The 42352-nt window shown below is 41.7% G+C and carries 38 protein-coding genes, 11 tRNA genes, 1 rRNA gene, 1 pseudogene and 1 riboswitch; of the genes and pseudogenes, 42 read left to right on the top strand and 9 right to left on the bottom strand.

Annotated elements, in window-relative coordinates:
* Positions 1 to 890: 890 nt before the first annotated feature.
* On the bottom strand, positions 891 to 1133 hold the full coding sequence (locus ELQ35_RS17830) for a hypothetical protein (RefSeq protein WP_185861822.1): 243 nt from the start codon (positions 1131 to 1133) through the stop codon (positions 891 to 893).
* Between the two features lie 270 nt (positions 1134 to 1403).
* Here ELQ35_RS17830 and ELQ35_RS17825 point away from each other — a divergent pair, with 270 nt between their 5' ends.
* The gene (locus tag ELQ35_RS17825) at positions 1404 to 2252 is read left to right on the top strand and encodes a tyrosine-type recombinase/integrase (protein ID WP_246026121.1); all 849 of its coding nucleotides are present in this window, start codon (positions 1404 to 1406) and stop codon (positions 2250 to 2252) included.
* A 73-nt stretch (positions 2253 to 2325) separates the two neighbouring features.
* Here the strand turns inward: ELQ35_RS17825 and ELQ35_RS17820 are convergent, their stop codons facing one another.
* Complete coding sequence (locus ELQ35_RS17820) at positions 2326 to 5538, bottom strand: efflux RND transporter permease subunit (RefSeq protein ID WP_126866560.1); 3213 nt, start codon at positions 5536 to 5538, stop codon at positions 2326 to 2328.
* 204 nt (positions 5539 to 5742) lie between these two features.
* Between ELQ35_RS17820 and ELQ35_RS17815 the strand changes: the two genes are divergently transcribed.
* The 6 genes and pseudogenes from ELQ35_RS17815 (at position 5743) to ELQ35_RS17790 (ending at position 11604) form a co-directional block, all read left to right on the top strand.
* Positions 5743 to 6633, top strand: coding sequence for a TetR/AcrR family transcriptional regulator (locus ELQ35_RS17815; protein ID WP_126866559.1), 891 nt, complete (start codon positions 5743 to 5745; stop codon positions 6631 to 6633).
* Between the two features lie 63 nt (positions 6634 to 6696).
* Positions 6697 to 6885: pseudogene (locus ELQ35_RS23225) on the top strand (hypothetical protein); the annotation flags it as partial.
* Between the two features lie 29 nt (positions 6886 to 6914).
* The gene (locus ELQ35_RS17805) at positions 6915 to 7841 is read left to right on the top strand and encodes a diacylglycerol/lipid kinase family protein (protein WP_126866558.1); all 927 of its coding nucleotides are present in this window, start codon (positions 6915 to 6917) and stop codon (positions 7839 to 7841) included.
* Between the two features lie 168 nt (positions 7842 to 8009).
* Complete coding sequence (locus ELQ35_RS17800; RefSeq protein WP_126866557.1) at positions 8010 to 8672, top strand: hypothetical protein; 663 nt, start codon at positions 8010 to 8012, stop codon at positions 8670 to 8672.
* Positions 8673 to 8683: 11 nt separating this feature from the next.
* Entirely contained in the window at positions 8684 to 9928 is a 1245-nt protein-coding gene (locus tag ELQ35_RS17795; RefSeq protein ID WP_185861821.1) for an efflux RND transporter periplasmic adaptor subunit, read from the top strand.
* A 153-nt stretch (positions 9929 to 10081) separates the two neighbouring features.
* Positions 10082 to 10226, top strand: a riboswitch (cyclic di-AMP (ydaO/yuaA leader).
* Between the two features lie 121 nt (positions 10227 to 10347).
* Positions 10348 to 11604: a cation:dicarboxylate symporter family transporter gene (locus ELQ35_RS17790; RefSeq protein ID WP_126866555.1), complete on the top strand. Its 1257-nt coding sequence runs from the start codon at positions 10348 to 10350 to the stop codon at positions 11602 to 11604.
* 200 nt (positions 11605 to 11804) lie between these two features.
* Here ELQ35_RS17790 and ELQ35_RS17785 read toward each other — a convergent pair whose 3' ends face one another.
* Positions 11805 to 12686 (bottom strand): LysR family transcriptional regulator, encoded by an 882-nt coding sequence (locus ELQ35_RS17785; RefSeq protein WP_126866554.1) that lies wholly within the window; start codon positions 12684 to 12686, stop codon positions 11805 to 11807.
* A gap of 106 nt (positions 12687 to 12792) precedes the next feature.
* On the opposite strand from ELQ35_RS17785, the gene ELQ35_RS17780 reads away from it, so the two are divergent.
* A complete protein-coding gene (locus ELQ35_RS17780) occupies positions 12793 to 13221 on the top strand; it encodes a citrate/2-methylcitrate synthase (protein WP_370873541.1) in 429 nt (142 codons plus the stop codon).
* The gene (locus ELQ35_RS23830) at positions 13218 to 13370 is read left to right on the top strand and encodes a citrate/2-methylcitrate synthase (RefSeq protein WP_370873540.1); all 153 of its coding nucleotides are present in this window, start codon (positions 13218 to 13220) and stop codon (positions 13368 to 13370) included. Before ELQ35_RS17780 ends, ELQ35_RS23830 begins: the two co-directional genes overlap by 4 nt.
* Before the next feature lie 337 nt (positions 13371 to 13707).
* Here ELQ35_RS23830 and ELQ35_RS17775 read toward each other — a convergent pair whose 3' ends face one another.
* Positions 13708 to 14319 carry a histidine phosphatase family protein gene (locus tag ELQ35_RS17775; protein ID WP_126866553.1) on the bottom strand — a complete coding sequence of 204 codons (612 nt, stop codon included), beginning with the start codon at positions 14317 to 14319 and terminating at the stop codon, positions 13708 to 13710.
* A 231-nt stretch (positions 14320 to 14550) separates the two neighbouring features.
* Here ELQ35_RS17775 and ELQ35_RS17770 point away from each other — a divergent pair, with 231 nt between their 5' ends.
* The 3 genes from ELQ35_RS17770 to ELQ35_RS17760 all read left to right on the top strand — a co-directional run bounded on the left by ELQ35_RS17770 (position 14551) and on the right by ELQ35_RS17760 (position 18165).
* A complete protein-coding gene (locus tag ELQ35_RS17770; protein ID WP_126866552.1) occupies positions 14551 to 15330 on the top strand; it encodes a hypothetical protein in 780 nt (259 codons plus the stop codon).
* A gap of 235 nt (positions 15331 to 15565) precedes the next feature.
* Positions 15566 to 16654: a D-alanine--D-alanine ligase gene (locus ELQ35_RS17765; RefSeq protein WP_126866551.1), complete on the top strand. Its 1089-nt coding sequence runs from the start codon at positions 15566 to 15568 to the stop codon at positions 16652 to 16654.
* A 134-nt stretch (positions 16655 to 16788) separates the two neighbouring features.
* Positions 16789 to 18165 (top strand): UDP-N-acetylmuramoyl-tripeptide--D-alanyl-D-alanine ligase, encoded by a 1377-nt coding sequence (locus ELQ35_RS17760; protein ID WP_126866550.1) that lies wholly within the window; start codon positions 16789 to 16791, stop codon positions 18163 to 18165.
* Between the two features lie 142 nt (positions 18166 to 18307).
* On the opposite strand, the gene ELQ35_RS17755 is transcribed toward ELQ35_RS17760, so the two are convergent.
* The 3 genes from ELQ35_RS17755 to ELQ35_RS17745 all read right to left on the bottom strand — a co-directional run bounded on the left by ELQ35_RS17755 (position 18308) and on the right by ELQ35_RS17745 (position 22284).
* A complete protein-coding gene (locus ELQ35_RS17755) occupies positions 18308 to 18466 on the bottom strand; it encodes an aspartyl-phosphate phosphatase Spo0E family protein (protein ID WP_126866549.1) in 159 nt (52 codons plus the stop codon).
* A gap of 207 nt (positions 18467 to 18673) precedes the next feature.
* The gene (locus ELQ35_RS17750; RefSeq protein ID WP_126866563.1) at positions 18674 to 20521 is read right to left on the bottom strand and encodes an ABC transporter ATP-binding protein; all 1848 of its coding nucleotides are present in this window, start codon (positions 20519 to 20521) and stop codon (positions 18674 to 18676) included.
* A 35-nt stretch (positions 20522 to 20556) separates the two neighbouring features.
* A complete protein-coding gene (locus ELQ35_RS17745) occupies positions 20557 to 22284 on the bottom strand; it encodes an ABC transporter ATP-binding protein (protein WP_126866548.1) in 1728 nt (575 codons plus the stop codon).
* Between the two features lie 1655 nt (positions 22285 to 23939).
* Between ELQ35_RS17745 and cshA the strand changes: the two genes are divergently transcribed.
* From cshA to ELQ35_RS17730, 3 genes are all read left to right on the top strand, one after another.
* On the top strand, positions 23940 to 25433 hold the full coding sequence (cshA, locus tag ELQ35_RS17740; protein ID WP_126866547.1) for a degradosome RNA helicase CshA: 1494 nt from the start codon (positions 23940 to 23942) through the stop codon (positions 25431 to 25433).
* Between the two features lie 231 nt (positions 25434 to 25664).
* The gene (locus tag ELQ35_RS17735; protein ID WP_246026120.1) at positions 25665 to 26138 is read left to right on the top strand and encodes a PH domain-containing protein; all 474 of its coding nucleotides are present in this window, start codon (positions 25665 to 25667) and stop codon (positions 26136 to 26138) included.
* Complete coding sequence (locus ELQ35_RS17730; protein WP_126866546.1) at positions 26131 to 27594, top strand: PH domain-containing protein; 1464 nt, start codon at positions 26131 to 26133, stop codon at positions 27592 to 27594. The genes ELQ35_RS17735 and ELQ35_RS17730 overlap by 8 nt, the downstream gene beginning before the upstream one ends.
* Positions 27595 to 27611: 17 nt before the next feature.
* Here the strand turns inward: ELQ35_RS17730 and ELQ35_RS17725 are convergent, their stop codons facing one another.
* The gene (locus ELQ35_RS17725) at positions 27612 to 28208 is read right to left on the bottom strand and encodes a rhomboid family intramembrane serine protease (protein ID WP_126866545.1); all 597 of its coding nucleotides are present in this window, start codon (positions 28206 to 28208) and stop codon (positions 27612 to 27614) included.
* Positions 28209 to 28291: 83 nt separating this feature from the next.
* On the opposite strand from ELQ35_RS17725, the gene acpS reads away from it, so the two are divergent.
* The 14 genes from acpS (at position 28292) to ELQ35_RS17655 (ending at position 39798) form a co-directional block, all read left to right on the top strand.
* On the top strand, positions 28292 to 28645 hold the full coding sequence (gene acpS / locus ELQ35_RS17720; protein WP_126866544.1) for a holo-ACP synthase: 354 nt from the start codon (positions 28292 to 28294) through the stop codon (positions 28643 to 28645).
* A gap of 350 nt (positions 28646 to 28995) precedes the next feature.
* On the top strand, positions 28996 to 30006 hold the full coding sequence (locus tag ELQ35_RS17715; RefSeq protein WP_126866543.1) for a LolA family protein: 1011 nt from the start codon (positions 28996 to 28998) through the stop codon (positions 30004 to 30006).
* A gap of 245 nt (positions 30007 to 30251) precedes the next feature.
* The gene (alr, locus tag ELQ35_RS17710) at positions 30252 to 31403 is read left to right on the top strand and encodes an alanine racemase (RefSeq protein ID WP_246026122.1); all 1152 of its coding nucleotides are present in this window, start codon (positions 30252 to 30254) and stop codon (positions 31401 to 31403) included.
* Between the two features lie 163 nt (positions 31404 to 31566).
* A complete protein-coding gene (locus tag ELQ35_RS17705) occupies positions 31567 to 31848 on the top strand; it encodes a CopG family ribbon-helix-helix protein (protein WP_126866541.1) in 282 nt (93 codons plus the stop codon).
* 7 nt (positions 31849 to 31855) lie between these two features.
* The gene (locus tag ELQ35_RS17700) at positions 31856 to 32206 is read left to right on the top strand and encodes a type II toxin-antitoxin system PemK/MazF family toxin (RefSeq protein WP_126866561.1); all 351 of its coding nucleotides are present in this window, start codon (positions 31856 to 31858) and stop codon (positions 32204 to 32206) included.
* Between the two features lie 426 nt (positions 32207 to 32632).
* A complete protein-coding gene (locus ELQ35_RS17695; RefSeq protein WP_126866540.1) occupies positions 32633 to 33460 on the top strand; it encodes an RsbT co-antagonist protein RsbRA in 828 nt (275 codons plus the stop codon).
* 2 nt (positions 33461 to 33462) lie between these two features.
* Entirely contained in the window at positions 33463 to 33819 is a 357-nt protein-coding gene (locus ELQ35_RS17690) for an STAS domain-containing protein (protein ID WP_126866539.1), read from the top strand.
* Positions 33820 to 33823: 4 nt separating this feature from the next.
* Positions 33824 to 34225 (top strand): anti-sigma regulatory factor, encoded by a 402-nt coding sequence (locus ELQ35_RS17685; RefSeq protein ID WP_126866538.1) that lies wholly within the window; start codon positions 33824 to 33826, stop codon positions 34223 to 34225.
* A gap of 11 nt (positions 34226 to 34236) precedes the next feature.
* Positions 34237 to 35247, top strand: a complete 1011-nt coding sequence (locus ELQ35_RS17680; RefSeq protein WP_126866537.1) for a PP2C family protein-serine/threonine phosphatase — start codon at positions 34237 to 34239, stop codon at positions 35245 to 35247.
* Positions 35248 to 35305: 58 nt separating this feature from the next.
* On the top strand, positions 35306 to 35638 hold the full coding sequence (locus tag ELQ35_RS17675; RefSeq protein ID WP_126866536.1) for an anti-sigma factor antagonist: 333 nt from the start codon (positions 35306 to 35308) through the stop codon (positions 35636 to 35638).
* Complete coding sequence (gene rsbW / locus ELQ35_RS17670) at positions 35635 to 36108, top strand: anti-sigma B factor RsbW (RefSeq protein ID WP_126866535.1); 474 nt, start codon at positions 35635 to 35637, stop codon at positions 36106 to 36108. The genes ELQ35_RS17675 and rsbW overlap by 4 nt, the downstream gene beginning before the upstream one ends.
* Positions 36086 to 36877: an RNA polymerase sigma factor SigB gene (sigB, locus tag ELQ35_RS17665; protein ID WP_126866533.1), complete on the top strand. Its 792-nt coding sequence runs from the start codon at positions 36086 to 36088 to the stop codon at positions 36875 to 36877. Before rsbW ends, sigB begins: the two co-directional genes overlap by 23 nt.
* Positions 36874 to 37482: a PP2C family serine/threonine-protein phosphatase gene (locus tag ELQ35_RS17660; RefSeq protein ID WP_126866531.1), complete on the top strand. Its 609-nt coding sequence runs from the start codon at positions 36874 to 36876 to the stop codon at positions 37480 to 37482. Before sigB ends, ELQ35_RS17660 begins: the two co-directional genes overlap by 4 nt.
* Before the next feature lie 129 nt (positions 37483 to 37611).
* Positions 37612 to 39798 carry a Tex family protein gene (locus tag ELQ35_RS17655; RefSeq protein ID WP_126866530.1) on the top strand — a complete coding sequence of 729 codons (2187 nt, stop codon included), beginning with the start codon at positions 37612 to 37614 and terminating at the stop codon, positions 39796 to 39798.
* A gap of 66 nt (positions 39799 to 39864) precedes the next feature.
* Here the strand turns inward: ELQ35_RS17655 and cmpA are convergent, their stop codons facing one another.
* Positions 39865 to 39984: a cortex morphogenetic protein CmpA gene (cmpA, locus tag ELQ35_RS17650; RefSeq protein ID WP_126866528.1), complete on the bottom strand. Its 120-nt coding sequence runs from the start codon at positions 39982 to 39984 to the stop codon at positions 39865 to 39867.
* An 82-nt stretch (positions 39985 to 40066) separates the two neighbouring features.
* Between cmpA and ELQ35_RS17645 the strand changes: the two genes are divergently transcribed.
* The 13 genes from ELQ35_RS17645 to ELQ35_RS22875 form a co-directional block, all read left to right on the top strand.
* Entirely contained in the window at positions 40067 to 40537 is a 471-nt protein-coding gene (locus tag ELQ35_RS17645) for a SprT family protein (RefSeq protein WP_126866526.1), read from the top strand.
* Positions 40538 to 40680: 143 nt separating this feature from the next.
* Positions 40681 to 40755: transfer RNA gene (locus ELQ35_RS17640), tRNA-Asn, on the top strand.
* A gap of 2 nt (positions 40756 to 40757) precedes the next feature.
* Positions 40758 to 40848 (top strand) — tRNA-Ser (locus ELQ35_RS17635).
* 20 nt (positions 40849 to 40868) lie between these two features.
* Positions 40869 to 40940, top strand: a tRNA-Glu gene (locus ELQ35_RS17630).
* 193 nt (positions 40941 to 41133) lie between these two features.
* A tRNA-Asp gene (locus ELQ35_RS17625) sits at positions 41134 to 41209 on the top strand.
* Between the two features lie 73 nt (positions 41210 to 41282).
* Positions 41283 to 41357 (top strand) — tRNA-Gln (locus ELQ35_RS17620).
* A 5-nt stretch (positions 41358 to 41362) separates the two neighbouring features.
* Positions 41363 to 41438: transfer RNA gene (locus ELQ35_RS17615), tRNA-Lys, on the top strand.
* Positions 41439 to 41527: 89 nt separating this feature from the next.
* Positions 41528 to 41612: transfer RNA gene (locus ELQ35_RS17610), tRNA-Leu, on the top strand.
* Positions 41613 to 41668: 56 nt separating this feature from the next.
* Positions 41669 to 41755 (top strand) — tRNA-Leu (locus tag ELQ35_RS17605).
* 12 nt (positions 41756 to 41767) lie between these two features.
* Positions 41768 to 41844: transfer RNA gene (locus ELQ35_RS17600), tRNA-Arg, on the top strand.
* A gap of 104 nt (positions 41845 to 41948) precedes the next feature.
* Positions 41949 to 42025 (top strand) — tRNA-Pro (locus tag ELQ35_RS17595).
* A gap of 33 nt (positions 42026 to 42058) precedes the next feature.
* Positions 42059 to 42132, top strand: a tRNA-Gly gene (locus ELQ35_RS17590).
* Positions 42133 to 42229: 97 nt separating this feature from the next.
* Positions 42230 to 42352 (top strand): 16S ribosomal RNA (locus tag ELQ35_RS22875); the annotation flags it as partial.

Raw genomic sequence — 42352 nt, 5'->3', positions numbered from 1 at the left:
GCGATCGTCGGCAGCGTCAGATGTGTATAAGAGACAGGTCCTATGGGTTGTGAAAGAAACCTTGCCGGAATCCTACCTTTTTTTCAGTTAAGAGCGATTATTCAAGAGGTAAGAGCGATTATTCGGATTTAAGAGCGTTAATCCAAATGTAAGAGCGATTATCGAAATTTATGATCGATCGTAGTTTTTCCAATAAGAAAAATGAAATAATTGAGGAGAATTCCTATGGGTTGTGGAAGAAACCTTGCCGGAATAATAACTTTTCCCCATTAAGAGCGATTATTCGGATGTAAGAGCGTTAATCCAAATGTAAGAGCGATCATCGAAATTTATGATCGGTTGTAGCTTTTCTAATAGGAAAAATGAAATATAGAGGAGAAGTCCTATGAGGTTGTGGAGGGAACCTTGCCGAATAGTAACATTCTCCCGATTAAGAGCGATGATTCAGATTTAAGATCGTTTAGGGAATTTATGATCGGACAATAGATGATTTGACACTAAATTGAATGGGGGAGGAACAAGAAGTACGAGGACCGGAGCGAAGGAAGCTGAGAAAGGATCCGTCGCTCATCACCATCCAGGAGTCCGAACAGGGAAGGTAAGCTCGAGCGCCGATGGTAGTTGGAGGATTAAGGAGCTTCTCCTAAAAACGCCGCATCCGTCCATGTGGCAACGGAGAAGTCAGGCATCCTGTGCAAGTTCCTTTGAGAGTAGGACGCCGCGTGCTACGAAAGATCAGTCGATAAGACCGGTCTTTTTTGATAATTGATTTTCCCGGTTGTCTTGACTTAATTTTTAACCCCTGATTGAAACCAAAAAGCCGCTCGGATAAAAGAACGGCTTCTTGCATGAGCTATTAAATTGAACGATCAAATAGTTTTTTATAATCATTAGTTAGGAAAGCAGGATAAGTTAGGACTCGTATCCATCCCCATATCCACCTTGTCCTCCATCATACCCGCCGCTATATCCTCCACCATATCCATACCATGGGTAGTAAGGATATGGCCGAGGCCGATAATAGTACGGGTAATAATATGGGTAATAATAATAAGGATAGTATGGCCGCGGTCTGGGTCTAGGTCTAGGCCTTGGCCGCGGGTAAGGATAATAATAAGATTGTTGTCTATCATCCATATATCCAGCGTGATCATTTTCGTTTAGGAACATGTTCTGTTCTCCAGGGTTTACATTTTGAAAGTCCAAAATTAACGCCTCCTCAACTTTATCTTTCTCACCCTTTACCGTATGCTAATACCTGCTGAATGGAGCAAGTCTAATTTATGCAGGCAAAGGTTACAATAATAAGAGGAGAGACCTTTTGTGACTAAGAATATTTTGGATCATTGCGAATCTATGTTAAAATTGTTTTGACTCTGCATTCTATATGGGAGGAATGGACGTTGGAAGCTAAAAACGATCCCTCTTCAAAAAAATCAACGGTACATGCGTTTTCTATATGGTTAACCAACCAAGGTAAATCGGAAAGTACAATAAAGACATATACGGGTGTTCTCTCGCAATTTAGTGATTGGAGCAAAATGGAGGTAAACCAGGCAGAAGCAGAAGATGTACAAGCCTATCTAGACTATTTGGATTATTCAAATAAAAGCGCGGGCACAATCGAGAAGCATTTTATAGCATTGAGTATGTTTTTTAAGTATTTGGGTTCTCCACAGTTGTTGGCAAACATTGAACGAAAAGAAAAAGAGCAGAAGAAAGAAGTTCCCGACACGTTAAATGTTTTAGAACAAGCAGCGTTATTGAAAGAAATTGAAAGAGACGGTAACTTACGGAATATTGCTATCGTATATACCCTTTTGCATACAGGAATACGCGTCTCTGAGTTGTGTGATCTGAATTGCAACGATATCATTGCAGAGAAAGACCGAATATATATTTCGGTTCGCAACTCAAGTGGTGAAATCGATCGGGTGGTTCCTCTCTCTTCTGATGCGGCCATGCATTTGGAGAACTATCAAAACAACAAGAAAGAAGAAACGGGAGTTCTCTTTATCTCGAGCTATAATCAGCGAATTACACCGCGTTCCGTCCAATATATGCTAAAGAAGTATGACGTCCATCCACACAAGCTTCGGCATACTTTTTGCAAACAGCTGGTGGATAAAGGAGTGAATCTTCAAACTGTGTCACAGCTAGCGGGTCATAAGGATTTAAATATAGCTAAACGTTATCTAAATGAAGACAAATCCTGTTTGGATGATGCGATTGACATGGCATTTTCCAAGTAAGGAAGATCGAAGTACATACAAGCTTCATTTCAAATATAAAAGGGACCGCTATCTGCGGTCCCTTTTCACATTGTTATTTAGTTTCGGCTTGTTTCTTTTTTCGAAATTTGGTGATGAACTCGTATACGACCGGAACTATGACAAGAGTTAATAGCGTGGAGCTTGTTAATCCACCGATCACGGTGACGCCAAGTCCTTTGGACACCAATCCGCCGCCTTCTGCCCCGATCGCCAGTGGAATTAATGCTCCGACTGTGGCAATCGCCGTCATCAAAATCGGGCGGAGACGTGTTGCTCCAGCTTCCAACAGGGCTTCTCTTGTTGAGATGCCTTCTTCTTCCTTTTTGATGACACGGTCGATTAATACAATTGCATTGGTAACGACGATCCCGATCAGCATTAATGCCCCGATAAGAGCAGAAACACTCAGAGTTTCTCCGGCAATAAACAAGCCCAATAGTCCGCCTATTATTGTGAAGGGTAAGGAGAACAGTATGGCTATTGGTGCTAGGCCGCCATGGAACGTCATGACCAATATCAAGTAAACAATCGCGATAGCAGCAAGCATCGCCAGTCCAAGCTGACTGAAGGATTCGTTAATTTGTTCAGATACGCCGCCAAAGGAGATGCTTGCATTGCCCGGCAGGTCGATATCGTCAACTTCTTTTTTTACATCATCTGTTACTTTTGAAACATCATCTGTCTTGATTTTGGCTGAAACGGATGCGTACACTTTTCCGTCACGTCTCGTGATGGTATCAGACGATTTTCCTTCTTCGATTTTGACAACATCCTTGAGTGGAATTTCCGTCCCAAAAGGCGAGGTAATCGTCTTATTTTCTAAATCCTTTTTATCTTCGTATTGATCTGCTTGAGCTTCGATATAGACATTTACATCTTTGCCTTCTTTTTTAATGGTTGTTAAGGTTTCGCGTTCACCGGTATTCGATAAAGCCATGCCAATTTGGCCCGCGGTGATGCCTAAATCGCTTAACTTGTCCTGGTCGGCAACCAGTGTGTATTGATCATATGATTCGGAAATACTGGAATCCACATCTTTCAGTTCTTTCTGGTCTTTAAGGATGTTCATTGTTTTGTCGACGATTGGCTGAATTTGCTCAATGTTTTCGCCATAGACATTCAAGCTCAGTTCGTTGCTTGCACCGGTTCCAGTAAAGTCTTGTGATTTCCATTCTCCTTTTGTAGAGAACTCCTGGAGGTCTTTCAAGACTTTATCCTTTTCTTTATCAAAATTATTTGTGTCAGGATCGTACATCACATAGAATAACGCGGAATTATCCGGTCCCATGCCCATAGGGTTTTCTCCGCCGACTGTATACTGGACAGAGTCAACGTTTTTTCGGTCCATGAAATATTTCTCTGATTGTTCAGTGGCTGCTTCCACGTCTTCTTGCTTCTCGCCCGGAGCAGGCTTATACGTGATAATCATTGTTTTTTCTTCTTCAGAAGGAAGGAAGCTTACTCCGATTACCGGAACCAGGAATAAACTTGCAGCCAGAAGAACGATTGCCAGACCAAATGTCACAAGCTTATGGTTTAGTGACCAATTAAGGACATTTCGGTAAAAGCCTGATAGTCTGCTTTGTCTCTCCTCGTGTGCCTTGCCCTTTAAACCTTTTTTAAACAAAGAGTGAGCCAACGAAGGCACAATTGTAACTGCTACGAGCAAGGATGCAAGCAGGGCGAAGACAATGGTGAGAGCGAAAGGAAGAAAGAGTTCTCCAACTGGCCCTTTTACAAGTCCTAACGGCAAGAAAACAGCAATTGTCACAATCGTCGATGAAAAGATTGGAACAAACATTTCTTTTGTTGCTGCACGAATCAGTTCTTTGCCGGTTAACTTTTCGTTAGGTAAAGCCATTCTCCTGAATATATTTTCGACAACAACGATCGAGTCATCGATTACACGTCCGATTGCTACCGTCATGGCACCAAGAGTCATGATATTAAGGGAAATGTCCATTTGTTTCAATACAAGAATAGCGATCAGTAAAGATAATGGTATCGAGATGATCGAAATGATCGTTGACCGTATATTTCTTAAGAAAAGCAGAATAATCAGCACAGCGAAAAGTCCGCCAATTATCGCTTTACTAAGCATCGTTTCTACGGAATCTTCGATCGGTTTTCCTTGATCGAGCGTAGTGTGGATTTCCGCGCCGTCATATTCTTTTTCAAACTGTTTGATTTCATCCTTTACTGCATTGACAACATCCACTGTATTGGCCTCAGGTGATTTAGTTACCTGAATGCCGATTGATTCCTGTCCGTTCGTTCTGGAAATGGATTCTGCTTTACCGATGATTTTAACATCTGCAATGTCAGACAGCTTTACTTTTTGCATTTCCGGGGCCTGTGTTTGGCCAGGAGCTGCTCCCTGACCTTGGCTGCCCTGTGTCATTGGGCCTTGCGGGATCCCTTGACCGCCTGCGTTAGATCCGGCTGGTCCCTGGGGAGCTCCCGGCGGGCCTTGTCCTTGCATGCCCTGTGGAGCCTGGGCAGGAGCTTGGCCCTGTGCTGCAGGAACAACAGGTATCTCCACATTCTTTAAGTCATCTAAAGTTGTAATATTCCCATCTACGACAATGGTTTTTTCTTCATCTTTGAAATTAAAGAGTCCGAGGGGGAGGGAGACATTGGAACCTTGGACGATTCCTTTAACAGTCTGCTCATCCAAGCCGTATTGGTCCATCTTTTTCTTATCATATGTCAAAACGGCTTCTTCCACTTGCTGGCCGGAAATGGTAACTGATGATGCACCCTCCAGTCCTTCAAGCTTCGGTACTAAGTTTTCTTCCACTTGCTTCGTTAACTGTGGCAAATCTGCATTTTTATTGGTTACACTAAGTGCAGCAACCGGGAAGGCATTCAGGTCAATTCTGGAAACTTTAGGTTCCTGTGCCCCTTCAGGAAACTCGAGGCTGCTTATCGCTTCCTTTACTTCATCGACTGCCTTGTCCATATCCTTATCATAGTTATATTCCATTTGGATAGAAGAGACATTAGCCATAGAAGAGGAGCTTACCGCATCGACTCCGGATAGATTGCTGATCCTCTTTTCGATGGGTTCTGAAATCTTTTCCGCCACATCTGCAGGAGCTGCGCCAGGATATACGGAAGAAATACTTATTACGGGAGTGGAGATACTAGGCAGTGTTTCTAGTTTCATATTCATTCCCGAGTATAAGCCGGCCACTGTGATGATGATCGTTAACAGCCAGATGGCCAGTTTATTCTTTAGAGAAAACGTAATAATCGAATTCAAGCAAAACCCTCCATGTTTAAGTTTGTGACTGGTCGGTCATAACTTAAAATATAAGGGAAATGGTTTTGTAATGCAATAATAAGTTACTATATTTATTATTACCATTGTTCTTTACAAAAAGTTAATATAAAATAAAAACATTCGGGTGACTGCCCAGTCATTGTAAGCAAAAACTATTTTATCTAATTGTTAGGATGGATTCCTATGAATGAAAAACGAAAATTGATTATAGATGTTGCTGTCAAATTATTTTCTGCTAAAGGATATCACGCCACTTCCATCCAGGAGATTGTCGAGGGATGTGATATCGCGAAAGGCTCCTTTTATAATTACTTTAAATCAAAAGAGGAGCTTCTTGTCTCTATCTTTAGGTTTTTCTTCGATACGTTGAAGCAACAGCTTCTGCAATTGGAAAACGATGATACCCTGGATGTGAAGCAGAAATTCACGAAACAAATAGATGTCCATCTTCAGCAATTTACGGTTAATACCGACTTTATCCAGATGTTTGCGCGGGAACAAATGGTTCATATCAGCGAAGAACTCGATCAATTTATGCTGCAGGTAAGAAAGGAAACCTTTGAATGGCTCGAAGATAAGATTATCGATTTATATCCACAGATGCCAAAAGAATATAAAGTGGATTGCGCGATCATTCTTGGCGGGCTGTTAAAGCAATATGTATCCATCTTGTTCTTTGACAAAGACAGTAGGATTAAAGAAAAAATTGCGCCATTTTTATTGAACCGTCTCGATTCTATTGTTGAAGGTTTTAATAAGCACAAGGATCCGTTGTTTAAGACTGTACCGTTTGGTTCATGTATCGAAAAGGAACCCGATGCAAAGAAACAACTGCAGACGTTAGTATCCCGCCAAATTGAAATGAGAAAAGGAAGTACAGAAACGAAGAAAGAAGATAGGAAAACGTTGGATGTACTTTTTGCTGTACAAAAGGAATTAGCGGAAGATACCCCAAATAAAATTATCCTTGAGAGCCTTTTGCTGATGTTTGAAAGCAGGGATAATCAAGATGCAGATCTTAGCAGGGTAATAGAAGCTATGAACGATTATTTGTCACGGGAACCGCTTGATTAAGGATTGTATGCTAACTGTCAGAGCTCCTTCTTTATTCATTAAAATATGAAACAGGAATCGCTCATTGGCGGTAGAGCCATTATAAATCCCGGTGTTGCAATAGGAAATAATGCAGTAATTGCTTCGGGAACTGTAATAACAAAAGATGTGCCTGATAATAAATTATTGAAAGCTGACTTACAACATTATTTGCACCAGAACAAGGGGCAGGTTTCAAACCTTCCGAAACAGGTAAACTGTATAGTAAGGTGATTAATAATCGAAGTAGTGGGTGAAATGAGATGAAGTGGAAAAAAGGACTGCTCATTTATAATCAAAATGCTGGTAAAGGCAAGATAGAGAAAACACTCGGGGATTGTCTACCGGTTCTTGCGCCAAATATTGAAGAATTCCTTCTCTTGCAAACGAAAGAGCAGGGCGATGCTCAGAAGTTATGCCAGGAGTACGGAGAAGAAATGGATGTACTCTTCATTCTCGGCGGTGATGGTACGGTACATGAGTGTATTAACGGTCTTTCAGGTCTGGAAAAGCGGCCATCGGTTGGGATTTTGCCAGCGGGAACGTGCAATGATTTTTCGCGGACACTCAATATCCCGCAAAATATACGTAGGGCAGCTGAAGTCATGGTGGAGGGTGAGACCGTTCTGATTGATGTTGGAAAGGCAGAGAATGATTATTTCTTAAATTTTTGGGGTATCGGGCTCATTGCCGAAACATCTACTAATATTGACCCGCAGGAGAAAAATATATTAGGGAAAATCAGTTATTTCTTGAGTGCATTCAGAACGATAAACGAAAGCGATCCTTTTCGCTTTAAAATGGTCTATGATGGGAAAGTGATAGAGGATGAAGCGATTATGATTCTTGTTGTCAATGGTAATTTTATTGGGACAAACACGCTTCCTTTTCCACTTATCAAGCCAGATGATGGCCTTTTGGATGTAATCATTGTGAAAAATTCGAATCTCGGTGTTTTTAAAGAGGTTATGGAAATGAAAAGAACGTTGAGTGAAAGTACAGATCCTGAGTCCGGGGTTATGTATTTTCAGGCAAAGGAACTCCAAATAGAATCGGATCGTGAAATGGATGCCGACATGGATGGAGAAATCTATTTACAAACACCTGCCGGTCTATCGGTCCTGAGACATCATCTTGCTATGTTGTGCGGACCAGCAGCAATAAATAAAGGTCAATCTACAGCTTTTTGAAGGGTGAATGCCAATGCCCTCAAAAGGTGACTGGATTGGCCTTTTTTCTAGTCGTTTAGACGTATCCTGGCTTTTTGTGGAAAAGTTTTTGTCGTTCATTGTTCACATCCTGCCATTTTAAGATAAAATAAGAGATAACATACTTATTTATTTCACGGGGGAGCAAACATGATCTATCGAGTTCAGTTGCTAAACGGCACTTTTCGTCCGAGTGCAAGCAGGTATCGTCTGAAACAAGCGGAAGAAGTCGTGCGTTTCGGCCCGAAATTGCTATTATTATATCTTTTGAGTCTTGTCATTTTTGGTATCAGTGCATACCTTGGCATCGGCTCCGAGTCGATTTCAAAGGAAGTGGCCGGGTTGAATGCCTCAGAATTCGAAAGTAAAAGGCTTCTGGTGTTTGCAGGAAAGCTTTTGTCAGGGATATTATTTCCTTCTATCTTTTTGTTCATGTCATCCTTGCTATTCTGGATCTTCACCGATATCGAATATAGGCGGATTGTCATTGTCCAGATGTTTGTCTTTGTAGTAGCCTTGTTTGAAAAAGCTGTAGCGATTCCGTTTCTTGTATTGATGGATCTCGATCAGGATTCAAATCCGTTTTCGTTTGGTGTCATTAGCCAGCATTATATATCTAACGATTTTTTTATCCACTTTTTTGGAGCAATCACGATTTTCCAGCTAGTGATCATTTGCTTGCAATATTATTATTTAAGATATCTTGCAGATACGAATCGATTTCTTATTTTGCTGGCAATTGGCCTGTTTTATATCGTTTCATGGTTTGCACAAGCGTTTTTATCATACATAAAAGTCAGCGTATTTTTCTAGGAGGTGTGAGTATGAAAAGATGGAAACTATATTCATCCATCTTGGCTGCGTTGATCTTTCTCACCGTGAACATCTATTTAATTGTAAAAGATGACAGCAAGGTGTCACGTACTGTGTTTGTAAAAGAGTGGACAACGGTTAAAAGTGAGGACATTATTGAAACCTTTCAAACAGAGGGGGTCATTAAGCCTAAAGAGGTATACCCTGTTTATTATGGAAGGGAAAATAAAGAATTTATGAAATTTCTCGTCCAGGAAGGTGACGCTGTAACCGCAGGAACTCCTTTATTTGAATATGACACTCCAAAGCTTGATACTCTTAAAGCCAATTTGGAAGCTGAAAAGAGCCAGATTACAGGGGAAATCGCTGCTATCGATGAATATATCGGCAAGTTGGAAAGTTATCAGGCAACCATACCGGAAACTGCATCAGGTGAGGATGTTAGTGAGCTTGAAACGGAACTTAATATAGAAGAAGATGCTTCGTCCGATATAATTCTCAGTACGATCGAGCAAGAAATTTACAAACAGGAATTGGAGAAAAGCAACCTGGAAGAAAAAATCAAAAAGTATGATACCCAGTTAAGCAATCAAGCGGACAGCGGTACAGCGACAGTTGCCAGTGAAGCCGATGGCGTTGTGAAGCAAATCGACCAAAATCTCGGAAATCCGATTATTACCATCGCTTCTTCACAATCAGCGGTGGAAGGGAATTTAAGCGAAAAGCAATTGAAGCAAGCAAAGCCAGGCATGAAAATAAAAATCACATCCACGGACTTGAAAAAGCCTGTAGATGGGACGCTGGAGCAAATTAACACCATTCCTGCAGAAGAGCCATCGGTAAAGAAGGCGAGTACTTATGTATATCAAGCTGCCATGAAGAAGGAGTCAGGCAAGTTAGTCAAAGGTTCCAGGGTAGGCGTTTCTGTAATTACCCGGGAGGCAAGAGGAGTCCCTGCCGTACCTGAAAAAGCAGTAAAACAGCAAAAGAAAAAGCCATTTTTATACCAACTGACATCGAAAGGGTATACGAGTAAACAATACATAGATAGGGGCCTGGCCTTTAAAGGAAAACAGGAAGTAAAGAACGGTGTCGCATTAGGGGACATCATTGTTCTGTCACCGGATGACCGTCTTCATAATCACTCTATGTTCATCACTCAGCTCAATGCAGAGAAGGTGAAAAAATCCGCGATAAAAAGAATACCGAAACGTGAAAAAGTCCGTTATCTTTTGATAGGCATTATAGAACAATAATAAAGAAGCGAAGTACAACTCCCTCTGACAATCGTGCAGGAGGGTTTTTTTATCCTGGAAAAGAGGGATGGATGGATAAATTGACTTTTCTATAATCCGTATTTGAGTATATTTATTTACAGATTCGTTTTTTTGAGATAATATATGTAACGTGCGATTTTTTCGCTTAATCTTAATAAAAGAACGGGGAAACCAGTTTTGTGGAGTGATATTCCACTGGGGTGAATTCAGTTGAAGGGGCTAAGTGTTCCAGGTCCTAACCCGACAGCTAACCTCGTCAGCGTCTTAAAGGGAACAGTATGAGATGTGTTCGCACACAATAGACACCTTTGTGTCTTTTTTTTGATATACCTTGTTTCCCTTGCCGAGGAAAAATGCTTTTTCAGCCTAGAACTATACAGAAGGTGAGGATGTAAATAATGAAGAAAATAGGATTAGCGTGGCAGATTTTTATTGGCCTTGTGCTGGGGATAATTGTAGGGGCAATCTTTTTTGGCAGCCCGCAGGTAGTAAATTACTTACAGCCAATTGGTGATATTTTTCTCCGCTTGATTAAAATGATTGTTGTACCGATTGTCATTTCCAGTATCGTTGTTGCGGTTGCCGGTGTCGGTGATATTAAGCAATTAGGGAAAATCGGCGGTAAAACGATTTTATACTTTGAAGTTATCACGACGATTGCGATCATTATCGGCCTAGTAGCCGCAAACCTGTTCCAACCGGGGACAGGTGTTGAAATGGATAGGCTGAATAAAACGGATATTAACAGCTATGTAGATACAGCTGAACAACAGGAAGACCACTCCTTGGTTGAAACGTTCGTCAACATTGTTCCAACCAACCCAATTGCGGCTCTTGCGGAAGGGGATATGTTGGCGATTATCTTCTTTGCTTTAGTATTAGGTCTCGGGATTAACGCAATTGGCGAGAAAGGGAAACCGGTTCTTGCCTTCTTCCAGGGAACGGCCGACGCCATGTTCTATGTGACAAACCAGATCATGAAATTGGCTCCATTCGGTGTGTTCGCATTGATTGGCGTTACGGTTTCCAAGTTTGGGATTGAGTCGTTAATCCCATTGGGTAAACTGGTGTTATCTGTTTATGGAACGATGATTTTCTTTATTCTTGTTGTTCTTGGATTGGTAGCGAAATTAGTCGGATTCAACATCTTCAAACTGATTAAGACGTTAAAGGAAGAGTTGATCTTAGCTTACTCAACAGCAAGTTCAGAGGCAGTGCTTCCAAAAGTCATGGAGAAGATGGAGAAGATTGGCGTACCAAAGCATATCGCTTCATTCGTTATCCCAACTGGTTACTCCTTCAACCTTGATGGATCAACCCTTTATCAGGCATTGGCCGCTGTTTTCATCGCCCAAATGTACGGCATTGATATGAGCATTGCCGACCAGGTATCATTAATGCTTGTGTTAATGGTTACCTCTAAGGGAATCGCCGGTGTCCCTGGAGTATCGTTTGTTGTCCTTCTGGCAACGCTCGGAACAGTAGGCATTCCAGTTGAAGGACTGGCATTTATCGCAGGTATCGACCGTATCCTTGATATGGCACGTACAGCGGTAAACGTTGTCGGAAACTCTCTGGCCACAATCGTCATTGCCAAATGGGAAGGCAAGTTCAATCCAAACCATACCGAGCAGATCGCTGAAAATATTGGCTAAACAATCAAAACCAGAGTGGATGTATTCACTCTGGTTTTTTTTAGATAATTAAGATTGGTTGGATAACCAACCATTCAAAGATTTGTGCAGGAGAAAATACTAAGATGGCAGCGCCTGCCTTTCACTCATCGCTCATAAACTTGAATAATCGCTCATAACTTGAAATCTATTACCCGGTGACTTGTCTTCAGTCCTTTTTTCTATGTGTAACTGAAACGTTTTAGAAATTTAAAGAATTGCCTTCCTTCTGAGTGATCATATTTAGTCACAAAGTAACTGTGCGAACTAGGAAGGGCAATTGAATGGTTCCTGACTTCGAGTAGCCTTCCTTCCATAAGCTCTCTCCTGACTGTCGATATTGGAAGAAATGATATCCCCAGCCCCTCTTCGATGAATTTTTTCGTCACGTGCACCTGGGAAACAACCATTGTGCGGATTTCAGGGTAGTTTCTTTTTATATCAAGCAATAAATGGTCCCAGTATTCCGGGTGGTTATGGGACATAATCCTATACGTGGAAAATAACTCTTCAATGTCAATTGGCGGGCTGTTTTCGCTGTCCCAGCCGTCGTGGGGGGCGACCAAGATTACCGGGTCTTCGTACAGGGGCAGGCAGGTTAAATCGGTGTGGGTCACGTTCATTCTTGATAAACCACAATCCGCTTCACCGGAAAGGACAGAGGCTAAAACATCTTTCGATTCAAGTACTTGTATGTCGATACTGATTTGTGGATAGTCATGCATATAGTTTCTTAATATGAACGGCATGATAGAGGCTGCAATTAATGGAGAAATTGCGATTGTGAGTTTTCGTGAAAACCCCTGTTTAAAATTCTCTAAATCTGTCATTCCTTCACTATGAACGGAAAGAATTTTCTGTGCATGTGGCAAAAAACGCCTTCCCTCTTCAGTCAGAACCACTTTCCGTCCGATTCTTTCAAATAACCTGCTTCCGATATAGTTTTCTAATAGCTTGATATGTACGGTGACAGAAGGTTGTGAGATAAACAGCTTTTCGGACGCCATACGAAAGTTTTCATATTTAGCCGCTATTACAAAGGTTTTGATCCATTTCAATTCCATGGTTACTCCTTTCTGATTAAAAAAATTAATCAATATTTGATAATTTACTTAATATTCATTATTGATTATACCACTTATAATGAGTGTGTAAGGGAGGAGGGAATTTATGGTTACGAAAGGCTTAAAAGGTATTCCAGCAGCTGAGACGTCAATATGTTTTATTGATGGTGAAAAAGGAACACTGATTTATCGCGGGTATGAAGCAAGCAAACTCGCATTATCGCATAGCTTTGAAGAGACAGCATATCTGCTTTGGAATGGAAAATTTCCAGAAGGAGCAGAATTGGGTTCTTTTAAGAAAGAGCTCGCAGCGGGCAGAGAATTACCTGAATACGTAAAAGGAATATTGGATCATTTGCCTGAAAACATGGGGATCATGGAAGTTATCCGAACTTGTACTTCGGCGATGGGGACAAAGGAATATGGCTGGAAACCTTCCTTAGCGCAGGCAATCAGACTAACAGCCGTCATGCCCGTTTTAATTGCCTATCGATATAGAAAAATACGGGGATTCGCTCCGACGCGGCGATTATGAAAGCAATTGATATGGAGGCGGAGCTGTTTACGCCAACATTTACCGCTGCCCGGACAGTTGGGTGGACGGCCCATGTTCTGGAACAATCGGCTGATAACGCTATCTACCGTCCAGAATCGATATACACCGACCCGTTTTATTCGAACTAAAAACAAGAAGCTCACCAGGATCGAGTTTGGGGAGCTTCTTACTGATTTTTGACGGTTATAAACGGAATTTCATCTTGCATTTATAGTTTGTGTTGAAAATGTCATCCATTAGTAGGAATATTTGATTTCTTAAGGTGGCCGAAAAGGAATAAAAAGAAATTCAAGCGAACAAACTTACTATTTAAGCGAAAATCCTCCGTAATTAAGCGATACTTCAGTCCATTTAAGCGAAAGTCCTCAGTAGGGTCCTGGATAGTGAGAAAGGGAGTCCCAGCCATTAACGCAAAGGAAATGATACTGCAAATAAGCCAATGCTTCAACACCATATAGAGACGTACTATTTAATTGTATGTGACATATTCCCTTCAAAAATAATCTCCGGGTGTTTTTCTGTAACAACAATTTTAGTTAAGCTGGTATTGCCCAAGCTATGTTGCGTAAACAGCTTTTCCAGCGGCAGGTTTTTAATATATGCGATTAATATTCTTAAAGTGATGGAGTGAGACACGACTAGGACCGTACCTGACGGATGTTTTTCAACAATGTGGTTGAATGCTGTTACCACCCGTTCGATAACATGAGCGAAAAGTTCGCCGCTGTTGCGGTTATAAAGATGGGGTGTTTCCCAGAATGCCTTATATTCTTGTTCATATTCTTTTCCGATTTCTGTCCGAATTTTTCCTTCCCAGTCCCCAAACCCCATTTCCCGTAATGATTCATCCTGGAAAATGGGGATGTCCCGACTTCCGATAATGAGCTCAGCCGTATGGTAGGCTCTTTTACTGGTACTTGAGTAGATTGTGTCGATTGGCACATCTTTTAGCCGACGCCCAAGAGCGAGGGCGTCATTGATTCCTTCTTCTGTCAACTCGCCGTTTCCCCAGCCCTGCAAACGCCCTTCAAGATTCCATTCTGTCTGTCCATGGCGGGTTAAATAAATCGTCAGCATAAAACTTCTCCTTACGTTAAATAGTGATTATATTATATTATAGTATTCTTTTCTCGAAAGCGGAATGTATGACTGCTCTTCTTATATAGCAAAATACTGAATCTTTCAAAAAAAGTGCGAAAGTAATACATACTTTCCGATTTTTTGGTAAAATAATCAGTAGCTGATTGAATCATGATACTATCTTCTTGCGTCATCACCAAATGTCAGGTTCGGAGGGTAACGAGTTACATGAAAAGTGGTATAAAAGATATCCTTTATATGCATTTACAGGACTCCGAACGATTTGTGATTTCGTCCGGAATGAACTTTCGTGAATTTGCCTATTCTCTTCAAAGTCCGCTTGCTAACCTTTTGTTATTAAAGCATGGCTACGAGGATGGGGAATTTAATATGAATACCCTGCTCGAATATATAAGCCAGGAAAATACGGTGAAATTGCTGAAGGAAGAGGTCCATGAGTATGGTGATTTCTGCTGGATTGATTTTGAGGAAGAAAGCGGGCTGGATGATTTAGATGGAAATGAAATAGCCGAGCTTTTATATATAGGTCATTGCAAACACCATCTAAAAGCACCCTTTTACCGAAAGTTAAACAATCAATTTGTATACCTGGCGCATGATGATGGCTGGTTTAACAAAGTTTACTACCGTTCGCTTGATACGTACTTTGCATTGTTGGGCCAGTTGCTTCCAATCAAAATGGAAGCACTCCGTGTCGAAAGAACGTGGCTCGGGAGAAAGAAACGAAGCGAATATCCTCCGGTGCCAGTTGAGATTATTCATCAACTTACCCGGTTGATCACCGAGGGTGCAGTATTTTCCTTCAATCAAGTGCAGCAATCAAGAAACAAACTTGAGATTCCAGTCTGGGTTGTCGGCGATTATGTAAACATGGACGACATGGCTGAGGGCTATAATAATAGTAAACAACAAAGCCCCAATGCCTTGATCATTTTTCAGCGTAAAACAAAAGAGTGGTCCGTTACGCTAAACAACCCTATAGTATGAAAAACCCCGGATTGTAATCCGGGGTTTTTCATGTAACGCCGCTTGAGGCACTTTTGGTAGCATTTTGGCGTAGGCCTTGCCATTTATTTCATAGGATAAAAGCAAAGGTCCGCAGTGGATTTGGAAAGGATCACCACTGAAGCTCTCTAAGAAAGAAGCCAATAGAAAATGATTTCGTTTTGTCCGGAAAATGTTACAATAAGAAACGGATAAAGAAGTATGGGAGGGAAACTACATGAAAACGAAACTTGGTTTACTGTACGGCGGAAAGTCAGCGGAGCATCATGTTTCCATGCAAACCGCTATGGCCGTCATTAAAGCGCTCGATTTAAAGGAATTTGACATACATCCGATTTACATAACCGAAGAGGGGGCCTGGATTAAAGGTCCGCAGCTGACAGGGCCTGTTGAAAGCGTCACAGAGCTCGCTTACTCTGGAGAAACGTCGATAGCGCCGATTGTATTATCTCAAGCTTCAGTGCTTGCTGAAGATGGGACCGGCAGCAATGATGGCGGCTTCGATGTAATCTTCCCGCTTCTTCACGGGCCGAATGGAGAAGATGGAACGGTCCAGGGAATGCTTGAACTGTTGAACCTTCCTTATGTAGGCAATGGTGTCCTAGCTTCTTCCGCGGGGATGGATAAAGTGATCATGAAAAACATTTTCGCCCAGTCTGGTCTTTCCCAGGTAAAATACACCTGGTTCATCCGCTCCGATTGGGAGAAGAGTCGTGAAGCCGCTTATCAAAAAGTGGAAGACGAACTTGGATATCCTTGCTTTGTCAAACCGGCTAATCTGGGATCGAGTGTCGGGATCAGCAAATGTGCATCAAAGGCTGAATTAGAGAGGGCTTTTGAAGAAGCATTCCAATTCGACCGTAAAATAATTGTTGAAGAAGGGATTGTTGCCAGAGAAGTTGAAATCGGGATCCTTGGAAATGATGAAGCGGAATGTTCAGTTGCAGGCGAAATCATCCCGAAAGAAGACTTTTACGATTACAAGGCAAAATATGAGGATGGAAACACAGCCCTCGTTATCCCGGCAGAAATTTCTGATCAGGAATATAACTTGCTTACTGAAATGGCGGCTACTGCATTTAAAGCATTGGATTGCTCCGGCCTTGTCCGGGCGGATTTCTTCTTGACCAAGGATGGAAAGCCATATATCAATGAAGTGAATACAATGCCCGGCTTTACACCATTCAGTATGTTCCCTTTGCTATGGAAGCATACAGGTGTAGAGTACCCTAAGCTTATCGAAAGATTAGTTAAACTGGCAAAGGAACGCCATGAAGAGAAGCAGAAAATTAAACATACGTTTTGATAATAACCCTGAAACTTAATACACGGACGGAAAGTGAGCAGGAGCAGCAATCTGAGAGCTTCTGCTTCGTTATTTATAGATGACAAAATCACAGCTGATTCGAAAAACGCAAGAAAACTTGTAGGAGGATGAAAATGATTGTAAGGACTTTAAAGCAGATTCATAAAATGGCCGGAGGTTTAAACGATATATCGGAACATGGAGGAATTGAAGTACACGGAGTATCAATTGATTCCAGAAATATCTCGAAAAAAAACTTATTTGTTCCGCTAAATGGAGAACAAGTAAATGGGCATCAATATGTAGAAATGGCAATAAGCCAGGGTGCATCGGCCTCCCTTTGGCAGGAAGATGTCCCGAATCCGCCGAAAGGAGTCCCGCTGATTGTCGTTACTGATACGTTAAAGGCATTGCAACATTTAGCAGAAGGATACCGGAATGAATTGACAATCAAGGTTGTCGGCATAACTGGCAGCAACGGGAAAACGACGACAAAGGATATGACCGCGGCCTTGCTCGAAACCACCTATAGGGTACACAAGACAAGCGGAAACTACAATAACCATATCGGTTTGCCATTAACGATTCTTTCGATGACGGAAGATACCGAGGCTGCTGTCCTGGAAATGGGCATGAGCAGCAGGGGGGAAATAGAGTTTCTATCGAAGCTTGCCCGTCCCGATGTGGCGATTATTACGAATATCGGTGAGGCCCATTTACTGGATCTCGGTTCCCGTGAAGAGATTGCCAATGCCAAGTTTGAAATTATGGTTGGACTCTCCGAGAACGGCACACTGATTTATCATGGTGATGAACCCTTGCTACAAAGCCGAGTAAGAGATAAGCAAGTAAGCAATCGTATCCTTTCTTTTGGCCGTAGTGATACAAATGATCTATACCCGCTGACGATCAAGCAGGAAAAGGACAGTACAATATTTACCCTTCCTGAAACCATGGGGGAATACATCATTCCGGTGCTGGGAAACCATAATGTGTTAAACGCACTCGCCGCGATGCTCGCTGCAAAAGAGCTGCATGTGGATGAAGAATCGATCCGTAAGGGACTCCGCAGCTTCCAGCTCACCCATATGAGAATGGAAATGGTTGAAGGGCTGCGCGGGGAAAAGATTATAAATGATGCCTATAATGCAAGTCCAACTTCGATGAAAGCTGCGATAGAGTTAATAGAGGACCTAACGGGATTTCCCGATAAATACCTCGTACTTGGTGATATGCTAGAGCTTGGGCCGCAGGAACAGGGTTTTCATGAGAAAATTGGCGAGCTGATCGACCCGGAAAAAATCAATAAAGTGTTTACCTTCGGGGAGTTGGGCAAAGCCATTGCAGAAGGCGCCGGAAAACGGTTTTCTTCTGAAAATATATTTGCTTTTCAGGATAAAAACGATCTGATTGCAGAACTCAGGAAACATGCAAAAGCAAATGATGTAATCCTCGTAAAAGCATCACGTGGTATGAAACTGGAAGAGGTCGTGCATGCCTTGCAAAAATAGGCATCTAATCCAAGATGGTTTATCGCGTATTAATGGACCGTATGTCATACATGAATCGAAATACTGTGTACCAAACGGTACGTTGATATGAGAAGAGGGGGAGTCACCCCCTTTAGTCAGTTGATTGCTTCATAATCTACTACTATGAATGCTTTTGATAAATCGTGATGAGTTTGTCTAATTTCTGGCTGCAACTAAGCGTGTCGTGGCTGTTTAAGCCAGTTTTTTCGGCAATCTGGACCATTTCTATTTTTAGCTGATCGATCGTTTTTTCTAATTCATAAATTTCCATAAAGCTCATATAAATACCTCTACTTTAGTCGTTTAGTGCAACACTACACATAAGTATCATTATGCAAAACTCCTTAATTAAATGGAACAGTTTAGACAAAACTTCCTAAAACCTGACATGAAATATTTTATTATTCTTTATCCACTTAGAAATTAAGACTTTTATCGACATCCAACCTCTTTCATTTTGGCGTATTTATATACTACTGTAAGCATATTAACCTACCGTTTGTTGTAAAGCATTATTTTGTGGCATATCCCTGGTGAATTGGTTCTTGTATAGGTTGGCATAGAAACCTTCTTTTAAGAGAAGCTCTTTATGGCTGCCCTTCTCAATCACCTTACCATGATCCATTACGAGTATTACATCTGCATTTTGAATGGTGGAAAGTCTATGAGCAATAATAAAACTTGTTTTTCCTTCCATCAATACTTTTAGGGCACGTTGTATATGAACCTCCGTTCTTGTATCGACATTACTAGTCGCTTCATCTAGAATTAAAATTGCCGGGTCGGCAAGGATTGCCCGTGCAATTGTCAGAAGCTGCTTTTGTCCCTGTGAAATATTGGACGCTTCTTCATTTAAAATGGTGTCATATCCATCAGAAAGGGTTCTTATAAAATAATCAGCATTTGCAGCCTTTGATGCACGAACAATTGCTTCTTCAGTAGCTGCTTTACTTCCGTAAGCAATATTATCTCGTATCGAACCAGTAAAGAGCCATGTGTCCTGAAGCACGATACCAAATAGACTGCGGAGATCGCTGCGCTTCAAATCACGAATATCGACATCATCTATGGTAATCCTTCCACTATTTATTTCATAAAATCTCATCAACAGATTAATTAATGTAGTTTTACCTGCACCAGTGGGGCCTACAATTGCTACCTTCTGCCCTTTTTTAACACTGATATTGAGGTCCTCAATCATTGGTTCGCCTTCTTGATAGCTAAACGAAACGTTGTGGAATTCTACAAAGCTTTTAGGCGAGCTAATAACTTTTGATGCAGATGCATCTGGAAGTTCCTCTTGTTCATCTAAAATCTCAAATACACGTTCAGCTGATGCGACAGTGGACTGCACAATATTTGCTATCGTGGACACTCGGGTAATTGGCTGTGAAAACTGCCTGACATATTGAATAAATGCTTGAATATCACCAATTTGTATCGTGTTTCTTGTGACGAGAATGCCACCGGCAACACAAACGAATACATAGCCGATATTGTTGATGAAACTCATGAGGGGCATTATCAATCCGGAGACGAATTGCGCTTTCCACCCAGAGTCGTACAACTTCTCATTCATGTCATTAAACTTTGTGGTGGATTTTTTCTCCAAACCGAATGCTTTTACAATATCGTGTCCGGAGTACATTTCTTCAACATGGCTATTCAATTTTCCTAGTGATTTTTGCTGCTCTCTGAAAAATACTTGTGCGCGAGCAGCGATTTTTGCTGTAACTAAATAGCTTAATGGCAAGGTTAGCAGGACGATAAGTGTCAGTAAAGGACTTATCGTCAACATCATCACCAGGACTCCAACCAGGGTAAGTAGAGATGTGATCAATTGTGTTAGAGTCTGCTGTATACTGCTGCTGATATTCTCAATATCATTCATAGCACGGCTTAAAATATCGCCATGTTTACGCGAATCGAAAAATGAAAGGGGAAGACGTGCTAATTTTTCATTCACTTCCTTACGAAGTGTAAAAATGACATTTTGGGAAATGCCAACAATCAGGAACTGCTGAATGTAACTAAATAACACACTCAGAATATAAAGTCCCCCTAATACAATAAGAATTTGCAGCAGTTTACCAAAATCTATTCCTGCATTCCGCACCGAATATAACCTTTCTACCATCCCTGAAAATATCTCTGTCGTAGCGAGACCCATAATCTTCGGACTGAGAATGGTAAAAGCTGTGCTTAGTACAGCCGTTAACAATACTAAGAGCAAGCGAAATTTGTGAGGCCTCAGATAGTGTAAAAGCCTTTTCAGTGTCCCTTTAAAATCTTTGGCACTCCTCACTGATTTTCTTTTTTTAATAACCGAATCCATTCTTGACCTAAGGTTCCTTTTTTGACGTCCTTCACTCACATTACCGCCTCCCCTGGTAGCTGAGACGTTACAATTTCCCTGTAGATCCCAGAGGTTTTCATCAACTTCTCATGGGTACCGATGCCTGCCGTCCTGCCTTCATCCAAAACGATAATTTGGTCTGCATGTAATATGCTGCTAATTCTTTGAGTTATAAAAAGCACCGTAGAACCTTGCATTTCTTTTTTTAGGGCTGCTTGCAGTTTTTCTTGTGTCCCATAGTCTAGCGCTGAAAAGCTATCATCAAAGATATAGATCTCGGATTTTCTTACCAAGGCCCGCGCTATCGAAAGGCGCTGCCTTTGTCCGCCGGATAAGTTAGCGCCTTTTTGTAAAACTTTCGAATACATCCCGTCTTTCATTTTCGTAATAAAATCACTGGCTTGAGCGATATCTGCGGCTTCCTTTATCTCTTCGTTAGTTGCAGATTCTTTTCCTAAACGGATGTTATCAGCAATTGTTCCAGAAAACAGGAGGGGTTTTTGAGGGACCAAGCCAATTTTGGATCGGAGGGTTTTTTGTGGAATATCACAAATATTAATGCCATCCACCGAAATAGTTCCTCGTTCAATTTCGTAGAAGCGAGGAATCATGTTGATTAAAGTAGATTTGCCAGCTCCGGTCCCGCCGATAATAGCTGTCACTTCTCCTGGCTTTGCAGAAAATGATAGGTTGGAGATCACGGGTTTTTCTGCACCGGGATAACGAAAGGTCACATCACGAAAGTCAATTTGTCCTCTTTTGCTATCGGTATACCCGGATAGAGGTTCTTCTTCATGGCTGGAGCAAGAATCGAGCACTTCGTTAATCCTGGCAGCTGAAACAGAAGCACGGGGAATCATAACAAACATAACCGAGGCCATGATAAGCGAGAACATGATTTGCGTGGCATATTGAATAATAGCCATTAGGTCTCCAACTTGAATGTGTTCGTTGCTTATCCGAATACTGCCAAACCAAATAGTAGCGATAATCGAGAAATTAAGTACAAGCGTTAGGATTGGTGTTAAAGTTGCCATTAATTTGTTAACCTTAATAGTGGTTTTAGAAAAGTCAAAATTTGCTTCGTTAAAGCGTTTCTTTTCAAAATCAAGACGATTAAATGATCGAATGACTCGCAGGCCCGTTAATCCTTCGCGTAATACCAGATTTAAACGGTCCAGTTTTTTCTGTACTAATTTAAAAAGTGGCAGTCCTTTTTTTGCAGTAATAAATACGGCGGCTACAATGAAAGGTAAGGCCGCAATGATAATCAATGAAAGTTTCGGGTCCGTGGAAAACACGATAATAATTCCGCCGAGGAACATAATTGGAGCGGTGATAAATATCTTCAATGTCATGGTTAGCACTTGCTGAACCTGAAGAATGTCATTGGTTGTTCTCATCATTAAAGAAGACGTTCCGATTTTATTAAAATCCATTAACGATAAATTTTCCACATGAGAAAATAACTTGCCCCTAAGGGTTTTGCCGAAACCCATTGCAACTCTCGAAGAATAGAAGTTTGTCAAAATGGACAGAATTACTCCGCTTCCAGCTACCAGCAGCATCAGACCGCCAATTTTTATAATAAGGTGAATATCACCGTTAACGATTCCTTCATCCACAATAGTAGCCATCAATGTTGGGAGAAAAAGCTGAGATAGAGATTGAAGAAATGTAAGAACTAATACAATAATCACAGGAATCTTATAAGGTTTTACAAACCTAAATAATTTTCTCATACCTTTTCAACTCCGTTCGGTTGGACTAAATTTATCCTGGATAGTAGCAGTAGGGTTCATATGAAAAAGCGGTTTCTACAAAAAAATAACCGGGGTGGAAATCACCCCGGAAATGTGTCGTTACATTTTAGAAATAATAACCACCTATTTACCACACAGGTAACTATTATAACAAGTCGTTCAGATCAATATCCACGTTACCGGAATCATTGACATTGCCATTAAGGATGTCGCTTAAGATTTGTGTGAAATCTACCATGATGTCACCTCCCTTGCTCAATATATGAAAGCTTGAGAATGATCGTAAGTACTCTAACGAACATATTGATAAGTAGTAAAGTTCAATAGAGTTTATAAAAGGTCACTTACGTCAATATCCGCGTTGCCGGAATCGTTGACATTGCCATTAAGGATGTCGCTCAAAATTTGTGTAAAATCTAACATAGTGCCACCTCCCTTGTTTACATATAGATAACGATTGAATGAAAGATTTGGATCACTCACAAGATGCTTTTTTTACCATTTGAGATCAAAAATACTTAGATCAGGTCACTCACGTCAATATCCACGTTACCGGAATCGTTGACACTGCCATTCAGGATGTCGCTCAAGATTTGAGTAATATCGTACATGATGTCACCTCCCTTGTTTACATATAGATAACGATTGAATGAAAGATTTGGATCACTCACAAGATGCTTTTTTTACCATTTGAGATCAAAAATACTTAGATCAGGTCACTCACGTCAATATCCACGTTACCGGAATCGTTGACACTGCCATTCAGGATGTCGCTCAAGATTTGAGTAATATCGTACATGATGTCACCCCCCTTGTTTACATATAGATAACGATTGAATGAAAGATTTGGATCACTATTAACCAGAGAAAAATATCCTTTATTGCATTAGAGCTATTAAAATGATATCATACAGTATGAGTTTACATGTCTTTTGAATTGGCGATAACGGTATATGCATATCCCTTAAAAAATGGCAGTCCTCATCATTTCTTTTGAAAGAGAATTCTTTAAAGGATTATATACTTTTCGATAAAATAGGCCGCGTGTCTTAACTTTCTATAAAAGGCTGCTCCTGGCAGCTTTTATTACAAATAGGAATGTATCGGTCAAAGGATGCTACTGCTAGAAGTATTACTCCAATGACTGTTCACAGGGAAACTAGCCGGCGGACGAACGCTGCGTTTCGCAAATTATCCTTTTTTACTGTTAGGCATATCTTGTGATTCATTTCCACTTCCGCACTCCCTCTACGCTTAAGGGCCTGTTTTGTGTAAGGAAAGCTTGGCACTGATCAAGTTTTATTTATGCAGTTGTTTCATTACAACTCTATAAGGAATTATGGTGCAGCAGCCCTCACCTAATCAATCGGCACTTTGTCGCCTGCTATTTTGACATTTCCGTTTATCCTGAGTTCAATTTGGTTACATATACTATTGAACAGATCTTTATGGACGATGCCCATTCTCTGGATTTTTTGTATGAATCCCGCGCTATGGCTTAGTTCATTACGTTTTCTTTTCGATAAATCATTATTGGGTTCATGATTTTTTAAAATGTAGCATTCTTTTAGGTGATAATGAGAAAACTTTTTCTTAAGAGAGAAAATTTTTATAATAAAAGGAGCACGAAAAAATTGACATTGTTTAGTGAATTAGGATTAGACAGTTCGACGATGAAATCAATCGAAAAAATGGGGTTTGAGGAAGCGACTCCCATTCAGGCTCAAACGATTCCATTAGGGTTAGAAGGCAAGGATCTGATCGGCCAGGCGCAGACAGGAACAGGTAAAACGGTCGCTTTTGGTATTCCATTGATGGAAAAAATAGATTTGAAAGATGAAAACGTCCAAGGAATCATTATTGCACCAACTCGCGAACTTGCCATTCAAGTTTCCGAGGAGCTTTTCAAGATTGGTTACGGAAAACGCGCCCGCGTCTTAGCCGTTTACGGTGGACAGGATATAGACCGCCAAATCCGTGCATTGAAGAAAAAACCGCATATTATTGTAGGTACTCCTGGACGTTTATTAGACCATATCAAGCGCAAGACACTCCGCCTTGGGGGAGTATCAACGGTAGTTCTTGATGAAGCCGATGAAATGCTGAATATGGGCTTTATTGAGGACATTGAGTCCATTCTTTCTACAGTGCCTGAAGAAAGGCAAACATTGCTTTTCTCCGCTACAATGCCTGAGCCTATCCGCAAAATTGCAGAAAGATTCATGAAAGACCCAACAATCGTACGTGTTAAAACAAAGGAAATGACAGTATCTAATATTGAACAGTACTATCTTGAATTAAGAGAAGGTGAGAAATTCGAATCTTTGGCACGTCTTTTCGATATTCAAACACCTGAATTAGCCATCGTTTTCGGACGTACAAAACGACGTGTTGATGAACTTTCTTCCGCATTGAACCTTCGCGGTTATATGGCTGAAGGAATTCATGGCGATCTAAGCCAGGCGAAACGTTTGTCTGTATTGAAGAAATTCAAAGAAGGAAACATCGATGTTCTTGTAGCGACAGACGTTGCTGCGCGCGGCCTTGATATCTCCGGCGTCACGCATGTATATAACTTTGATATTCCGCAGGATCCGGAAAGCTACGTTCACCGGATTGGCCGAACCGGAAGAGCAGGAAAGCATGGTGTTGCGATTACGTTTGTAACCCCAAGAGAAAGAGGTCAGCTCCAGGCTGTTGAACATACAACGAAAAAACGCATGGAGCGTATGAAGACTCCGACATTAACGGAAGCGTTGGAAGGACAACAAAAAGCGGTATCAGAAAAGATTATCAATGCTGTTGAAAACGAAGACTTATCCCTTTATCTGCCCCAGGCAGAAGAGCTTCTCCAAAAGCACAACGCTGTTGATTTAGTGGCCGCGGTCCTGAAGTCAATGACTAAGGAGCCTGATACGACTCCAGTTAAATTGACAGAGGAATCACCGATGCCAATGCGACGCGGTGGGGGAGACCGTAACAGATCTGGATCTGGATCTAACAATAGATCACGCAATGGAAGAGGACCAACTGGCCGCAAGGATTATGGCAACAAGCGAAATAACAATAATCGTAAACCAGGCGGAAATCGCGGATCCAGCCAAAGAAGAGAACAATATAATAAATAAACCGTTCATTAAAGAGCTTCCTCAGGTAGGGGCTCTTTTTTTGGTGTCTAGCGCAAGCAGCCCAGGCAGTTTCCATCTTTGACATAACTCCCTCGAATAACTTTCCTTAGGTGATGCTTTTCGCAGTCTAAGTCATAATCCAAGGCAAAAAAGCGCTATCTTTCGGATCGTTACATATAGTATACTTTGTACGGACTAATAAAAAATGGTAAAAAGAGAGGAGACCAATTATTGACACCTCAAAAACACATTTCAGAAAAAGCGTTAAAAGTTTGGCGTCTAACTGGCCTGTTTATTTCGATAGCATGCTGGGCTGTTATGATAGCGGCAGTAGTCGTTATTTTGATTTTTGATTGGCCGTTATGGTTAGCGGTTGGAATTGGTCTTCTTGCAATGTTTTTTGCATACATCGCTATCTATCTTGTGCCGCTTATCAGATGGAAAAGATGGAGGTACGACGTTAGGGAAACCGAGATTGAAATCCAGAGCGGGCTGCTCATTATCAAAAGGACTCTGGTTCCGATGGTTCGTGTTCAGCATGTGGATACAAAGCATGGGCCGCTTCTAAGAAAATATGGCCTGGCTTCTGTAGAAATCTCCACAGCAGCTACCATTCATGAAATCCCTGCTCTTGATATCTCTGAAGCGGACAACCTGCGTTTTTACATATCGAAAATGGCGAGTGTGGTGGAAGAAGATGTCTGAATCAAAGCGACTTCACCCTGTAGCTGCGGTTTCAAGTGCGATTAAATTGATAAAAGACGCTCTGATTCCATTAGTGATATTCATCCTGTTTGGAGGGGGTGGCGTCTCAGGCAGATGGGCAATGTTTGAGTTCATTGCCATCCCGGTTTTCATTCTTCTTTTTGTTGGGTATGGAATCCTTGATTGGCTGCGGTTTACATACAGAATAGAAGCAGGCGAATTACGGATCGAATCAGGAGTTTTTATCAGAAAGAAAAGATATATCCGTTTTGAAAGAATTCATAGTCTGGATAAAACCGAAGGAATTCTGCAGCGTTTATTTGGCCTTGTGAAGCTGAAAGTGGAAACGGCAGGATCGAGCGGAGATCAGGCTGATGCAACATTAACGGCTATTTCCAAGAACGAAGCGGAAAGAATAAACCGCATTTTTCATGAGGTAAAGAGTAGCGGCAAGATAGCTTCAGCTGCCGAAACGCAAGAAATTCAGGGTGTGGAAAAGACAGAAGAAATACAAAGTGTGTTTCAGCAATCATTCAGAGAACTATTTATTATGGCTGCAACTTCAGGCGGAGTAGGAGTGGTCTTTTCAGGAGCGCTGGCATTCTTTGGACAATTCGAAGAGATTATTCCTTATACGCGCTTATTTACAGGCTTTGAACAGTTTGCGAAAGGAAGCGTTGCCTTTATAGCGATAATCGTTGTGTTCGGCTTGTTATTTGCTTATTTGATAGCTACAGCCGGTATCGTCCTGAAATATGCTTTTTTTACCGTCAAGAAAAATGAGGATAAGATCGTCATTTCAAGAGGTCTGCTGGAGAGAAGACAACTTACGATTCCGCTAGAGAAAGTCCAGGCTATCAGGATCACCGAAAATTTAATCAGACAGCCACTCGGCTATGCAAGTGTGTATGTCGAATATGCCGGCGGTTCAATTCTTGATAAGGAAAGCTCTCATATCATGCTTTTTCCATTGATAAAAAAAGAAAAAATCCAGGAAATGATCCGCCAGTTCATTCCTGAATACGAGATCCAGGTCCAAGTAAACCCTCTTCCTAAGCGTTCTTTTAAAAGGTATCAGTTCCGGGTCTGGCTGATCATCATTCCAGCAGCGGCGATCTGTTCCTATTTATATCAGCCCTGGGGCTATTTGTCGCTGCTTTTTATGCCGCTTGGTGCTTCCTGGGCTTATCTATGCTATCGCGGCGCCGGCTGGAACATCACAGGAAATCAACTGCAGCTCAGATCTCGTTTTTTTTCTAAGCAAACTTTTATCTTTCAAAAGAAAAGAATCCAGGCGGTTTATTCTGAAGTCAGTCCATTCCAGAAAAGAGCAAATCTTGCTTCCGTTTCGGCAGTAGTGAAGTCAGGGGCAGGGCCGCGCGCAGGGAAAGTAGTAGACTTGGAAGCGGAGGACTCAGACCGGATCAAGGAATGGTTTTTCGAGCGAAAGAACTAATTCTTTCGCTCGTTCTACTAAAACAGGCTGAGCTTTTTTCGAAAAAGAGGAGCCAGTACAACCCCGGCAGCCAGTCCACTTAGGTGGCCGATATGGTTCGTTTCAGGCTGCATGAAGGTCATGAAAACAGAAACAGCTGTTAGTGCATAAATGGTCATTGCATGTTGTCTTGACATCATTTGTTTATGAAACGCGGCCAGATATACATAAAAGCCCAGTACTCCGAGTATAGCATTGCTTGCACCGACATGACTGAACGCAGGGGGGGTTAATAGATAAGTGGCAATATTGGCAATTATGCCTGCAATCAAAAAGAAAAAGCAGAATCTGATGCGGCCAAGCATCTTTTCTAATGCAGGGGCCAGGATTATGATTGAAAAGCAATTAAACAAGAGATGGCTGAATGATCGATGCAGAAATATCGAAGTCACCAGCCTCCACCACTCCCCAGCGGCAATAAACCGGTTATAACCAGACCATCTCTCTAACAATAGATATTCCGGAAAAAAGGGGAGAAAGGTAAGAAGGAACAATAGGATATTCAGCGCCAGCAAAATACAGACAACAGGGTAAAGCCTAATGAATTGTTGGAAGCTTTCGGTTCTCGTGAACAAAATAATCATCCTTTTTACCTTTATACTTGAGTCAGCTTTTCTGAATATATGCAAGGAATTAATAAGATAGAAGGAAGGTAGCGATGATTAAGGGGATAGGGATAGATATTATCGAAATTGCAAGGGTGCGTGCTATTCTGGCACGCCAGCCGAGGTTTCTGGAAAGAATTTTAACCGAACACGAAAGAAAGGTGTATACAGGCTTAAAAAGTTCACGAAGGGTCGAGTTTTTCGCCGGACGCTTTGCTGCTAAAGAAGCATTTTCAAAAGCTTTCGGAACCGGGATAGGAGAGAGCCTTTCTTTTTTGAATATTGAAATTGCAACAGATCCAAACGGCAGGCCGTATATTGAAAAGCCGTTTTCAGATGGCGTCCATCTCTCTATCACCCACAGCAGGGAATATGCGGCAGCGCAAGTGGTCATCGAAGAATTTTAGGGATGCTTATAAATAGAAAAAGGCAGGAAGCAGCGATGCTTTCTGCCTTTTTCTAATGTGATAAGAAAGTATAACTTTCCAATATGAGTTAGTGTCTAGCGCAAGCAGCCTAGCCCTATCACACAGGACGTGGCGCTCTTAGTCGACGTTCCTCGTTACAAGGCGCTTGCGCTTTTCTAATGACATATTCAAACGGGTTGTCTCATATACTCATATTGCTATAGGGAGACAAGGCCCGGTAAGAGATACATTGCAGGAAAGGCTCACAAGAAAAGTCGAAATGCCTTCAATGTCTTGATCCTGCCTTTTCCTCTCCCTTTTACGTTTATTAACCAAAAGGGGTTGAAAAGATGAAGAAATTGTTAGTGCTTTTTGCTGGGATCATGCTGATACTTGTCCTTTCCGCCTGCGGCCAGAAGTCGCAGGATGATGTAGTCAGTGACCTGAATGAGAAGGTTGGAGAAATGAAAGGGTATAAAGCGAATGCCAAGATGACCTTGAAAATGGGGGCTGATCCCCAGGTTTATAGTGTGGAAGTCTGGCATAAAAATCCATCCTTTTACAGAGTGAACCTGAAAAATTCGCAAAAGGACCAAAGCCAAATGATCCTTCGGAATAATGAGGGGGTATATGTGTTGACACCAGCCCTGAACAAAAGCTTCAAATTCCAGAGCGAGTGGCCCAAAAACAGCAGCCAGGCGTATTTATATGAATCGCTGGTAAAGGATATTAGCGAAGATAAAAGTGCAACTTTTAAGTCAACAGACAAACATTACGTTTTTGAAACAAAAACACGTTATCAAAATAATAAGATGCTCCCCTTTCAAGAAATAACTCTCAATAAGAAAGACTTATCACCTGTCGGTGTGAAAGTGATGGATCCTGACCATAATCCATTGGTCACGGTTGAGTTTTCAAAGGTTACATTCAATACATCCTTTGATAAAGATGCATTTGACATGAAGAAAAATATGACCGGAGCCCAGTTGGAAGTGCCCGTCATGGGAGAAGAAAAAGATGAAGGCTTTTCGGTCAAATATCCGGGTGCCGAAATCGACGGTATAAGCTTGACTGAGGAAAAGGAACTGGATATGGAAGATGGCAAACGCGTTGTCCTGACATACGAAGGCAAGAAGAGCTTTACATTAGTTCAGGAAAAAGCGGATGTTGTTGAAACCTCACTCGTTTCAAAAACGATTAACGGTGAACCAGTTGATCTCGGATACACGGTTGGCGCAATCACGGATAACTCAGTGACCTGGACCCACGAGGGAGTGGATTATATGCTTGCTTCCCAGGATTTAACTAACAATGAGATGGTGAAGATTGCCCGATCCGTAGAAGGAACTGCCGTTAAATGATGGTGGGGAAGCGGATTTTGACGGAAGCGGGTTTTAGTTTGGACAGTAAATCACTTGATTCCTACAGTAAGCGGTGTTAAGAGTGATAATGTCTGATAGTGCCCCATGTGTGTGCCGGTACCCCTATTTCCATATGCCTTCCTTTAAATGCAGAAAAAAATTGTTTATAATTATCGTGAAACTTAGGTTATCTCGATTAAAGCTGCATGGTATGGATGACAAGAAGGAAGGGTTACAGATTGGAAATAGGGAATTACCACAGAGATACGTGGGCAGAAATCAATTTAGACAACATTTATACAAATGTTGCAAATATGAAAAAACATCTTCCTCCGGCTATGAAAATGTATGCGGTCGTTAAAGCGAATGGATATGGCCATGGAGATTATGAATCAGCCAGCATCGCTCTTGAAGCTGGAGCGGATTTTTTGGCGGTAGCATTTCTTGATGAGGCATTAGCCTTAAGGAAAAAAGGGATCCAGACGCCGATACTCGTACTTGGAGCTTCAAGACCCGAAAACGCGGCTTTGGCAGCGAAACTTGATATCACTTTGACGGTCTATCAGACAGAGTGGGTAATCAGCGCAACCCGGGAACTTTCCCATAACGCACCACTTAAGGTTCATGTGAAATGCGATAGCGGCATGGGCAGGCTTGGCATACGTACGAAAGAAGAACTGTTGGATCTCGAAGCCAAGCTCTTGAATGATGATAACTTTATCTTCGAGGGAATCTACACCCATTTTGCAACGGCTGATGAGCTTGATACAGCCTATTACAAGAAACAACTGGCTGCTTTTAAAGAGATGCTATCTTGGCTGAGAGCCAGGCCAGATCTTGTCCACTCAGCAAACAGTGCCGCTTCTCTAAGGTTTGAAGACAATGATTTCAATGCAGTAAGAATGGGGATATCTATGTATGGGCTAAGCCCTTCACTTGAGATAAAAGACGTTCTGCCATTTCGTCTTGAGCAGGCTATGTCGCTCAAGACGCGAACTGTCCATGTGAAAGAACTGCCAAAGGGAGAAAGCGTTAGCTATGGTGCGACTTACAAAGCTAAACAAAATGAATGGATTGCAACCCTTCCAATCGGTTATGCCGACGGGTGGATCCGGAAGCTTCAGGGACAGGAAGTGCTGGTACATGGGGAAAGAGTGCCAATTGTCGGCAGAATTTGCATGGATCAATGTATGATTCGTATCAAAGATCAACTGTCCCCTGGGACAGAGGTGACATTGATCGGGGAAAATGAAGGGTCTTTCATAGCGGTTGATGAAATAGCAAAAAAACTTGATACGATTAATTATGAAGTGGTCTGTCTCATTTCTGCCAGGGTCCCGCGGATTTATTTGCGAAATGGACAGATTATAAAAGTGGTAAATCCCCTGCTGCAGTAAATAATTGGACCATCAGTAGAAAAAGTGAATAAGAACCATACTTTTTTGCTGATAATAATATAGAGTTTTTAGAATATACTCTTTGCATACGGATATTTTAATGGTAATATGAAAAAGGATATACAATTAATTAGGTGTGTAGTGATGGTGGAGGTGTATGTTTGTGTCTGAATCCAGCGCAACGAGAGAGATATTAATTCGATTACCTCAAAATTTCTTATCCGAATTAGATGGGTATGTTAGAGAAGAAAATGTAAATCGCAGTGAATTCATTTATCGTGCGACCAAGATGTACCTTCGCGAACGTAAAAAAAGAGAATTTCGCGAGTCTATGAAATGTGGTTATATTGAAATGGCAGCCATTAATTTAACAATTGCTTCAGAAGCTTTTTTGGCAGAATATGAGGCAAACACTCGCGTTGAACGATTGGTTAGCGGAGGTTGAACCTTTGATTGTTGTTAAGCGTGGTGACGTATACTTCGCAGACTTGTCTCCGGTGGTAGGTTCAGAGCAAGGAGGGACCCGCCCGGTGTTAATCATTCAAAATGATATCGGCAATCGCTTTAGTCCCACTGTGATCGTGGCGGCCATTACAGCGCAAATCCAAAAAGCCAAACTGCCTACACACGTTGAAATCAATGCAAAAAAGTACGGATTTGAACGTGATTCAGTCATCCTTTTAGAACAAATACGTACCATAGACAAACAGCGGTTAACTGATAAAATCACTCATCTTGACGAAGCAATGATGCAAAAAGTGCAGGATGCCCTGCAAATCAGCCTCGGGCTTGTAGAGTTTTGAAGAACTGAACAAAGAGCGTCCCAGGTTGAAGGTCATTTTTAATTATTATATTTATTTCCCTGAAGAAAAAAGATCAGGCATGCGAGAGCGGTTTCGGAGTTTATCGGAACCGTTTTTTAGTGCTATTTATTGTCCTCATATTTGGTTTCCCTTTCCGTCAAAATGAAAGCCTTTCAAAACATTTTTCAATAACGCAAATGATTTTGCAGGGGAAACTATTTCATTTGACGAATGAAACTAGAAAACATATAGTAAAAACGTAACTATTTTATGTAGTCTCTTCCACTTCTTTTTGGATTTTAAGACGAACGAAGCGGCTTAATAAAATATTAGCATAACTTAACGATATATATAAACGGAAATACGCATTAACAAATGAACGGAAGTATTTTCATGCACGTATTGTGCTAAAAATGGGAGGAAATTATGAATCAATTGATTTACGATTTTATAAAGCAAAACCAAGATAATATCCTGAATGAGTGGACGGAAAAAATGAAAGAAAAAGCGGATGAAAGACTCGTCAGAGTTGTTTCGGATCAAATGTTCACACGGACAAGCCGTGAATTTATCGATATGATTATTTCTAACATTGAAAGCGATAATGAAGTATTTACAGGCAAACTCACCGATTTTGCAGAAAAGGTTGTTCGTCTTGGATGGCCTCTTACATTTGTCAATGAAGGGCTACGCGAGTTTAATCTGATCGTTTTTCAAGGCATGCAGGCAAACGGTATTGTGACTTCAGAAAATCAAATGGACATTATCTATGATTTTGATAAATGGTCAACGCCGCTGAGCAATGAAATAGTTAATATATATGCCCGCACATGGGAAAAAACGGTTTCTCTTCAAAAAATTGCCTTGCAAGAACTGTCCGCTCCTTTGATTCCTGTCCTTGAAGGAATTACAGTGATGCCGCTTGTGGGGACAATTGATACACAAAGGGCAAAACAAATTATGGAGAATTTGCTCCAGGGCGTTGTGAAACACCGTTCAGAGGTGGTATTAATTGATATTACAGGCGTTCCTGTTGTGGATACAATGGTCGCCCATCATATTATCCAGGCTGCAGAAGCCGTGCGATTGGTAGGAACCAAATGCATGCTCTGCGGAATTCGCCCGGAAATTGCCCAGACCATTGTCAATTTAGGGATTAACTTGAACGAAATCGTCACGAAAAACTCACTGAAAAAAGGAATCGAAGCTGCACTGGAGATAACTTCCCGTAAGATAGTTGAGATGGAGGGGTAACTATGCGAATTCCAATTTTAAAGCTTTATGATTGTCTGTTGGTATCCATCCAAGGGGAACTTGATGATGCAACAGCTCTTCAATTTCAGGAAGACTTACTGCAAAAAATTCATGAAACAAGTGCCAATGGCGTGGTAATTGATATTACCTCCATTGATTTCATAGATTCTTTCATTGCAAAAGTACTGGGAGACGTTCTCAGCATGTCCACACTAATGGGTGCAAAAGTTGTAATTACTGGAATCCAGCCAGCGGTTGCGATTACTCTAATCGAACTCGGTATCAGCCTGAATGATGTCATGACGGCATTAGACCTTGAGAAAGGCCTGGAGAAATTACAACAGGAATTGGGGGATTAAGTATATGGAGTTCCAGTCCTGCGTGAAAATTATTAATGAATGGGACATCGTAGCTGCCCGTCAGCTTGGGCGGAACGTTGCCAAGGAGCTGGGATTTGGCACTGTAGACCAGGCGAGGATTACAACAGCTATTAGTGAACTGGCAAGAAATATATATTTATATGCCGGACAGGGCAATGTGTATATAGATAAGGTTTATGACGCCGGAAAGTCAGGTTTGAAAATAGTAGCCACCGATGAAGGTCCTGGTATTCAGGATATAAGAAAAGTTATGGAAGATGGTTATACCACTTCCGGAGGTCTGGGAGCCGGCCTTCCTGGGGTAAAGCGGTTGATGGATGACTTCGATATAGATTCCACACCTGGGAAAGGTACAGAGATATTAGCCACTAAATGGATCCGCTAGGGGGAGAAAGAATGGAGATTAGAGAGAACATGGAGGAACGGTACCGTGAAGCTCTCTCAACGTATTTGAAAGATCAGACGGAGCAAGCATTGTACAGTGGACAAAAGATCAGTCGAAAAACGATAGAAGATAAAATATCGCCAGAAGAAATCATCAGCCTCCATAAAAGCATCTTAATGGAAATTTGTCCGGATACAACTGACAAGGTATTCCATTCTCTCGATTTTCTCCTTGAAGTAATGATGGGGTATGGAATTGCCTACAGGGAGCTTCAGAGTTTGCGGCATCAACAGCAAGAGTTAAAGTCTGAAATAGAAATAGCTGCAAATGTCCAGCATACCCTCTTAGATACAGACATTCCGGATGTGGATGGCCTGGAAATCGGAGCTATCAGTGTACCGGCTAAACAAATGAACGGCGATTATTACCACTTCGTGCAGGATGAAAATGAGTGTATGGGAATCGGCATCGCTGATGTTATTGGAAAGGGCATCCCAGCTGCACTATGCATGTCTATGATTAAATATGCAATGGACAGCCTGCCGGAACATCGCCATGCGCCGAGCAGTGTTCTCGAAAACTTGAACCGGGTAGTTGAACACAATGTGGATCCAAGCATGTTTATCACTATGTTCTACGGCCTTTACAATCCTCATAACCACGTCTTTTCATATGCTTCGGCCGGCCATGAACCGGGGTTTTATTATGAGGCTGCTACCGGAGAATTCAAGGATATGGACGCTAAAGGACTATTGCTGGGAGTCGAAAAGAAAACGAAATATAAACAATACGAAAAAAGTGTGGAGCCCGGGGATATGATTATCCTTCTGTCTGATGGGGTTACAGAATGCCGGACGGACGAAGGATTCATTGAGAGGGAAACATTGATCGAATATATCCAAAAAAATATCCACTTAAAAGCACAGGAAATTGTAAATAATATTTATAAACAGCTGGAGAAACTTCAGCATTTTCAATTGCGTGATGACTTTACATTGATCCTGATAAAAAGAAATGTTTAAAGGTCAAACTTTTGGGTAAAAGGTAAGGAACTGAAAAGAGTAAGGGTGGGTCAATTTGATGAATATTACTATTGATGTACAAGACATAAATTCAAGAGTTGAAATCCAGGTAAAAGGGGAGATTGATGCCTATACGGCTCCAAAGCTCCGTGAGACATTATTTCCATTATCAGAACAGGAGAACATCTCCATGGTAGTGGATCTATCGGATGTATCCTATATGGATAGCACCGGCCTGGGGGTATTTGTAGGTTTGTTTAAGAGTGTGCGTTCCCATAATGGAGAGTTCAGGCTTGTAGGTTTGTCAGAACGTTTGCGCCGTTTATTTGATATAACCGGGCTTGCGGAGATTATTGACATTAATAGTGATGCAGAGGGTGGGTTAAAATGAATCAATCATACGATTACATCGAAGTGAAGATACCTGCAAAGACTGATTTTATTGGAGTCATCCGTTTAACACTGTCCGGTATCGCAAGCCGTCTAGGCTTTTCTTATGATGAAATAGAGGATTTGAAAATTGCGGCCAGCGAGGCTTGTACAAATGCAGTACAACATGCATACAGGGAAGATGATAAAGGCGAAGTGAAAATAGGCTTTGGGTTATATGAGGATCGGCTTGAAGTGATGGTGTCGGATAGTGGTAAAAGCTGTAATTTCGATGAGGTCCGCCAGGGGCTTGGACGATATGAAAACGGCCAAAACGTCGAATTCTTAAGAGAAGGAGGCCTGGGCCTTTATCTCATCGATACCCTTATGGATGATGTGAAGATTCATCAAAATGAGGGGGTTACAGTATTTATGACTAAGTTTTTAGAAGGAGAGCAGGTGGAGATGGATGCAAAAACACTCTCAACCTAATCAAGCAGCGAGAGAACAAGTTAATAAATGGATAAAAGCTTATCAGCTTCACCAGGATGATGAAGCTCAACACCAATTGGTCGTTCATTATCGAAGTTTGGTCGAAACGATTTCAAGAAAATACTCAAAGGGGAGATCCTACCAGGAGGATATTATTCAAGTAGGGATGATAGGCCTATTAGGAGCGATCCGCAGATATGATGAATCTTTCGGGAAAAGCTTTGAAGCGTTTGCGGTACCGACCATTATTGGTGAAATAAAAAGATTTTTAAGGGATAAAACCTGGAGTGTCCATGTTCCGAGAAGAATTAAGGAACTTGGCCCCAAGATAAAAGCGACTGTTGAGGAACTTACCACCACCCTCCATCGTTCACCAAGAATTGATGAAATTGCCCTTCATTTAGAAGTGGCAGAAGAGGAAGTTTTGGAAGCGATGGAAATGGGCAAAAGCTATCAGGCACTATCCGTCGATCATTCCATTGAAGCGGACTCTGACGGCGGAACGGTTACTTTGCTGGATATTTTCGGCAATGTTGACGAAGGCTTTGAAAAAGTGAATCAGCGTCTCGTTTTAGAAAAAGTCTTGCATGTGTTGAGTGATAGAGAAAAGAAAATTATCCAGTATACGTACATTGAAAACTTAAGCCAAAAAGAAGCAGGTGAGCATCTTGGGATTTCCCAAATGCATGTCTCACGTCTTCAGCGCAGGGCGATCAAAAAGCTGCAGGAAGCGATTAGTGCGGAAAACAGTACGGAGTTTGTCCAATGATTAAAGAAGTTTTGCGGGATGAAAAGATTGAGATCCTTGCATCTCAATCTTCAAAGAATGGAATGCCCTATTGCGGGGACGATTACTTTTTTCTAAACACAAATGACTATTTCCTATGCGTACTGGCGGATGGATTAGGAAGCGGGAAATTTGCTTATGAATCTTCTTCGGCTGTAACGCAGATTGTGAAGAATCATCAAGATAAAGATGTAAAAACAATAATGTCCCTTTGCAATGAAGTCCTTGTCCATAAAAGGGGAGCGGCGGTTTCCATATTAAAGCTTTACTATGATACGAAGGAGTTTATATACAGCTCGGTAGGGAATATCCGGTTTTTTTTATACAATCCAGAATCGGATAAGCTGATATATCCGTTGCCGGTAACCGGGTATTTATCCGGCAGAAGCCAAAAGTATCACACCCAGAGGTTTAAATACGAGCCATATGCAAAATTTTTCCTTCATTCAGATGGGCTGCAGCTACAAGGAGCCACTTCCATTTTAAAAACGTATGCTTCTCTGGAACAAAATGCTCGTAAGATTTTACAGAATAATACCAATCAATCTGACGATACGACCTTTATATTAGGAAGCTTACTTTCATAACGTATGAAAAGTAAGCTTTTTTGTTTTGAATTAACATTATCGGATGTCTGTTTGGCTACTGTGGAATGGCTTCCTCATGTCTAATTTGGTAGACTGTAATCATTGAAATAATAGCTTGGAGGAAATAAATTGATATCAGTTGAAGATAAGGCAAAGTCGCTTGTCAATATTGTGGCAGATGAATTGACATTAAAAAGAAACCAGGTCCAGAGTGTGATTCATTTACTCCAGGAGGGAAACACTGTCCCGTTTATCGCGCGTTATCGAAAGGAACTAACAGGTTCACTGGATGAAGTGCAAATCCGTTCAATTATGGAGAGGTGGAATTATTTAGAGAGTCTTGATAAACGCAAAGAAGAAGTAATCCGTCTAATTGAGGAACAGGATAAACTGACACCGGAATTGAAGCTCCAGATCGAAAGAGCAGAAAGGCTTCAGGAAATAGAAGATGTATACCGGCCTTATAAACAGAAAAGAAGAACAAAGGCCACAGTTGCCAAAGAGAAAGGTCTTGAGCCCCTTGCAGAATGGATGATGTCTTTTCCGAAGTATGAAAGCCATGAAGAAAAAGCCAGTGAATTTATATCAGAAGAGAAAGAAGTTCTTACAGCTGAAGATGCCATTTCCGGGGCAAAGGATATTGTTGCAGAACAAATTTCGGACGACGCGGCACTTAGAAAATGGATTCGCGCCGAAATCTCTAAAAAAGGCCAGATCATTTCGCACGTCAAGGATGAAGACAAAGACGATAAAAACATATTTGAAATGTATTATGAATATGAAGAGCCTGTCCAAAAGATCGTCCCACACCGTGTTTTGGCTTTAAATAGAGGCGAAAAGGAAGATGTACTGCGCATATCGATAGTCCCGAATACAGCGTTCATATTGAATCATCTAGAGAAAGAGATTATCAAAGATCCCTCCTCAGCAGTTGTTCAGAACGTAAAAGAGGTCATTGAAGATAGTTTTAAACGTTTGATCATGCCTTCGATCGAAAGGGAGCTAAGAAAAGAACTTACGGAAAAAGCAGAAGATCAGGCCATACATATTTTTTCCGAGAACCTGCGAAATTTACTGCTTCAGCCGCCTCTAAAAGGTAAAGTAGTACTTGCAGTGGATCCGGCCTACCGAACGGGCTGTAAGCTGGCAATCATTGATGAGACAGGGAAAGTGCTTCACATCAGTGTTATTTATCCTCATCCGCCTGTTGCTAAAAAGCAAGCCGCGCGTGAAAAGGTGATTACTTTATTAAAAGAACACGCAGTTGAAATAGTTGCGATAGGGAACGGAACCGCATCCCGTGAGACGGAACAATTTGTTGCAGAAACGTTGAAAGAACTGGGCGCTCCTGTATTTTATATCATCGTGAATGAAGCGGGAGCGAGTGTTTACTCAGCCTCTGACATCGCTCGTGAGGAGTTTCCTGATCTTCAGGTAGAAGAAAGAAGTGCTGTTTCGATTGGCAGACGCCTTCAGGACCCATTGGCTGAGCTTGTCAAAATTGATCCTAAATCTGTTGGCGTCGGCCAATATCAGCATGATGTATCGCAAAAGAAATTATCTGAATCACTTTCGTTCGTGGTCGAAACAGCTGTAAATCGGGTAGGAGTCAATGTAAATACAGCATCGGCATCTTTGCTTCAGTATGTAGCGGGTTTATCCAAGTCGGTTGCACAGAACATCATTAAGAAGCGTGAAGAGGAAGGGAAATTCATAAGCCGGAAAAATCTGAAAGGAATTCCGAGATTAGGTGCAAAGACTTATGAGCAATGCATTGGATTCCTGCGTATTATCGACGGTGAAGAACCATTGGATCAAACGTCGATACATCCGGAGAATTACTCTGCTGTGAACAAACTTTTAAAAAAGATGGGTTACACATCAGGTGACCTTGGCAGTGAGTCCCTTAATAAAGAACTGGAAAACCTACAAGTTGCAGAAGCTGCGCGAGAACTGAATGTCGGAGAGTTAACATTAAAGGATATCATGGATGCCTTGATGAAGCCTGGAAGGGATTTGCGTGATGAGCTTCCCAAGCCGCTATTAAAGCAAGATGTGTTGAAATTAGAAGACTTGAAAGCTGGTATGGAACTACAGGGAACTGTAAGAAACGTAGTCGATTTTGGCGCTTTTGTAGACATTGGCGTAAAACAGGATGGGCTTGTGCATATCTCCAAGCTCAGCAGCCGTTTTGTGAAGCATCCGCTTGATGTAGTTTCAGTTGGCGATGTAGTTACTGTCTGGGTAGAGGGAATCGATATTCAAAAGCAACGGGTCTCCTTAACCATGCTTCCTCCGGAAAAGCAAAGCTCATAATAGCAATGTTGAAAAAACACCTTCCTTGCGTGTTTATCGTAGGAGGGTGTTTTTATGCGTAAGGCTTTATAAATCGAGGCTCTCTCTTTTCATATAAAAAAACCAGCACTGATTAAGCATTTTAATCTGATAACGGTCCTTTTCTAAAAAGGCTTTCCTTATTTGATTTTGAAACCAGTTAGGCATTGCTAACCTCCTCGAAATACCGAAGTTTAATTATTTGTATGTTATAATGGGTTGTCATGTTCCAAAATGGGAGGCGATTATTATGGACAATGTGGAGCTTCAAGCTTTGGTGGAAAATATATCGTTAAAATATTTTTCGAAAAGCTTCCATCACAAAGCGTCATTCAATCCTCGCCTTCGGACTACCGGCGGCCGTTATCTTTTGCATTCCCATAACATTGAAATCAATAAGAAGTATTTTGACGAACAAGGGCTGGAGGATCTGGCCGGTATTATTAAACATGAGCTTTGCCATTACCATCTCCATCTCGAAAAACGCGGTTACCAGCACAGGGATGCGGATTTTCGCCAACTTTTAAAAGCGGTTGGCGCCCCTAGATTTTGTACTCCGCTTTCTAAAGAAACTCAACGAAAAAACAAAAAGCTTTGCCGGTATCAATGCAGTCGATGCAGCCGAATCTTCACAAGGAAGAGAAGGATCAATACGTTTCGGTATGTTTGCGGTACATGCAAAGGGAAACTACAACTAGTGGAAGAGGTTATTTTCAAATGAAGGTATTATAAAAGGCGAAAAAGAGCCTTGACTTTATATAAGAGCCTCATTATAATCATAAGAGTCGACAAAACAGTTGCAATGCGGTTTTGTGACAAGAATTATGATAGCCAAGAGTGAATCAATGAACCAAATCATACTATTCCGCAGTAGCTCAGTGGTAGAGCATTCGGCTGTTAACCGAACGGTCGTAGGTTCGAGTCCTACCTGCGGAGCCATTGGGGAAGTACTCAAGAGGCTGAAGAGGCGCCCCTGCTAAGGGTGTAGGTCGCGCAAGCGGCGCGAGGGTTCAAATCCCTCCTTCTCCGCCAGTTTCTAAACTATTACACAGGGCCCGTTGGTCAAGCGGTTAAGACACCGCCCTTTCACGGCGGTAACACGGGTTCGAATCCCGTACGGGTCACTTTTCTTTTGCTCAGGAACCTTGCTTTCATGTTGCCTGGAGAAAGATTTGGGGTTTCGCTTAAATAGGTCGAATGATCGCTTAATTATTATTTTTTTCGCTTAATTAATGGAGGTTTCGCTTAATTATTGAAAATTTCGCTTAAATCAGTATGCTTTTCGCTTGAATTATATTTATTTGCCATTTTATCATTGGTCCCGTGGTGTAGCGGTTAACATGCCTGCCTGTCACGCAGGAGATCGCGGGTTCGATTCCCGTCGGGACCGCCATAAAAAAGTTATAAAATGCTTGCATAAAAGTTATGATTAATGATATAATATATGTCTGTGTTACTTTAAATATTGGGCTATAGCCAAGCGGTAAGGCAACGGACTTTGACTCCGTCATGCGTTGGTTCAAATCCATCTAGCCCAGCCATTTGCGAGCCATTAGCTCAGTTGGTAGAGCATCTGACTTTTAATCAGAGGGTCGAAGGTTCGAGTCCTTCATGGCTCACCATTTTAGAAGTGAGAAATCGGAAGTCAGATTGAAAGCTTGATTTCTTTGAAGGAATTGCTTAAATCTCTGACCTTTGACATCTTATACTTGCGGGTGTGGCGGAATTGGCAGACGCACCAGACTTAGGATCTGGCGCCGCAAGGCGTGGGGGTTCAAGTCCCTTCACCCGCACCATTTATTTCCTGTTGATTTCAAGCGAATAATGGAATATAATTATGATTGTCGCTTTCGCGGTCGTGGCGGAATGGCAGACGCGCTAGGTTGAGGGCCTAGTGGGGGTTAACCCCGTGGAGGTTCAAGTCCTCTCGGCCGCACCAAAAAGAATTTATGCGCCCGTAGCTCAATTGGATAGAGCGTCTGACTACGGATCAGAAGGTTATGGGTTCGACTCCTTTCGGGCGCGCCAATTTTAGAAGTGAGAAATCGGAAGTCAAAAGTGAGATGAAAGCATTTGCTGCGAAGCAATACGAAAATCTCTGACCTCTAGCATCCGACCTCAAACATCTAACTCGGGAAGTAGCTCAGCTTGGTAGAGCACTTGGTTTGGGACCAAGGGGTCGCAGGTTCGAATCCTGTCTTCCCGACCATCCCTTTCATTACTTCTTATGAGATAATATAATGCGGGTGTAGTTTAATGGTAAAACCTCAGCCTTCCAAGCTGATGTCGTGAGTTCGATTCTCATCACCCGCTCCAACTATTGCTCTTTGAAAACTGAACAAAACAAAGCGCCAACGTTAATTTTAAAAGTGAGCAAACACTTCAAAAAATTGTAATGAGCAAGTCAGACATTTCTTCGGAGAGTTTGATCCTGGCTCAGGACGAACGCTGGCGGCGTGCCTAATACATGCAAGTCGAGCGAATTTTCGGGAGCTTGCTCCCTGTCTCTTATACACATCTGACGCTGCCGACGATC

It is taken from the genome of Peribacillus cavernae (assembly GCF_003989135.1).
GTDB lineage: Bacteria > Bacillota > Bacilli > Bacillales > DSM-1321 > Peribacillus > Peribacillus cavernae.
The sequence above is the reverse complement of the archived record's forward strand: the minus strand, read 5'-3'. Positions and strand labels throughout refer to the sequence as shown.

Excerpts from the sequence above, each read along its gene's own strand:
- ELQ35_RS17830 (WP_185861822.1), bottom strand. The coding sequence starts at position 1,133 with ATGATAGACAACAATCTTATTATTATCCTTACCCGCGGCCAAGGCCTA.
- ELQ35_RS17815 (WP_126866559.1), top strand. The coding sequence starts at position 5,743 with ATGAATGAAAAACGAAAATTGATTATAGATGTTGCTGTCAAATTATTT.
- ELQ35_RS17805 (WP_126866558.1), top strand. The coding sequence starts at position 6,915 with ATGAAGTGGAAAAAAGGACTGCTCATTTATAATCAAAATGCTGGTAAA.
- ELQ35_RS17800 (WP_126866557.1), top strand. The coding sequence starts at position 8,010 with ATGATCTATCGAGTTCAGTTGCTAAACGGCACTTTTCGTCCGAGTGCA.
- ELQ35_RS17795 (WP_185861821.1), top strand. The coding sequence starts at position 8,684 with ATGAAAAGATGGAAACTATATTCATCCATCTTGGCTGCGTTGATCTTT.
- ELQ35_RS17790 (WP_126866555.1), top strand. The coding sequence starts at position 10,348 with ATGAAGAAAATAGGATTAGCGTGGCAGATTTTTATTGGCCTTGTGCTG.
- ELQ35_RS17785 (WP_126866554.1), bottom strand. The coding sequence starts at position 12,686 with ATGGAATTGAAATGGATCAAAACCTTTGTAATAGCGGCTAAATATGAA.
- ELQ35_RS17780 (WP_370873541.1), top strand. The coding sequence starts at position 12,793 with ATGGTTACGAAAGGCTTAAAAGGTATTCCAGCAGCTGAGACGTCAATA.
- ELQ35_RS23830 (WP_370873540.1), top strand. The coding sequence starts at position 13,218 with ATGAAAGCAATTGATATGGAGGCGGAGCTGTTTACGCCAACATTTACC.
- ELQ35_RS17775 (WP_126866553.1), bottom strand. The coding sequence starts at position 14,319 with ATGCTGACGATTTATTTAACCCGCCATGGACAGACAGAATGGAATCTT.
- ELQ35_RS17770 (WP_126866552.1), top strand. The coding sequence starts at position 14,551 with ATGAAAAGTGGTATAAAAGATATCCTTTATATGCATTTACAGGACTCC.
- ELQ35_RS17765 (WP_126866551.1), top strand. The coding sequence starts at position 15,566 with ATGAAAACGAAACTTGGTTTACTGTACGGCGGAAAGTCAGCGGAGCAT.
- ELQ35_RS17760 (WP_126866550.1), top strand. The coding sequence starts at position 16,789 with ATGATTGTAAGGACTTTAAAGCAGATTCATAAAATGGCCGGAGGTTTA.
- ELQ35_RS17755 (WP_126866549.1), bottom strand. The coding sequence starts at position 18,466 with ATGAGCTTTATGGAAATTTATGAATTAGAAAAAACGATCGATCAGCTA.
- ELQ35_RS17750 (WP_126866563.1), bottom strand. The coding sequence starts at position 20,521 with ATGGATTCGGTTATTAAAAAAAGAAAATCAGTGAGGAGTGCCAAAGAT.
- ELQ35_RS17745 (WP_126866548.1), bottom strand. The coding sequence starts at position 22,284 with ATGAGAAAATTATTTAGGTTTGTAAAACCTTATAAGATTCCTGTGATT.
- ELQ35_RS17730 (WP_126866546.1), top strand. The coding sequence starts at position 26,131 with ATGTCTGAATCAAAGCGACTTCACCCTGTAGCTGCGGTTTCAAGTGCG.
- acpS (WP_126866544.1), top strand. The coding sequence starts at position 28,292 with ATGATTAAGGGGATAGGGATAGATATTATCGAAATTGCAAGGGTGCGT.
- ELQ35_RS17715 (WP_126866543.1), top strand. The coding sequence starts at position 28,996 with ATGAAGAAATTGTTAGTGCTTTTTGCTGGGATCATGCTGATACTTGTC.
- ELQ35_RS17695 (WP_126866540.1), top strand. The coding sequence starts at position 32,633 with ATGAATCAATTGATTTACGATTTTATAAAGCAAAACCAAGATAATATC.
- ELQ35_RS17690 (WP_126866539.1), top strand. The coding sequence starts at position 33,463 with ATGCGAATTCCAATTTTAAAGCTTTATGATTGTCTGTTGGTATCCATC.
- ELQ35_RS17685 (WP_126866538.1), top strand. The coding sequence starts at position 33,824 with ATGGAGTTCCAGTCCTGCGTGAAAATTATTAATGAATGGGACATCGTA.
- ELQ35_RS17680 (WP_126866537.1), top strand. The coding sequence starts at position 34,237 with ATGGAGATTAGAGAGAACATGGAGGAACGGTACCGTGAAGCTCTCTCA.
- ELQ35_RS17675 (WP_126866536.1), top strand. The coding sequence starts at position 35,306 with ATGAATATTACTATTGATGTACAAGACATAAATTCAAGAGTTGAAATC.
- rsbW (WP_126866535.1), top strand. The coding sequence starts at position 35,635 with ATGAATCAATCATACGATTACATCGAAGTGAAGATACCTGCAAAGACT.
- sigB (WP_126866533.1), top strand. The coding sequence starts at position 36,086 with ATGCAAAAACACTCTCAACCTAATCAAGCAGCGAGAGAACAAGTTAAT.
- ELQ35_RS17660 (WP_126866531.1), top strand. The coding sequence starts at position 36,874 with ATGATTAAAGAAGTTTTGCGGGATGAAAAGATTGAGATCCTTGCATCT.
- cmpA (WP_126866528.1), bottom strand. The coding sequence starts at position 39,984 with ATGCCTAACTGGTTTCAAAATCAAATAAGGAAAGCCTTTTTAGAAAAG.
- ELQ35_RS17645 (WP_126866526.1), top strand. The coding sequence starts at position 40,067 with ATGGACAATGTGGAGCTTCAAGCTTTGGTGGAAAATATATCGTTAAAA.